This window comes from Rhodococcus sp. ACPA4, from assembly GCF_002300185.1.
GTDB classification, from domain to species: Bacteria; Actinomycetota; Actinomycetes; order Mycobacteriales; family Mycobacteriaceae; genus Rhodococcus_F; species Rhodococcus_F globerula.
Genome location: NZ_NSDY01000001.1, coordinates 1,916,165 through 1,973,696, shown reverse-complemented (window position 1 = coordinate 1,973,696; position 57,532 = coordinate 1,916,165). Strand labels below are relative to the sequence as shown.

Here is a 57,532-nt window from a genome sequence, read left to right as displayed (position 1 = left end):
GTCCATGGCTTCTTCAGCGGCCCGTTCCTTGGCCAGCAGAGCCTCGAGCTGAGCCATCGGATCGTCGAAATTGCCGGACTCGCCACCACCGGTGACACGTTCGATGAACGAGGTCGGGGCATCGAGGTCGCTGGAATCAGGCAGCAGATCCGGGTGCGACCAGATACCGTCGCGGGCTTCCATTCCGGCTTCGGCAGTCAAGCGCTGCCACAGAGTTGCGGCTTCGCGGACCTTGCGCGGACGCAGTTCGAGTCCGACGAGTGTTGCGAACGTCTGCTCTGCCGGTCCGCCGGTGGCGCGTCGACGGCGAAGCGTCTCGCTCATCGCGGCAACACCGGGCAGGCGTTCACCGAGTCCGGCGGTGACTACCGTCTCCACCCAGCCCTCGACCAGAGCCAACAGCGTTTCGAGGCGCTCGAGAGCGGCCTTCTGCTCCGGAGTGGTCTGCGGTTCGAAGGTGCCCTGTTGCATCAGGGCTTCCAACTTGGCGGGATCGGCCAGAGCCGACGGGTCGAGATCCTTGGCGAACTCTTCCATCGCCGAGAAGTCCATGGTGATCCCGCGGGCATATTCCTCGACGGTGGAGAGCACTCGCTGGCGCAACCACGGCACATGGCTGTACAGGCGATGGTGAGCAGCCTCACGTGCGGCGAGGAACACCAGGATTTCCTGATTGGGCTGTTCGAGCCCGTCACTGAACGACTGAACGGCCGCGGGAAGAAGAGCGGCGGTCCCTGCCGGGCCAAGGGGGAGGCCGATATCAGTGGAGGACAACACTTCCTTGGACAACTGGCCGAGAGCTTGGCCGAGCTGTGAACCGAATGCGAGTCCGCCCATCTGCGTGAGCATTCCCATCATCGGGCCGGCCATCTGAGCGGCCTCGGGCGGCAGGCCCTGAGCCCACATCCCCGACACCTTCTCGGCGACCGGATCGCACAGGCGCTTCCAGGTGTCGATGGTGTTGTCGAGCCAGTCGTTAGCCGTCCACGCAACGGTCTTGGTGGCGCCGGCGGGCAGCGTCGTTGCAGCGTCCAGCCACAGTTCCGCAAGGTGGGCCGCGTCGGCGATGGCCTTGACGTTGCCCTCGGTGATCGGTGTGACAGAACCGATCTGCTGGCGCGCGAGTTTCTTCGCGACGTCGTAATTGACAGGACCCGATCCGCCGGAACCCATCGACGAACCCATGCCACTGAGCATCTGGCCGAATTGCGTCAGCATCTGCCCGAGTTGTGCGGGGTCGAAACCTTCACCGCCCGCACCGAATCCGAACGGCATGTCACCACCCCCGAAGGGATTGCCACCGGCCGCGTTCTTGTCACGGTCGGGATCGTCGTCGGAGTTGGAGAAGCCGAACGGCATGTTGCTCATACCTCAACGGTACAAGGGTTGGAGGCCTCGAGTAATGCGCGCTGTCACGCTGATGGCGAACAGCGGAGGCAATGGCTCTACCCTGGACAAGGTGAATCGACGGATCGTGACTCTCCTGGCCGCCCTAGCTCCCATCGTCGTCTTGGGCATCGTCGGATCGCTCGTCACCGTTCCGTACGTCGCGCTCGGGCCGGGACCGACGTTCAACACGCTGGGCACAGTCGACACCACCGTCGACGGCAAGCAGGTCACGAAATCCGTGGTCGACATCGAGGGCACCGAACTCGATCCGACAACCGGCAACCTCAATATGACCACCGTCTCCGTTCGTGACGGACTCAATCTCTTCGAGGCTTTTGGTCTCTGGGCCAGCGGCGAGCACGGATTGGTTCCCCGTGCCGAGGTGTATCCGCCGAGTAAGTCGAAGGAAGAAATTCAGCAGGCCAACACGGCTGACTTCCAGCAGTCCGAGAACAGCGCGGAACTCGCGGCACTCAACTTCCTGGGCAAGCCAGTCGCGTTGACCGTCACGAAGGTCACTCCCGACGGTCCCGCCAGTGGTGCATTGGTCGAAGGTGACACGCTGGTGAAGATCGGTGATACCCCCGTCGACACCGTCGGTGCGGTGCAAGAAACCGTTGCGGCGATAGCGCCGGGCACGCAGGTGCCGGTCACCGTGATTCGCGGCGGTGCCGAAACGACAGTGCCCGTGACTGTCGGAGCCCGGCCGAACCAACCCGAACTCGGATACCTCGGCATCACGCCGGAAGAGGTTCCCGACGTTCCGTTCGACGTGACGTTCAACCTTGCCGACATCGGTGGACCGTCAGCCGGCCTGATGTTCACCCTCGCGCTGTTGGACAAGCTGACGCCAGGTGAACTCAACGGAGGTCAGTTCGTCGCGGGAACCGGGACCATCGATTCGGACGGCACCGTGGGGCCCATCGGAGGAATCCGCTTCAAGCTCATCGCAGCCGCGGACGCCGGTGCTTCGACGTTCCTCGTCCCTGCGCAGAACTGCGACGAGGCAAAACAGAACGCGCCGGACGGGCTTCGACTGGTGAAGGTCGACAACCTGTCCGGCGCGGTTGACGCACTCGACAGCCTCAACTCGGGCGGCGAAGCACCCAGCTGCTAATCCTCTGCTAGTCGTCTTCGACTTCGTCCAGCGTCGCGTACAACGCATGAACGATGTGAGGAGCCAAACCGTCGTACGTCAGAAGCGCCGGCTCGGCGTAGGGATCTGCGTCCTCGTCCGGGCGCATCTGCAACAGCGACAGGGACGGGCCGTCGCGGAGGACGCCGACAAACAGGCGTGCCGCTCGTCGGTCCGGGTGCGCGTCGGCCGTCAGTCGGGCAATTTCGTCAGCCGCGTGTTCGTCGGTCAAGACCGGCTCGACGGCATGGTCGAGATCCGATTCCGCGGCGGGCGGCAGAACCACGATTTCCTGCACGAGGATGCAACCCTCGACGGAGTCGGGCCAATTGGTCGTGGCCAGGAACTCGTCGAGTGCGCGTGATCCGCCGATGATGTCGTCGGGGAGTGGCTCCTGTTCGATCGGGGTGTATTCGGCCCCGTCCTCGAGTTGGTCGAGCAGGCCCGGTTCGGCTGCGGCAAGCAGTTCGGTGGGTACCAGGGCATACAACTTGGGTGGCTGATCCCAGCCTTCGGCGTCGATGTGGTCGACAACTTCATGAACGCACCGGGCTAGCGCCTTCGGTGACCTGTTCGGATTTTCTTCACTCACCCGTTCATCCTTGCACCTCGTGTTGTCACGCCGTGACTGTTGTTACGTAGAGTGGTCCGAAACGGCCAAGTCCACTCGGGCATGGCTGCACTGATCGATGCACTCGGTTGCGGCGCCTCGGCGTCGCCGAATCTTGGAGCGTGGCACGTGGGCATGCGGCCCCCCGCAGGTTTACCCTCTCTGTCCAGACGCAGTCGAATCCTGTTGGGGGTAGCCGTAATTGTTGCGGTACTCCTGCTGATCGGTCCGCGACTGATCGGCATGTACACCGATTGGTTGTGGTTCGGCGAAGTCAATTTCCGAGGTGTTTTCACCAAGGTTCTCCTGACCCGCGCGCTGCTCTTCCTCGTCGTGGGTGTTGTGGTCGGTGCCATCGTGTGGTTGGCGATGATGCTCGCGTACCGCTCGCGTCCCGTTTTTGTTCCGGTGTCCGGTCCGAATGATCCGATCGCGCGCTACCGCACCACCGTCATGTCGCGTCTGCGTCTGTTCGGTGTGATCATCCCGATCGCAATCGGACTGCTGTCCGGGTTGATCGCGCAGGCCAACTGGGTCACGGTCCAGTTGTTCTTCAACGGTGGTTCGTTCGGGATCTCCGATCCGCAGTTCAACCTCGACGTCGGTTTCTACACGTTCGATCTGCCGTTCTACCGCTTCGTGCTGAACTGGCTGTTTGTCGCGGTTCTCCTGGCGTTCGTAGCGAACCTTCTCACGCACTACATCTTCGGCGGCATCAAACTCGCCGGTCGCGCGGGAACGTTCACCACGGCTGCTCGCATCCAATTGGCAGTCTTGGCAGGAACTTTCGTCCTGCTCAAGGCAGTTGCGTACTGGTTCGACCGGTACTCGCTGCTCTCGAGCGATCGTAAGGAGCCAACGTTCACAGGCCCCGGTTACACCGACATCAACGCGGTGCTGCCGGCCAAGCTGATCCTGCTGTCCATCGCAGTGATCTGTGCGCTGGCGTTTTTCGCGGCCATCTTCACGCGGGATCTCCGCATTCCGGCGATGGCTGTCGCTCTGCTCGTGCTGTCGTCGGTTCTGGTCGGTGCCGTGTGGCCGATGATCGTCGAACAGTTCTCGGTCAAGCCGAACGCCGCAGACAAGGAAAGCGCATACATCGAGCGGAACATCGCCGCCACCAGGCAGGCGTACGGCATCACCGACGACAAGGTGACCTATCAGCCGTATTCGGGTGACGGCACCGCAATTCCGCGCGACGTTCCGGCGGACGTCACGACCATTGCGAACGCACGCTTGCTGGATCCCAACATTCTTTCGCCCACGTTCACACAGCAGCAGCAGCGTCAGAACTTCTACGGATTCCCGCCGTCGCTCGACATCGACCGCTACGAGGTCGCGGGCGAAATGCAGGACTACATCGTTGCGGCGCGTGAACTCTCGCCCAACAACCTGCAGGGCAACCAGACGGACTGGATCAACAAGCACACCGTCTACACACACGGCGACGGCTTGGTGGCAGCGCCGGCCAACAGGATCACCGCTCCAGTCCTCGATCCGACCAAGGAAGCAGCCAACAACAACGCGGGTTACCCGATCTACACGGTAAGCGACATCGCGTCGTTGGCCGCAGGAACGCAGGTCATTCCGGTCGATCAGCCACGCGTTTACTACGGCGAGGTCATCGCTCAGGGCACCGCGGACTATGCGATCGTCGGTGGGGCGAGCGGCTCCGAACCGCGTGAGTACGACACCGAGCAGACCAAGTACACGTACACCGGATCCGGTGGTGTCGATATCGGAAACTGGTTCAATCGGTTGGCGTTTGCCGCCAAGTACACCGAGCGCAACATCCTGTTCTCCGGTGCGGTCGGCTCCGATTCCAAGATCATCTACAACCGTGACCCGCGCGATCGCGTCGGCCAGGTTGCTCCGTGGCTGACAATGGACGGCGACGCCTACCCGGCTGCTGTCGACGGCAAGATCGTCTGGATCGTCGACGCGTACACAACGCTCGAGAACTACCCGTACGCGCAGCGCAGTTCGCTCGAGGGCCTGGTGGCCGACAGTGTCGACGCCACCACTGGCCGACTCCTCCCGAAGAAGGAGGTGTCGTACATCCGTAACTCGGTGAAGGCCACCGTCGACGCTTACGACGGCACGGTCACGCTGTACCAGGTCGATGACAACGATCCCGTCCTCAATGCGTGGAAGGGTGTGTTCCCGAACACCGTCCAGCCGCAGAGCGCGATTTCCGACGACCTGCGTGCGCACTTCCGGTACCCGGAGGATCTGTTCAAGGTCCAGCGCGAGATGTTGGCGAAGTACCACGTCGACAACCCGACCGAGTTCTTCACCAACAACGCGTTCTGGTCGGTACCCAACGAGCCGACGGTCGAAGGTTCCAACCAGAACGAGCCGCCGTTCTACGTGATGGTCGGCGATCAGGAGACCGGTGAGCCGGCGTTCCGCCTCATCAGCCCGATGGTCGGCTTCCGTCGTGAGTTCCTCTCGGCCCACATTTCGGTGGATTCGGATCCGAAGAACTACGGCAAGATCACCGTCCTGCAGTTGCCGACAGACAAACAGACGCAGGGTCCGTCGCAGTCTCAGAACTCGATGATCTCGGATCCGCGAGTGGGTTCGGAGAAATCGATCCTCGAGAGAACCAACACCATTCGATACGGCAACCAGTTGGCGTTGCCGATCGCAAAGGGCGGCATTCTCTACGTCGAGCCGATGTATACCGAACGCAGTAACGCCAGTACGTCGTTCCCGCAGCTCTCTCGCGTCCTGGCCAGTTACCAGGAACCGGGTGTGTCCGGTCGTGTTCGGGTCGGCTACGCGTCGACACTGGCCGAGGCTCTCGGTCAGATCTTCGACAACGGCGGTGCTGCCGGTGTGGCAACGGCTCCGGGTGGAACGGCGGAGACCGCCCCGACTCCGGATACGAGCACGGAAACCAATCCGACGCCCGGCGCCCCGGCCCCGGCTCCGACCGACACCGCGGCGGTTGTCGCGGAACTCGATGCAGCGCTGGTAAATCTGCGAGCTACCCAGCAGAGCGGCGACTTCGCTGCATACGGTGCGGCGTTGGATCGTCTGCAGAAGGCAGTTGACGCCTACCAGGCGCTGCCGAAGTAAGGGTTGTCGTAGCAGAACGCGAAGGCCCACCATCGAAATCGGATGGTGGGCCTTCGCGTTTGTGCTTGTGCGTTGTGGGTTGTGCTTGTACGCCGGTATCAGCGCAGTGCTGCGAGCACCTGCGGGTTGGTGTCGGCGAGCTGCTGGAACTGCGCGCCGAAACCGTACTGGTCGGCAAGTGCGCGAGCGGAGTCGTAGGCCTGCTGTGCGGCGGGCTTGACCTCGGCCGGGATCTGGAATGCGGCGATGGGTGCTTCGACGACGGCCGGTGCTTCTTCGACGACCGGTGCGGGCGCCGGAGCCTGCTCCTCGGATGCGACGGTCAGGTGCCTGCCGCAGCTGGGCCACGCGCCGGGGCCCTGGGACTGCAGGGTGTTCTCGGCAACGCGGATCTGCTCTTCCTTCGACGCGTTTGCGGGGGAGCCGGAGCCGCCGTTGGCGGTCCAGGTGCTCTGCGAGAACTGAAGTCCGCCGTAGTAGCCGTTGCCGGTGTTGATGTTCCAGTTTCCGCCGCTCTCGCACGCTGCGACGCCGTCCCAGTTGTGGGTGGCTGCGGATGCGGTGCCGGTGGAGATGGTGAGGGGTACTGCAACGAGGGCGCCGGCTACGGCCAATGTGCCTACTGCACGCTTGCTGATGCTGGTGTAAGACATGGGGTAAATCCTCTCCGCGCTCGCTGACAACGGCGGGCCTGCGGGTCGAGGTAATGCTTTCGTCCCGGGCGCTTCTCTCTCCGTGTCTCTGCCCCTCGAAGGTTTCGGGGGTTCCGATCCCGCGGGGCAGAGTCAGGCAGCGGCGGGTCGGCGTTCGCCCGGTTGATTCGGGCCGGGATCGACCGTACGGGAGTTGCTTTCAAGGTTCACTTCACAGTTTTACGAGCTGACTGTTCGGTATCGGTCCGGAAAATTCGGACAATCGCCAGGTCAGATCCCAGCGATGCGGATTCGAGGTGACTCCGTTACACGTCTGTTATGTGTTGATGGTCACGGGGAAATTGTGAAGCCGGTCACTGGAAATTATGGTTCAGGGCTCGGATGTGACTCTGGCGCAGGCGATTTGCATTCTGTTCACCGGCTCGTGTAGTTTTATCCATGCATCGCGGGGTGGAGCAGCTCGGTAGCTCGCTGGGCTCATAACCCAGAGGTCGCAGGTTCAAATCCTGTCCCCGCTACTAAAGAAAGAACCGCCGCACTGGAATCCAGTGTGGCGGTTCTTTTTTGTCGGTGTGTGTTGGTGTGTGTCGGTGTTCAGCAGCGCGTCGTACGGACGAGTAGTCCCGCGACGTGAGCGCTCGCCGCGGCGCGGGCAGCAACAGCGTCACCGGTCTCGATGGCCGAGACGATCCGGGCGTGCTCGGCCACGGCGAGCCGCCGGTTCAGATCCGAACCCCACATGTCCGTCCGAAACAGATGAGATTGACCATCCAGGCGGTGCAGAGCGTCACGGAGTGGGTCGTTGGCCGCTGTTTCCCGAATCAGATTGTGGAACTCGAGGTCCAACGCGGAATCGCGACGCCGATCCGGTGCGGTGTCCAACAATTCACGTTGTTCCTCGACCATCTTGTTCAGTTGGGAGACGATGTCGTGAGTGGCGCGGGTTGTAGCGCTGAAAGCCGCAAGGCCGTCCAGGACCTCGCGGACCTCGAACACCGCGCGCAGTGAGTCCGCATCGAGCGATTCGACCTTCGCACCGGCGTTGCGGGTGTGTACCGCGATGCCCTCGTAGATCAATTGCTGAACGGCCTCGCGAACCGGCGTTCTACTGACATTCAGCTTGGATGCGAGTGCGGGGACACTGAGCGGCGTGCCTGGGGCGAGTTCGCCGGAGAAGATGAGCTCTCGCAGAGTCTCGTGTACCGATTCGGTCAGCGGTGCACGTTCGGTTGTGGTCATGATTTCTTCTTCGTCATGGATTTCGTGGTCCCCTTGCACAGTGCTGACATTACCCGGCCGCGCGTACTCGTTCGGCTTCTCGCAAGTCCCCACCTGGGGCAATCCCACCTTTCAATCCTGCGACCTTGGCCGCGATGTTCTCGGCAATCGTGATCGGCGGATACTCGACCTCGCCGGGCTGCAATGTTCCCGGTAGCGCCTCGATGACGGCGTCGTAGTTTCCGTCGAAAAAGAATGCGGCAGAACGCCGTCTGATGATCCGACCGTCGACGATCGGCGGATCGACGCGGTGAATCGTGGACCGCCAGCGGTCGTTGGTCCAGCGAGCCATCGCGTCGCCGAGATTGATCAGCAGGGCGTTGTCCGCTGGTTGGGCGTCATGCCAGAGATTGTCGGCGCCCAGGATCTGAAGGCCGGGCACCTGATCTGCCCAGAGGATGGTCAGTATCCCGAAGTCGGTGTGAGCGCCCATACCGGTCATTTCGCCGGGCAGCGCGATCTCGCTTTCGGGGAGCGCGTAATTGTTCATTTTCAACGCATTGATCGAGTGGTCGAGCATGGAGTCGAAATATCCTTGCTCCAATCCCAGCGCATCGGTGAACGCGCGCATCAGGATTGCAGCCAAAGTCTGTGCGTGGGAGAAGTATTGCTCGACAGCAGGCCTGAATCCGGGTGCCGCATCCGGCCAGGTGTTGGCGGCGTAACTGGATTCGGGGAGGTCGAGGTCCGGGTAGTCGGCGGCCTCGGTTCCGACGACGACGGCTTCGTAGAAATCGTTCATCATATTCGCGGACGCGACACCCAGGCTCATGCTCAACGACTCCGACTTCGGCGGAGAGTATCCACGGTTCTCGGACGACGAGCGGGCGTACGTCTTCTTCACGTCCAGGGGCAGGGCGAAGAACTCGTCCAGCGCGCCGGCCAGTCCGTCGATCGATTCGCGTGGAATTCCATGTCCCACAATCTGAATGAAGCCGACTTCGCGGCAAGCCCGGTCCAGGTCGGTAGCGACGGCGGAGCGGGCAGCGTCGTGGCGCTCGTCCGGCGAGTTCGCGACGTATGGGCTGATGTCGATGGTGGGAATCTCGAAGCTCATGTCAGTAGGTCCTTGTTTCGATGGGGAGTAGGTCGATCAGCGTCCGGACGTGTGCCACTTACCGACCAGAATGCGGGAGAGGTATCCGAAAGCGGAGAAGACCAGGACACCGAACAGTGAAGCAATGACGATCGCGCCGATCAGATCCTCGGACTGAAGTCGGCTGCGGTAGACGTCGAGAAGGGTGCCGATGCCGGGTTGTCCTTTTGCGAAGAACATGTCGCCGATAATGGCACCGACCACAACAAGTCCGGACGCGGTGCGGATGCCGGTGAGAATGGCAGGCATCGCCGCTCGCAGTTCGAGCTTTATCAGCCGATCCCAGCGCGATGCGCGTCCGAGGGTGAAGAGTTCATGCAGTCCCCGGTCCACGGACTGCAAACCGAAGTGGGTGTTGGTGATGATGGGGAACGCCGCGATCAGTACACACACCAACGTGCGGGCGGTCATGCCGTAGCCGAACCACAGGCCGATCAACGGGACTATCGCGAGAATGGGAATGACCTGAAGCACAACGGCATACGGGTAGACGATCCGCTCGATCCACTTGGCCTGACTCATCAGTACACCCGTTCCGACGCCGATTGCAACGGCGACGACAAATCCCACCGCCGCGACCTGCGCGGTGACGGCCAGCGCTTCGAGCATCGGACCGAGGTGTTTCCAGTCGAGTAGCGACTGGGTGAGCACCCGACTTGGGGGCGGCAGCATGAACTGGCGTTCGGGTGAGAGGACCAGGTTGCTCACTATCGACCAGAGCGCGAGGGCGCCGGCCAACGAGAGAAGGGGAAACGCGATCATGCTCCCGATCCGCTTCAGGCGTGGCTTCCAGAGCTGCGTGGGTAGGGAAGTTGCTGTGGTGCTTACTACTTCGCGGCGAAGTGTAAGTGCTTCGGTCATCGGAGGCTCCCGTGCAGACTGGCCGAAATTTCGGCGACGTATTCGGTGAAACGGGCGTCGTACCGCAGTTCCGGGCTGCGTGGGTAACCGAAGCCGATGTCGACGACAGAATGGATGCGACCAGGTCGCGCGGTCATGATGACAACCTTGTTGGCGAGATACACCGCCTCGGACACCGAATGCGTGATGAACATAGCGGTGAATCCCTTGTCCGCGTAAAGCCGTTGAAGTTCGACCTGCATGTCGAGGCGCGTCATTTCGTCGAGAGCACCGAACGGCTCGTCCAGGAGCATGACCTCCGGAGCCAAGGTCAGAGCCCGCGCGAGAGACACTCGCATCTTCATGCCGCCGGACAGTGCATTGGGCAATTGCCCCGAGAAGTCTCGTAGGCCGACAGCGTTGATGGCTTCGCCGGCGCGTTCACGACGGAGGGCTTTGGACACGCCGCCCAACTCGGCCGACAACTCGACATTGGATTGCACTGTTCGCCAAGGTAACAGCGTCGGCTCCTGGAAGATGAAGCCAACCGATTCGGTGTCGAGGGCAACGGATCCGCTGGTAGGACGCTCGAGGCCGGCTGCCATGCGCAATAGTGTCGACTTGCCGCAGCCGGACGGGCCGACCACGGCCACGAAGTCGCCACGGCGCACATCGAGATTGATGCCATCCAGTGCCACCGTGCCGGTGTCGAATTTCTTCACTACATCGGTGAAGGCCATCTGCATGGACGTGGTCAGTCTGCGTGCGTCGGTGTCCTGCATCGTGTTTGCGAGTTTCATCCGTGCCTCCGGATCGTGTGATGCATGCAAAATATCTGCGTTCTGATGGGATTGAGTGTGGATTGCATGTATGTCGGGCGGATTTCTCAGTGTTAATTGATTGTGACATTGCAGGTGAATCGGTTATCTCGAATGATTAACCTGCGAGAAACAAAGCGGCATCTGCATGTAATCGAAGTGCTACAGACTCTGCTCATTCCCAATCTGCATGCCAGTCAGAGTCACTGCAGTCAGAGTCCCTTCATTTCGAGGAGAACCCGTGAATTCCAAACGCACAACCGTGGGAACCGCCAGTATTGCCCTCGCATTGCTCGCTGCATTCGGGTTGAGTGCATGCAGTTCGAGTGACGCCGACACGGCGGTTGCGTCGGAAGCGCTCGAGCCCGCTGCGGATGCGCAGACACTAGCCGGCGCGTGTCCGGAAAACGTTGTAGTGCAGCTGCAATGGCAGCCGCAGTCGGATATGGGCGCGCTGTTCGAGATGCTCGGGCCGGGATACACCGTCGACACGGACGACAAGTCGGTCAGTGGCACTCTGGTCGCGGGTGGCAAGGACACCGGCGTCGATCTCACACTTCGGGCAGGTGGCCCGGCGATCGGGTTCCAGTCCGTCAGTTCTCAGATGTACGTGGATGATTCGATCACGCTGGGTCTGATCCATGGTGACCAGGTGATCGCCGCGTCGGCGAGTCAGCCCGTCATGGCGGTGACTCCACTACTCAAGTACAGTCCGGCAATCGTGATGTGGGACCCTACGTCGCACCCTGATTGGAAGAGTGTTGCCGACATCGGCAAGACCGATGCAAGCGTCGTGGTGTCCAAGGAACAGTTGTTCCCGCAGTGGCTGGTTGCGAAGGGGTTGTTGAAGCAGTCTCAGCTCGACACGAGTTACGACGGCGCACCGTCGCGCTTCGTCGGCGACCCGACCATTGCGCAGCAGGGATTCGCGAATTCCGAACCGTACACGTACGAGAACGAGACGCCGGCCTGGGACAAGCCGGTTTCCTTTGACCTGCTGAAGGATTCAGGCTTCGACATCTATGCGTCCAATGTGTCGGTCCGCGCTGACAAAGTAGAATCGCTCTCGTCCTGCCTGACCAAATTGGTTCCGATCATCCAGCAAGCGAGTGCCGACTACATCACCGATCCGGCCGCGGCCAACAGCGCGATCGTCGACGTTGTCTCCCAGGATATTTCGTTCAGTCCATACACCGAGGGCGAGGCTGCCTTCAGTGCTCAGATGTTGAAAGACGAAGGGCTGATTGCAAACGAGGCTGACGGTTCGGTAGGAACTTATGACATGGCCAGAGTCACCCGAAACGTCGCCGACCTGACGCCCGTTCTGGTGGCCGGCGGTGCAGCGATTCCGGATTCACTGACCGCAGAACAGATCTACACCAACAAGTTCACCAACCCGTCCATCGGAATCCGCTGATCAGGAGACTGGAAAAATCATGACGTACGAGATGACCGAACTCAACCGTGAGAGCCGTATGGGCGGCCTCGGTACCGAAACAACCGACCGCGAAGTGCGACGGATCGATCTCTCCGACTTCGAGAACCGCCGCAGCGAGATAGCGGACGAGTTATGGTCGGCTGCAACCGATATCGGATTCTTTCAGGTTGTCAACCACGGAATCGACATCGGTGAGGTTCGCAAGGCGTTCGCTGCCACGGAGAACTTCTTTGCGCTACCCGATGAGGTCAAGGCCCGATATCCACTCAAGAAGGGATTCAATTCCGGCTGGGAGAGCATGTCGCAAGTGCGGCCGTCGATCGGGACGCCCGATCAGAAGGAGTCCTACCAGGTAACCCGCCCCCACATGGGTGACCTGTGGCCCACCGACGACGAACTCGAGGGCTTCCGCGAAACGATTCTCGATTTCGAGGCACGGTGCTGGGGCGTCGCGATGGCCCTGCTCTCGTGTTTCGCAGACAAACTCGGATTCGAGCGGGACTTCTTTGCGAAAGCCCACGATCCGTCGGTGACCAGTTACCAGAGCACCCTCCGGTTGCTGCACTACTTCCCGCTCGCTCCCGATGCCGATGTCGCAGGAATGTGGCGCGCGGGCGCGCACACCGATTTCGACTGCCTGACCTTGCTCTTTCAGCGCGACGGTCAGGGCGGGCTGCAGTTGTGCCCTGGTAAGGAGATGGAGACCCAGGAATGGACGTCGGTGGAACCTGCCGAGGAAGCGATCACCTGCAACATCGGTGACATGCTGATGCGATGGAGCGACGATGTGCTGCCGTCGAACTTTCATCGCGTCAAGAGCCCAGGCCTGAACGACTACCGGGGCCCTAGATACAGCCTGGCTTTCTTCGCGCAGGCCAACCGCGACATCATGATCGAAGGTCCGGCCGGGAAGTATCCGCCGATCACCGCCGAGGATTATCTCTACCAGCGCGTGAATGCCAATTTCGCCCGCTGAGCCGACCGAAGACGCCGACCGAAGACACGGAGAAAACGATGAATACCGCACCTGCCAGCATCACCATCACCGACGTCACCGTCTACAGCGGCAGGCAATGGCTCGAAGGTCGAGACGTCGTGGTGACTGACGGAATTGTCACCGCGATCGAGGCGTCGCGCGGTACGTCGGCTCTCGGTGACCCGAAGGCCGGAAGTGTTGACGGATCCGGCGCTTACTTGATTCCCGGATTCGTCAACACGCACACGCACATTCAGCAGTCGCTGATGCGGGGGATCGCGGAGGGAACTCCACTACTCGAATGGCTGCTTGCCGTTGCCGAGGAATCCGTGCTGATCACCCCGGAAAAGGCGTACACCGCAACAGTTGCGGCCAGCCTTGAGGCCTTGCGGAGCGGTACCACCACATTGGTGGAACACATGTGGCCGCACCCGTCGAGCGAGGTACACGACGCTGTCATCCGGGGATTGCACGACACCGGGATTCGCGCCCTGCTGGGGCGTGGGGTGGGGGATCGATCGGACCCGACGCGTAAGTGGGGCTTCGATCCGCGGCTTTTGCAGCCATTGGGCGACGTCCTCGATCACACCGATCAGATCATGCGAGACGTTGCCGGATCGCGCATCGATGCGGCTGTGGCAGTGCCGAATCCGAGATCGTTGACTCCGGAGGGAATGGCGCAGGTGCGTGAATTCGCTCAGGCGCGCGGACTGACCGTATCGATACACCTGCTCGAGACACAGACCGACAATATGATGTGTACCGAACACACGGGGATGGGTGCGGTCGACTTCTTGGACGCTAACGATTTCCTGTGGGATCGAGTTCTCGCGGTTCACTGCGTCGAACTCGATGATCGTGGTCAGAAAGTGCTGGCAGAGAGAGGAGTCGGCGTCTCCTACAACCCGGTGAGCAACATGCGACTCGGTAGCGGGGTCGCACCGGTGCCGAGCTTCCTGGAAGCCGGCCTCGCAGTGGGGCTGGGGGTGGACGGCGCCGCCAGCAACGACACGCAGGACATGCTCGAAACCTTGCGTACCGGTGCCTACGTGCAGCGGGCCACCCGAGCGCGTGCGGACTTACTCGGATTTGGTGCCATGATCGATATCGCCACCGGCGGCGCCAACAGTGCACTCGGCTTGCCGCCGCGATCAGGCGGTGTGTCTGTCGGAGATACTGCTGATCTCACCATGATTCGGTTCGAGAGAGACTTCGGATGCCTGCCGGTGCGCGACCCGGGTGCATCCATTCTCACAACCGGAACCCGGCAGATCGTCGACACCGTTCTGGTTGCCGGCGAGGTTGTCATCCGGGACGGGCACTCGACGCGGGTGGACGAGGCTGAGCTGATCAGTGCACTGTCGTCCTTGTAAGGATGTGAAGCCTAAGTCTTGTCGACGTCCATTTCGATCAGTACGCGGCGCAACAGCTTTCCCGTTGCGTTGCGGGGGAGTTCGTCGATGAACAGGACTTCACGGGGTACCTTGTATCGCGCCAAGTTCGAGCGGACGTGAGATTTCAGATCCTCGGCGTTTTGGTCTGCACCGGGGGCGATCACAACGAAGGCGCGCAACCGGTGCCCGAAATCCGCGTCCTCCACTCCGATCACCGCAGCTTCCAGCACGTCCGCATGATCGGCTAGGAGGTTCTCCACTTCGAGGGGATATACATTTTCACCGCCCGAGACGATCATGTCGTCGTCGCGGCCGTCGACGAACAACAGGCCGTTGGCGTCGAAGTGCCCGACGTCGCCGGTGGAGAGGAGTCCGTTGATGCGCTCCTTGTCGCGGCCGTCGGTGTAGCCCTCGAAGCTGAGGCCGCTCGAGACGAAGATTCGTCCGATCGTGTGGGGGGAGTTGATCTTCTGATTGTTGTCGTCGAACAGTTCGACGTGGCACGTGACGGGCGCCCGGCCGGCAGTGCCCGGCGCGATGGTGAGATCTTCGGGTGTGGCGACAGTGGCGACCGCTACTTCGGTGGAGCCGTAAAGGTTGTAGAGGACGTAACCGAATGCCTCCGTCACTCGTTTGCAGAGATCAGGTGAGAGTGAGGACCCCGCGGAGAAAATGATCTTCAGATGTGAGGTGTCGTATTTCGACAGCACTTCGGGGCCGAGATCGATGATGCGGGTCAGCATGGTGGGAACCACGACGAGACTGTCGCACTTGTGTTGCGCCACAAGCTTGACCGTGTTCTCGGGATCGAATTTCCGGTGCATCACGACGGTTTGTCCCAAGCCGAGGGCGAGCGCGAACTGGGAGACACCGGTGCCGTGGAAGGCCGGCGCCGCCATCATCATTGTCTGCCCGCGGCGCAGTGGTACCCGGTCGAGGAACTGCGCTGACGCCAACGGCGAGGTGTGGCTGCGCGGCGCGCCTTTCGGGGTTCCGGTGGTTCCGCTGGTCAGAAGTACGAACCCGCCACTGCGTTCCGGCGCCGGCACTGCGGAGGTTCCTCGTCCCGCAATGACGTCGTCGAGTGTGCGGATGGTGGTGTTTTCGCGCTCTGCCCACGCCCGATATCGCCTTGTGTCCGGGGGGAGGGCGTCGGCGACTTCGGTGAACTCGTCGTCGTAGACAAAGGCCGCGACATTTTCACGGGCCGCGACGTCGACCAGTTGAGGGCGCGCAAATCCCGTGTTCATGAGGACAAGTTTGGTGCCGTTCTTGGCTGCCGCGAGCATGGTCAGAACCAGGCCACGATGGTTTCGGCACATAGCGCCCATCACCGAATCGGATGTGATGCCATCGGCCTGCCAGGCCCGTACCAGTGCGTTGCTCTGCCGTTCCAGTTCGGCGTACGTGATGGGTCCACGTTCGTCGATGATGGCTACCGCATCGAGGCCGTTCTCGGCATGCGCGTGGACGGGACCGGCAAATGGTCCGTACTTGTCCACAGCTGCAATGGATTTCAGACCCTTGTCGAGGCGGGGAAACGGAATCAGTCCCGCTCGTGTCATGACTCCCACGGCGCCGATGGTGTCTGTGATCTTGGTGACCAATCCGGGCATGGGTAAACCTCTTCCGAGCGTCGGTGAAAGGACCGGATCTCAGCCTAATCGAAACCGGACGCTTTCACCGACGATCTCGGTGCCGTGTTTTTACTTCAGTTCGGCAGACGTCTTTCCCAAGAGACGACGGGCAATGATCAGCTGCTGAATCTGCTGAGTGCCCTCGAAAATGTCGAGAATCTTCGAATCCCGACCCCACTTCTCCAGCAGTGGACGCTGGGAGTAGCCGTACGTTCCGGCGAGTTCCACTGCCTTGAGGGTGATGTCGGTGCCCGTGCGGCCCGCCTTGGCCTTGGACATCGACGCCTCGAGGGAGTTCGGCTTCTTGTTGTCTGCCATCCAGGCTGCGCGCAATGCGAGCAGGTAGGCGGCTTCCCAATCAGCTTCCATCCGAAGGAACTCGGCCGCCGCGGCATGCTGGTTGTAGGCCGGTGTGTCGTACGAGATCTCGACGCCGGCTTCCGTCAGGATAGTGCGCAGTTCTTCGAGTGCGGCGCGGCCGACGCCGATAGCCATGGCGGCGACCATCGGGCGGGTGTTGTCGAACGTCTGCATGACGCCGGCAAAGCCCTTCTCCACGTTGACCTCTGCGCTGCCGAGGATGTTGTCCGCGGGGATGCGGCAGTCCTGGAGCAAGAGTACGGCGGTGTCGGACGCTTTGATGCCCAGCTTGTGCTCGAGGCGGGCGACGCTCAGGCCCGGCGCGTCGCGCGGCACGACAAACGACTTGATTGCGGCTCGGCCCTTGGATTTGTCGACCGATGCCCAGACGACGATGTGGGTGGAACGCTCACCGGCGGTGACAAAGATCTTCTCGCCGTTGAGAACCCACTCGTCGCCGTCCAGAACTGCTGTTGTGGTGACTGCAGCCGAGTCGGATCCGAAGCTGGGCTCGGTGATGGCCATCGAGGCCCACACCTTGCCGAACCGTTCGAGTTGCTCGTCGGTGGATACGGCTGCAATCGCGGCGTTGCCGAGGCCCTGGTAGGGGATCGAGAGCATGAGACCCACGTCGCCCCACGAGGTTTCGAGGGAGTTGAGCAGTGCCGACATGTTTCCACCGTTTGCATTGCCGGTCTTGCCGGAGTCAGCTCGGCCGCCGGCAGCGCCGCCGATGTCGCCACCCGAGTCGGACAGACCCTCGACCATGGCAGCCATCGTGTCGAGTTCGACCGGGTATTCGTGTTCGGCCAGATCGTATTTGCGTGAGATGGGTCGGAAGATCTGAGCTGCGACCTGATGCGCCTGGTTCGCGGATGCTTTGAGCTTCTTGGGAAGTTCGAGATTGATCATCGTGGTTCTCCTGGAAAGTCAGCGGCGTCAGATGAGGACAATGCCCTCGGCAACGCCGATGGCTCGAAGGTCGCGGTACCAGCGCTCGACCGGGTGTTCTTTGGTGAATCCATGCCCACCGAGGAGTTGCACGCCGTCGAGGCCGATCTGCATGCCCTTCTCGGAAGCTAACTTCCGGGCGAGGGCCGATTCACGAGCAAAGGACAATCCCTGCTCGGCACGCGAAGCGCCACGCAGCGTGACCAGGCGCATTCCGTCCAGTTCGATGGCGATGTTGGCCACCATGAACGCAACTGCCTGACGATGGCTGATCGGCTCGCCGAATGCTTCGCGCTCGTTCACGTACGGAATCACGTAGTCCAGCACGGCCTGGCTGGTGCCCACCGCCATCGACGCCCAACCGAGGCGCGCGAGGCGAATCGCGTCGGCGTACTCGGCCTTGCGCTGATCGGCGTCGCCGTCGCCGAGAAGTGCGGATTCGGGAACCGAGACATCGGTGAGGATCAGGCGACCGAGCGATGCGGCCCGCAGTCCCATGCTGGGGTCAGCTTCGACGACAAGGCCTTTGGTGTCCGACTCGACGATGAAGAACGACGGCTTGCCGTCGAGTTCCGCGGCGATGACAAAAAGTTCCGACGTTGCAGCGGCCGGTACCAGGCTCTTGACGCCGTTGAGGCGGTATCCGCTGGGGGAGCGAACGGCCTTGGTCTGCAGTGCAAAGGGATCGAACAGCGCGCGAGGCTCGTTGACTACCACTGCGGCACCGGGAACCTGCTCACCGGTGAATGCGGGGAGATACGTCTTCTGCTGCGCGTCGGTGCCCCACTGAGTAAGGGCGACAGCTACGCCGCTGGGAGCGAGGATCGGCAGTGCCAGCCCCATGTCTCCGTGTGAGAGCGCCTCGGCGACAAGCGAGTTGGTGACCGCGCCGCGATCGGATGCGGCGCCGTCGAGTTCCTCGGGGACGTTGATCAAGGTGATCCCGAGTTCGGCCGCCCGCTTCGTCAGATCGGCAGGAGCGGCGGCGGCCGCATCGGCATCGTGTGCTGCGGTGCGCAGGATTTCCGATGCAAAGTCGCGCACGGTTTCGACGATCATCTTCTGGTCGTCGTCGGGCGTGAGGTCGAAGTAGTCCGAGTTTTTGGCTGGGTTGTCCGGCAGTCGCTTGGGCGCGTCGTTGCCGGCCACCTTCTTGAAACCGCGCGTAGCGGCGCCGAGAGTCTTGAAGCCGGTCTTGGTGCCCTCGTAGGTAACCCGGTCGATGGTCTGGCGCAGGTTGAACTTTTCTGCGAATTCAGAACCGGTGATCTTGGTCAGCACGCGCATGGCGGTACCCATCGCATCGCGCTTGACGGGGTTGAGGCCGACTGCGGACGTGTCGCGGGGGTGCGCCGTGGCATGGCTCTTGCTCGGGGCCACACTGTCTTGCTTGGTCATGATCACCAGGGGTTTCTCGGTGTCGGGGCGTTGGACTCCCTTATCTTACTCAGGAGTAAGGTCGGATGTCGAGCATCCCTCGAAATGACGCGAGTCACGTCTACTCCTCCCTGAGTAGGAGGTGCCACGACCCCGAGCGTCATAGGCTCGACAGGTGAACCGGACAGAGGTGCCAGATCGGATTCAGCGGTATGTGCGCTACTCGCCGCTGGTATTGATTCCGTGCTTACTGATTGCCAGCACGTATCCCGGCGAGTATCGGGTCCCCGTCAGCTATTGGATCGTCTCGATGCTGTCGGCGATCATCTTCGTGGCTGGTCGCCGGTGGCCGGTACTTGCTTCGCTGGTCATCTCGGCACTTGCGGTTCCGATGTTCGTCGCCGACGCGTGGGGTCTGTCCGAGCTCGTGCCGTATCTCGGAGCGGTAGCCGTTGTCGATGTCACGATGCGGGCCGAGCGCCGGGAACTGGTTGCCGTATCTGTAATCGGATGGTGCGGTTCCGTACTGGCAGGGATCTGGTTCGAATCTCACGAAGCATTCTTCTCGGTCACCACTGCCGTGAAAGTGCTTGCGTACGTGGGCTTACCGCTGCTGCTCGGACTATATCTGCGTTCGCAGCGTGAATTGGCCGCGAACAATCTCGCGCACACCCGAGCTGCGGAACGAAGCGCTCTGGCCCGTGAGCTGCACGACCTTGTTGCACACCACATGGCGTCGATCGTCCTGCGGATCGGAGTCGCTCAACACGTATTGGCACCTCAGGACGAGGCCGTGCGGGAAGTCCTCGCCGACGTGCGCGCGACGGCGTCGGATGCGCTGACCGATATTCGCCGTCTTCTCGTCGCATTGCGCGATCCCTCGCTCGGCGAGGTTGCTCTGGTCGAACCGGACGCCGTCGCCGCGGAAATCGAGGCTGCACTCGATCGTGTGCGTGCAGCCGGCTTCCAGGTCAAGGCGCACGTCGAGTCGGGCGCAGGTGACCTCGACGCCATCGGCCGGTTGACGCTGTTACGGGTAATTCAGGAGTCGCTGACCAACGTCATGAAGCACGGAGACAGGAAGGGTCCCGTCTCGGTATCTGTTCGTCGCAACGCCGGTCGCGTCGACGTCAAGGTGATCAACAATGTCGAGGGGTCGGCGAAGGGTGCCGGACACGGCCTCGTCGGAATGCGGGAGCGTGCAGAGTTGGCCGGCGGTGAGATGACCGCAGGTACGCTCGGTGACGGAAGGTGGGAGGTGCACGTGAGTATTCCGCTGTTGGCCCATCCGCTGTCGGTCAAGGGTGACGACTCGTGATCGCAGTGTTGGTTGTCGACGACCAGCGGCTGGTGCGAGCAGGTCTGCGGATGCTGTGCACTGCGGCCGAGGACATGACCGTATCCGGTGAGGCGTCGAACGGCGTCGAGGCGGTAGCGCTTGCCGCCGAACTGGATCCCGACGTGATCCTGATGGACTTGAGGATGCCCGGCCTCGACGGGATCGGCGCCACGCGGCAGATCGTCAAGTCCGGGCGGCGCGCACGCATTCTCGTACTCACCACCTTCGACGACGACGATCATCTGTATCCCGCGCTTGCTGCCGGCGCTTCGGGGTTTCTCGTCAAGGACACCGAACCCGCCGAGTTGCTCGGTGCCATTCGCCGGACAGCCGAGGGCGACATGGTGTTCTCCCCGGAACTGCTCCGCCGCGTCGTGGATCGAGCGGTGATCGGCACCGCCGCGGGCACTGCTGTGACAGAGGCAGTTTCGCTGACCGAGCGCGAATCGCAGGTTCTCGCCCTGGTTGCGGAAGGGAAGAGCAACCAGGAAATCGCGGACGCGTTGCATTTGGGTGTGACCACGGTCAAGACTCACGTGGCGAACCTGATGTCGAAGACCGGTTGCGACAATCGGGTTCGCCTCGCCGTGTACCACTTGCAGAACTTTCAGTGACCGGAGTGCGAACCAGGCGAAGGCATCGGCATGTCCATCTGCATCGGAGCCGCCTTCTGTCCCGGTTCGAGGACGAGGAATTGGCCCATCATCCCTTGATCCTCGTGCATCAGCAGGTGGCAGTGGAACATGTAAGGGAACGTGGGATCGGTGTACTCGGACCACTGCAGTGCGACGCGAATCCTGCTGCCCGGCGGCGTGTAAACGGTGTCCTTGAGGCCGCGCAGGTGCGGCGGGGGAGTGCGACCGTCGACGTCGAGGATCTGGAACTGCACGTCGTGGACATGGAAATTGTGTGGCCAGTTGTCCTTGTTGGTGATCGTCCACACCTCGGTCGCGCCGACCTCGGCCTCGAAGTCGATGCGGTTCATGTCCATTCGTTGCCCGTTGATCATGTACCACTGCAGATCGAAGGTTCGGGAAACGCTTGCCTTCGACGGATCGAGATGCGGCAGGGCGCCCAACTGCGCCGGGAGAGTCGACCGTGACGCGCGGCTGGCAACCCCTCGCAACTCGATGATGTCGAAGCGGTCGTTCATGCCGAAGTTCTCGGCGTCGGAGGAACTCACGCCACCGCCGTCCTCGATCGGGAACGACACCAGTGTGGTCGTCGCACCGGGGTCGACGCGAACCACGATCTCGGCTCGTTCGCCGGGGCTGAGCTGAATCCGCTTGATCGCAATCGGTGATTCGAGCAGTCCGCCGTCGGTGGCAATCAGATCGAACGTGCGGTCGTCGGGGAACCCCAGGTTGTAGAGACGGCCGGAAGAGCCGTTCAGGATGCGCAGTCGCACAACGCCGGTAGTGACGTCGAGGTAGGCATCGGCGATGCCGTTGGCGACGATCGTGTCGCCGAGCAAGCCGACGTCGGTCGGGTCGGTCTCGTCGAAACTGCCGTCCGCGGTGAATCGTCGATCCTGGATGATCAGTGGAATATCGTCCACTCCATAGGTTTTCGGGAGGTCCAGCGTATCGGTGTCGGCGTCGTCGATCAGGAACAGTCCGGCGAGTCCGCGCTGTACGTGCCGCTCGGTGGATCCATGCGGATGTGGGTGATACCAGAGCGTAGACGCCGCTTGGTCGATGGTCCACGCCGGTTCCCACCGCCCGCCGGCTTCGATGGTCTGGTGCGGTCCGCCGTCGAACCTGGCGGGTAGATGCATGCCGTGCCAGTGGACGGTCGTGGGCTCTGCCAGTGCGTTGTCGATCGTGAATGCGACAGATTCTCCGCGTCGGGCTCGGACCGTCGGACCGAGGATAGAGCCGTTGAAACCCCAAGTGTCAGTGATCTTTCCCGCGACTATCTCGGTGGTTCCGGCGCCGGCGCGGAGGGTGAAATGGCGGACGCCGGAGTCGTCGACCGTGGATGCAGCCAGCGGCGGAATCGGTAACGGACGTGAAGACCCTGCTGCTGCCGTAGGCCGCGAGGCGCCTGCGGAGTCGGCGGAGTCGGCGCCGCAGCCCACCGCAAGTCCGAGGGGCGCGGCAGCCAGACCGAACAGTATCGAGCGCCGGGAAATCCGGTTCATCATTCTCCTGAAGTAGTGCGTGATCGACTACTCCAAGTCAACGTGCCCGGATGCCGCGCCGAATCCTGCCGACGGGCCTGCCGGGACTCCTCCCTCAGGCCGTTGCGGCGAGTGGGGAGTTCTGCTACCTGGCCGGCTACCTCAGGCGAGCAAGAACATCTTCGTGCAGCAAGCCGTTGGTGGCAACGGCACTGCCACCGTGCGGGCCACTCCCGCCGGCCAAGTCGGTGAAGGTTCCGCCGGCTTCGCGGATCAGCACGTCCAGAGCGGCGAGGTCCCACAGGGAAACCTCGGGTTCGGCAGCGATATCGACTGCACCTTCGGCGACGAGGCAGTACGAGAAGAAGTCTCCGTACCCGCGTACGCGCCACACGTGATCCGTGAGATCGATGAACTGATCGCGGATTCCGCGGTCCTTCCAGCCGGACAAGCTCGAAAAACTCAGGCTTGCGGATTCACTGCGGTCGACGGCGGACACCTCGATGCGTCGGGCGTCGCCGCCGTTGCAGGAGGTGAAGGCGCCCAAACCTGTTGCCGCCCACCAACGGCGGTTCAGTGCGGGCGCGCTGACGACACCGACGACGGGTACGCCGTCCTCGAGCAAACTGATCAGGGTCGCCCAGACCGGCACGTTGCGCACGAAGTTCTTGGTGCCGTCGATCGGATCGACCACCCACTGCCGTCCCTCGAATACCGCGTCGCCGCCGAACTCTTCGCCCAGCACCGAGTCGCCCGGTCGAGCCTCGGACAAGCTCGCGCGCACGGCGCGTTCGACGGCGAGGTCGGCGTCGGAGACCGGGGTGAGGTCGGGTTTGTCGTCCACTCGCAGATCGAGAGCGCCGAAGCGGGCGCGAGTGATCGCGTCGGCCTCGTCGGCGAGACGCAGGGCCAGAACAAGGTCGGAAGCGAGGTCGGTCACGGGTAGACAACTTACCGTCTTGCCCGCCCTGTCCCATCTACGCGCCCATCTGTGCGCCTACCTACGCGGGCAGAACTTCGTTCAGCTTTCCGGTCGCCACATCGAAGACAAATCCGCGCAGTGAGGTCGTTGCAGTGATGAACGGACTGCTCTCGATTCGGCGTAGCGATTGCCGTACGTCTTCGTCGACGTCGGGGAACGATTCGGGCGACCAGGACGGTTTGACGCCGATCTCGTCCTGGATGGAGCGCTTGAAATCGTCGTCCGTGAACGTCAGCATTCCGCAGTCCGTGTGGTGGATGAGGATGATCTCGGTGGTGCCGAGGAGGCGCTGGCTGATGGCAAGCGACCGGATCTCGTCGTCGGTGACCACACCGCCGGCGTTGCGAATGACGTGTGATTCGCCTTCCTTGATGCCGAGGGCACGGTAGACGTCCAGACGGGCATCCATGCAGGCGAGAACGGCAACGTGTTTGCTCGGCGGCAGGGGGAGCGGTCCGGAGAATTGCTCGGCGTATGCGGCGTTGTTCTGTAGATATTCGTCGGTGACGGTCATGGATACACCTTTCTGGTTCGGGTCCTGATTCGAGTCGCGGTTATTGCAGGGTTTGGCACCCGGTAGCCTTGAGAACCGTGCATCCTGACGTAATTGCAGACCTGAACGCGCTCGACACCACCCTTCGCACCTGCGAGTCGGTCGTGGACGTCGAAGAGCTGCGTCGACGCATCGACGAGCTCGAACATCAGGCTGCCGATCCCGGCTTGTGGAACGACCAGGATCACGCTCAGCAAGTAACCAGCCAGCTGTCGCATGCCCAATCGGAGCTTCGTCGAATCGTGGCGCTGCGAGAGAGGCTCGACGAGATGCCGATTCTCTACGAATTGGCCGAGGACGAAGGCCCTGACGCGATTGCCGACGCCGACGCCGAACGTGCCAGCCTGCGCGAGGACATCGCGGCGATGGAAGTCAAGACCATGCTGTCCGGCGAGTACGACGAGCGTGACGCGCTGATCAACATCCGCTCCGGCGCAGGCGGCGTCGACGCAGCGGACTGGGCCGAGATGCTCATGCGTATGTACATCCGTTGGGCGGAAAAGCACGACTACGGCGTCGAGGTCTACGACACGTCGTACGCCGAAGAAGCGGGACTCAAGAGCGCGACGTTCGCGATCAAGGGGCCGTACACCTACGGCACGCTGTCTGTGGAAATGGGCACGCACCGCCTGGTCCGGATCAGCCCGTTCGACAACCAGGGCCGCCGTCAGACGTCGTTTGCCGAGGTCGAGGTTCTGCCGGTCGTCGAGACTACCGACCACATCGAGATCAACGAGAACGACATCCGCGTCGATGTCTACCGTTCGTCCGGTCCGGGTGGTCAGTCCGTCAACACCACGGACTCCGCGGTTCGCCTTACACACATCCCGACGGGCATCGTCGTGACGTGCCAGAACGAGAAGTCGCAGCTCCAGAACAAGGTGTCGGCGATGCGCGTCCTGCAGGCAAAGCTGCTGGCGGTCAAGCGTCTGGAAGAGCGAGCCGAGATGGATGCGCTCAAGGGCGACAGCGGAAGCTCCTGGGGCAACCAGATGCGTTCGTACGTCCTGCACCCGTACCAGATGGTCAAGGACCTGCGCACCGAGTACGAGGTCAACAACCCGTCCGCAGTGCTCGACGGTGACATCGACGGTTTCCTCGAGGCCGGCATTCGCTGGCGCATGAGCGAGAACCAGTCCGCATAAGCGGCAACCGAAAGGCACGATGACTTTTCTCAGACCTGGGCAGAACCTGCTCGATTGGCTCCAGAACCCTGGATTGTCGGTCCTCATGACCGTGCTCGGAGCGATGATCCTTGCTCGTTTGGTCAGTTGGGGCGGCAACAAGGTCACCGACCAGATCGACGCCAACTATCAGTTAGGTGACGCTCTGGTGCGGTCGGAGGCGACCAAGCATCGTCACTCGGTCGCGCAGGTCATCACATGGGTGATCATCACGTTCATCTACGTGATCGCGACACTCAAGGTTCTCGACCAACTGAACCTGCCGATCGGCAGTTTGGTCGCACCGGCAACGGTGCTCGGCGCGGCACTGGGCTTTGGTGCGCAGCGCGTCGTGCAAGACATTCTGGCGGGCTTCTTCATCATCACCGAACGCCAGTACGGATTCGGCGACACCGTGCGACTGGCGATCACTGGCTCGTCCGACGACGCCGAAGGTGTCATCGAGGACGTGACGTTGCGAGTCACGCGAATGCGGAACGCCGACGGTGAAGTGATCACCGTTCCCAATGGTCAGATCGTGAAAGCGACCAACCTGTCCAAGGATTGGGCACGTGCGGTCATCGACGTTCCGGTTCCCGCCACTGCCGATCTCAACCGCGTCAACGAGGTCTTGCGTCAGGTCGGCGTCGATGCAATGTCCGACCGTGGACTCAAGAAGCTTCTCCTGGACGAGCCGACGGTCATGGGCATCGAAAGCCTCGAAGTGGATCAAGTCAGCATTCGGATGGTGGCGCGCACGCTACCCGGCAAACAGTTCCAAGTCGGCCGGGCACTGCGTGTGCGAGTTGCCGCGGCACTGCGTCGACAAGGAATCACCGTCACGCCGGGACTTCATACGGGCGACATCGAGGAGGCGAGCGAATGACCGAGCAGGAACCCCGGCGCGGTCTCGACCGGCTCATCCATCTCGACTGGATGCCGTCCCGCTTGTTCGGTGGCCGGATGCGGACGTCGACATTCATCTTGGTCGTGGCCTGGATCCTCGCCTACGTCGCCAACGCGTATCTCAACCCGGCGGAGCCAACCGTGGCCACGCCCGCGCCGGCCGCAGGATCGTCGGTGACGGAGCCGTACACGCAGCCTCCGGTGGCGACAACGACAACAGCTGTCCCGGAATCTTCGACGCCTCCGTCCTCGGAATCGGTGCCGTCGACGACTGTGGTTCCCGGTTCAGCAACTCCCGGTTCAGCTCAGAGCGGTGTTTCGACGACGGTGACGACGACAGCACCGCCTCCAGGCCCTCCGGTCGGTAACTCCGGCAACGAAAATTCCAACTCGGGCAATTCCAACAGCACAGTCACGACAATTCCGAGCACAACAGCCGCGACAACCAGTGGAGCCGGGTAATACGGGCGCACTCGCCGCGCGTTGCTCCAAGGTCACTGTTCGATAACGGCTAGACTGGCTTGTTGTGATCAGCATGAAGAACGTGTCGAAGTCCTACAAGGCCTCCACCAGGCCGGCGCTCGACAATGTCAGTGTGGAGGTGGAAAAGGGGGAGTTCGTCTTCCTCATCGGCCCCTCCGGCTCTGGCAAGTCGACCTTCATGCGTCTGCTGCTGAAAATGGAGTCGCCGACGTCCGGTGACATCGAGGTCGCGGATTTCCACGTCAACAAGTTGTCGGCCCGTCGAGTTCCGAAGCTGCGGCAGGCCATGGGTTGCGTTTTCCAGGACTTCCGACTGCTGCAGCAGAAGACGGTGTCCGAGAATGTCGCGTTTGCATTGGAAGTGATCGGTAAGCCACGCGACGTGATTGCGCGCACCGTTCCCGAGGTCCTCGACATGGTCGGCCTCGCCGGCAAAGCCGATCGACTTCCGACCGAACTGTCCGGTGGCGAGCAGCAGCGCGTAGCCATCGCGCGCGCTTTCGTGAACCGGCCGCTGGTCCTCCTCGCCGACGAGCCAACCGGCAACCTCGATCCCGAGACCAGCCAGGACATCATGCTGCTGCTCGAGCGCATCAACCGCACCGGCACCACCGTCGTCATGGCCACTCACGACCACCACATCGTCGACTCGATGCGTCGACGAGTCATCGAACTCGATCTCGGCAAGGTCAGCAGAGACGAAGCGCGGGGTGTGTACGGCGTCGGCAGGTAAACGCCGACTGCTCACCACTCGTCCGAACGCCCACCGGTAGCCGCGAAGCCGCCGATCATTCGAGAAGGAATCGGATTCCCCGATGCGTGCCAGTTTTATTTTCAGCGAGGTCCTGACCGGCCTGCGCCGCAACATCACGATGACCATTGCCATGATCTTGACGACCGCCATTTCGCTTGGACTCTTCGGCGGCGGCCTCCTCGTAGTTCAGATGGCCGGTAAGACGCAGCAAATCTTCCTCGAGCGCGTCGAGGTCCAGATCTTCCTGACCGACGACATTTCCGCCGCGGACCCCGGTTGCGAGCAGGAAATCTGCAGCACTCTGCGGCAGGAACTCGAGCAGACACCGTCCGTCGTCGCGGTTCAGTTCCTCAATCGCGACGACGCGGTGAAGGACGCGACCGAGCGAGTCTTCAAGGACCAACCCGAGTTGGCCGCACTGGTCAGCCCGGACAGCTTCCCGGCGTCGTTCAAGGTCAAGCTCAGCGACCCGGAACGATTCGGCGTCATCAACGACACGTTCGGTTCGCGGCCAGGCGTGGAAAGTGTTCTCAATCAGCGCGAGCTCGTCGACCGTCTCTTCAGCGTCCTCGGCGGTGTCCGCAATGCAGCCTTTGCGATCGCCGTCGTGCAGGCCATCGCCGCTATTCTGTTGATCGCCAACATGGTTCAGATCGCGGCATTCACGCGTCGTACCGAGGTCAGCATCATGCGACTGGTGGGCGCAACACGCTGGTACACACAGCTTCCGTTCTTGCTCGAGGCAATTGTTGCCGCTTTGATCGGCGCGGTTCTGGCGATCGCCGGTCTCTTCACAGCAAAGAACCTTTTCATCGACGGAGTGCTGGCCGACGTCTACGAAGCCAACATCGTCGCCCGTATTTCGAACAGCGACATCCTGTTCGTCTCACCGTTCCTGGTCCTCGCAGGCGTGGGAATGGCAGCGATCACCTCGTATGTCACGCTTCGTTTGTACGTGCGCGAGTAATTGGTTTGCACGGCCTTCTATGCTGAGAGCAAGAGTTGTTTGCATTATTGGGTAAGACAGCGGACTGAGAGGCCCGGACAGTGAAGGAAAAGGGCCGCAAGGTCATTGCGACCAATCGCAAAGCGCGTCATAACTACACGATCATCGACACCTACGAAGCGGGAATCGCGCTCGTGGGCACCGAGGTCAAGAGTTTGCGCGAAGGTAAGGCGTCACTCGTGGACGCGTTCGCAACCGTCGACAACGGTGAGGTGTGGCTTCGATCGCTGCACATTCCGGAATACACGCAGGGCTCGTGGACCAACCACTCGCCGCGTCGGACCCGGAAGCTGTTGCTGCACAAGCGCGAGATCGAACACCTCGTAGGCAAGACCCGCGAGGGCAACCAGACGCTGGTTCCGTTGTCGATGTACTTCTCCGACGGCAAGGTCAAGGTCGAACTTGCTCTCGCCAAGGGTAAGCAGGACTACGACAAGCGTCAGGACATGGCCAAGCGCACCGCTGAGCGTGAGGTGACCCGCGAGCTGGGGCGTCGGATCAAGGGCATGCGCGGGTAGTAGTCGGCCTGATCTCAGCCGCGGCGGTCGGCCGGCGCAGCGCGTAGGTGGACTCGTTCACCCTGCTTGCCGAACAGACTGATCACCTCGGCCGGGCGGCCGTCTGCCGCACTGAATCGGTGCGGGATATGAGTGTCGAACTCGGCGGCTTCACCCGCGCCCATGACAAAATCGCGATCACCGAGCTGTAGCCGGACCCGGCCCGACAGCACGTACAGCCACTCGTACCCTTCGTGAGTGCCCGGCTCGCGGATGTCCTCGGTGGGCGCGAGGATCATCTTGTAGGCCTGGAGGTTTCCCGGCTGGCTGGTCAACGGAATGATCGTCATCGATCCCACCTTTTGCGGTTCTTCCCGCACCCGAGGGTCTGCGATCTTGCTGTTGACGAGGTCGTCGAGCGGGACGCCGTGCGCTTTCGCAATCGGCAGCAGCAACTCCAAGTTGGCTCGGCGAGTGCCGGATTCGAGCCGCGACAGCGTGCTGACGTTGATGCCGGTCGCCTCGGAGAGATCGGTCAACGTCATATCGGATTGCTGGCGCAGTGTGCGCAGGCGCGGGCCGATTCTCGCGAGGACGGCGTCGAACGATGATTCGGTCATTCTTCCATTTTGCCAAATCAGCAATCATGTTTGTCAAGTTGGTGTTGCGATGCAATCCTGAATTCATGACACAGACCTCTTACGACGCAGCAGACACCTACGACGTGGCAGTGATAGGAGGCGGCGCTGCCGGACTCAACGCCGCGATCATCCTCGGTCAAGCCCGCAGATCCGTTGTGGTTTTCGACAACGGCGCTCCGCGCAACGCAGCGGCAGATCACATGAACGGATTCCTCTCTCGCGACAGGATGAATCCAGCCGAACTCCTCGCCATCGGACGCGACGAAGTCCGGAAATACGGTGGAGAGTTCCATGACGGGACCGTCGTGGCGGTCGAACGAGACGAAGACTCCCGTGGGAGTGGATTCGCGATCACCCTTGCTGACGGCGCTCGAATCTCGGTGCGCAAAGTCCTGGTGGCGACAGGATTGACCGACAGGTTGCCGGATGAACTCAGTGCCTTCGGTGAGCGGTGGGGCCGCGACGTCCTGCACTGCCCGTACTGCCATGGATACGACGTGCGTGATCAACCGTTGGGTGTCATTGCCAAGAGTGTCGAGTTCGCGATGCATCAGGCCCCGATGATCCGTCAATGGTCGGACGATGTGGTGCTGTTCCTCCATCGGATCGAGGATCTCAGCGCCGAGGATCGGGAAAAGCTTGCAGCGCTCAATATTTCGATCGTCGAAGGCGAGGTGGCAGCGCCAGTGCTCGAGGATGATCGTCTGGTCGGAGTGCAACTGGCCGACGGCAGAACTGTTGCGCGGTCGGCAATCTTTGTCGGAGGCGCGGTCACGATGGATCCGAACGATTCGATTCTGCGATCGTTCGGCGCAGCGACGGCGGCGACGATGATGGGTGAGTTCGTCACCGTCGACATGATGGGTGCCACAAGCGTGTCCGGCATCTTCGCGGCAGGCAACGTTGTCGATCCGAGTGCGCAGGTCATCATGGCCGCAGCAGCAGGCGCGAAGGCCGGAGCCGGAATCAACATGGCGCTTACGGCCGATGATCTGGAGGCGGCGTTGGCGCTCCGAGGTTCGATTTCTGCGTAGCAGTTGGTTTTCTGCGTAGCGTGGTGTGATGGATACGGTGCGAGTGTTGATCACAGGAGCTACCGGCTACATCGGCGGGCGTCTGGCGCCCAGGCTGGTTACAGCGGGGCATCACGTCCGAGTGCTGGTACGCAGTCCTGAGAAGTTGCGCGATGTGCCGTGGCGCGAGTCCGTCGAGGTAGTTAAAGCTGACTTGAGTGACAAGGCATCCCTTGCAGGCGCTTTCGACGATATCGACGTTGTCTATTATCTTGTCCACGCCATGGGCGGTGGAGGCTCGTTTTCCGATGTCGACAAGCGCAGCGCGGTGAATGTGGCCGAAGCGGCTGCGGCCGCTGGTGTTCGCAGAATCGTCTACCTCGGCGGACTGCATCCATCAAACGCAGAACTGTCGACGCATTTGAAGTCTCGGCTGGAAGTCGGCCGGATCCTGCTGGACTCTGCCGTTCCGACTGTCGTGTTCCAGGCCGGCGTGGTGATCGGTTCAGGTTCGGCCTCTTTCGAGATGGTTCGCCACCTGACCAACCGCCTGCCGGTGATGACCACACCGAAATGGGTGCACAACAAGATTCAGCCGATTGCCGTGCGCGATGTACTCCATTACCTGGTGGCTGCGGCGGCCACGACTCCGGAGATCAACCGCTCATTCGATATCGGCGGACCGGACATCATGCAGTACGGCGAGATGATGAACGCCTACGCCGATGTTGCGGGGTTGGTGCGTCGGCGCATTGTCGTTCTGCCGGTCCTGACCCCGAGGCTCGCCGGTCTCTGGGTGGGGTTGGTCACGCCCATTCCGCACGGGCTCGCAATGCCGCTGATCGAGTCACTGCAGAACGATGCCGTCATGCACGATCACGACATCGACGGTTTCATCCCGCCGCCAGAAAGCGGGCTCACCACATATCGCGAAGCGGTACGGCTGGCTCTGCGCAAGATCGAGAACGGAGAGGTCGAGACTTCGTGGTCGGGTGCAACCATCGCCGGCGCACCGTCGGATCCTCTACCGTCTGATCCGGATTGGGCCGGTGAAACGGTGTACGTCGACCATCGTGAACGTGATTGTGCCGCGGACCCGGAGACCTTGTGGAAGGTGGTCGAATCCATCGGCGGCGAGAACGGTTGGTACTCATTCCCTTTGGCCTGGGCAATTCGAGGATGGATGGACCGAGCGGTGGGCGGCGTCGGGTTGCGGCGGGGTCGGCGTGATCCGCGTCACCTCAATACCGGTGAAGCCCTGGACTTCTGGCGGGTCGAAGAAATCGACAGAGGAAAGTTGCTGCGACTGCGGGCCGAAATGAAAGTCCCCGGTGGGGCGTGGTTGGAGCTGAGAGTTTCGGAGGGGCAGCGCGTCTCCGAAGAGCAAGGTGGTGGATCGCGTCTGGAGCAGCGCGCTGTATTTTTCCCGCGAGGCTTGGCTGGGCGACTGTACTGGTACTCGATCCTGCCGTTCCATGGCGTCGTTTTCGAGGGCATGATCACCAACATCACCAGCACAGCAGAACGCTCGATTTAATTGGTATGACTTCCGTGCGGCAGCGCGTTATAGTAGGTAGCCCCACGAAAGACGCGGGGCACACACGGGGCTGAACGGTTTCGACTGCGTGTGTTGAGTTAGGGGAAGCGTGTCGGTGCAGGCAAGAGACCACCGTAAGCGTCGCTGCAAACCTATAAGCGCCGATTCCAATCAGCGCGACTACGCTCTCGCTGCCTAAGTAGCGAAGCGTGTCTGTCAGCCCGGGGTTGCCCTCGACCCGGATCCTGGCATCAGCTAGGGGGCTTTACTGTTCGGCTCGGTCACGGAGTTGGATGGGACATCAAACAGTGACTGGGATCGTCATCCTGGCTTGTTCGCGAGACTGGGAGATCCAAGTAGAGACTTAGCGAACTGCACACGGAGAAGCCCTAGCGATTCAACGTAGGACCCGGGTTCAATTCCCGGCAGCTCCACAAAGAGGCAGGTCAGACACTCGAAAGCGGGTGTAGGGCCTGCCTCATTTTTATGCCCGACAATGGCCCGATCAACACTTAGGTATGCACCCTGCCCGTCACGCTTTATGCTGCCCAACCGTCGAGGAGCACACTGACTGCGTGGTCCAGGTGCAGGGGGTCGCCGCCCCAGTTCGGAATGATCGCATTGTCCGGGATGTCGCCTCGCAGGAGCTGATCAGCCAGGCCGCTGATCGGAGGGGCCGGATCGATGACATCGCCGTTGAGCGTCCGGAACTCGAACTGTTGATCGCCAAGAGCAGTGATGGTGAACTGGCCACGATGTAGCGCTCGGTGGCAGGTCCCGCACAGCAGGATCAGGTTGTCGAGCTTGGTTTCTCCGCCGCGGCCCCAGAATTGCACGTGATGAGCGTGTAGGAATCTGGTTCGACCGCATCCTGGTGTCCGGCAGCTTCCGTCACGGTAATTCAACGCCAACATTTGTTTGTGACTGGTGACGCGGGTCTTCCGGCCTAGATTGAGCACGCATTGCTTCTTGGTCTTGGCCAGGCGCAGGTGGGCGTTACAGAGGACTTCCTCGGAATCGTTGTCGGGGAGTACAGGTCCGCCAGGAACCCGGAGGTTGTCGTGTTCGTGGAAAAACACCACTTCGGCCGAGTTGCTGACGCCGCTCGCGTTGTTTGTCGGGGCTGTGGCAGCTATTTCGGCCATCGCGAGGAGTGCCGGTCCGATGTCGCCGGGTGGTTTTTTCGCAGCGTTCTGCTGAGTGATCGGCTCGTCCGATAACGCGGTGGCGTCATCGTCATTGTCGATCTTGGGCTCGTTGTCGGGTGACGGCATTGCTGTCTGTGTTCGTTCACGTTCTGCCGAGGTGAGTGCGGCGAGGATACGGGCGCCGTCCTGTGCAGCGAGGCGACCTTTGATGACAAAATCGCCCGTGTCGGGGTCCCAATGCCAGCGGACTTGAAAGCGTTCAGGCGCTTTACTTTTGCCGGATTCGTTGTCGGCGACTTTGCGTAACCCGGCAGTCAGACGGTCGATCTGTGCGGCAGGTGCTTCGCGGCCGAGTCGAACCATCTGCTTCTCATTTGAGGGAGTTGTGACTCGGGTAAGTGCGCGAACCTTCGAGTAGGACAAATTGCCTTGTTCGAACGCTTTCCGCATCGCGGGCAAAGGGCGGAGTGCTTTGGCGACACGAACGTATTCGCGTCCGGTGTGCAGGCTCATGCCACATTTCCAGGAGAGCCAGTGAGCGCATGAATGTAGGCCGGGACCGGCCCAGCCTCGTTGTTCGTCGAAGTCGGCGAGCAGCGTGAGGAATCGAGCGGTCGCTGCGGCGATTTGTCCAGCTAGTGCGCAGATTTCCACGCCGATGTTGTCGACGGCTTCACGCTTGGCCGCGAAGCCCATGACGTGATCGGTATCTCTGTCGTTATCTCTGTCGAGCTTGTCTGTGTCCATGCCAACCCCCCGGTTCGAATGTTCATTCGACAGTAGATCGAGGCACCGACAGATTTCGAAAAGCGTCCCCGCGGGGACGCTTCCGATCAAGAGAAGAAATCTCGCTAAGCCCCAATCCGCCAGGCTTTCGGTGCCGAATGCCCTATATGACGCTTCAGCATCGGACGCAGTATCGGGACGATCGCCACCTCACAGTGATGGTTCTGCCTGGTGGGAAGGTTTCGAGTCACCGCCGTTCGCGATTCTGGCATCTGTCGAACCTCCGGATGCGCCCGTTCTCGGCAGCGATTCGGCAACGTGGATTCGATGTCGTGGCGGTCAGGTATCGCACACGAGGGTGGAACGGTCGGGAGCAGAGCCCGGTTGCAGATGCGCGGCAGGTACTCGATCGGATCAAGGCACAAAACTCTGACGCGCAGGTGATTCTGCTCGGACATTCGATGGGTGGACGGGTAGCCGCCGCTCTGTCGGGTGACGCGGCAGTCATAGGAGTCGTCGCGCTGGCGCCATGGTGGCCGGCAGGGACGGACTTCGGACTGCGACAGGGTTGCCTGCTGCGGGTAGTGCACGGCACGGTTGACCGCTGGACCGACCCGGATCTTTCCCAAGCGGCGGTCGAGCGAGCGCGTAGATCCGGCCTCGACGCCGAGTGGATCGGCGTCGAAGGCGCCGGACACTTCATGCTGCGGCGGCCATCACTGTGGCACCGACTGGCAGCAGATGCGGTCTCGGAAATCGCAATGGTCTCGGAGAGCGCAGAGAAAACTACCGAAGCGAAGGCAGGCGAGCGACGATGAATTCGGGCAGACGGAGTTCGGTGAAGCGGAGTTCTGACAAGCGCAAGGTTGCAGTCGTCGGCAGCGGGGTCGCAGGTCTTACAGCGGCGTGGGTGCTGAGTAAGGACAGTGACGTCACGCTCTACGAAGCGGATTCGCGGCTCGGGGGACACGCCGACACACATGCGGTGACCGATCCTGAAGGTCGCAACTTCGCTGTCGATACAGGGTTCATCGTGCATAACGACCGCACCTATCCGACACTGTTGAGATTGTTTGCCGAACTTGGTGTCGTGACACAGGAATCGGACATGAGCATGTCGGTCCGCTGCGAGGGCTGTGGCCTCGAGTATTCCGGCGGGCAGGGGCTGCGCGGGGTCCTGCCAACGCCTGGACTACTGGTGAACGGCAGCTTTCTGTCGATGTTGATGGAGGTCAAGCGGTTTCATCGACGAGCGCGTGCACTGCTCGAGCAGCCCGAGGAGTCGACTGCCTCGACTGCCTCGACGCTCGATCAGACGCTCGGCGTATTCCTGCGTAACGGCAGATTCTCGGACTACTTCACCGCGCACTTCATGACCCCGCTGGTATCCGCGGTGTGGTCGTGTGACCCGTCGGCCGCTCTCGAGTATCCGGCGCGGTACCTCTTCGCGTTCCTCGATCACCACGGCATGCTTACTATCTCCGGTTCGCCGACCTGGCGGACGGTAACCGGTGGTTCGGTCGAGTACGTGAAAGCTGTGGCACAGAGCATCAGTGCCGTTCGCCTGAACACGCCGGTTCACGCGGTGTACCGGCACGGTGATTCAGTCGAGATTCGTGGGGGAGATGATCGGCTCGAGACATACGACGCGGTGGTAATCGCGACGCATCCGCAGCAAGCGCTGAAGATTCTCGCCGATCCTACGGCCACGGAGCACGAGGTTCTCGGGGCTATGCCGTATTCGATCAATCACACCCAATTGCACACAGACGAGACTGTGCTGCCCGACAATTCGAATGCGCGGGCGTCGTGGAACTACTACCTGCCGCATTGCGATGCGAGGCCAGATCACGTGCTCGTCAGCTACGACATGACCCGGTTACAGCGTCTACCGGAGACCGGTCGACGGTACATCGTGACTCTCGGTGGCAAGGACATGATCGCCGCGGATTCCGTCATCGACCAGATGACCTACGAGCATCCGCAATACACGCCGACTTCCGTTGCAGCTCAAAGCCGGCTTTCCGAGTTGGACTCGGATGTGCTTGCTTTTGCAGGCGCGTACCACGGGTGGGGTTTCCACGAGGACGGTGCATTGTCGGGTTTGCGTGCCGCGGAGCGGGTCGGAGGTCGGTGGCAGTGACCGGGCCGATTACACCGTCCATCGTCTACACGAGTATTCGCCACGTGCGAACAGAACCGCTGCACAACACATTCGAGTACAAAAGCTACAGCTGGCTGGTCGATGTGGACAAGTTGCCGCATCTGCCGAAAGCATTGCGTCCCTTGGCGAGGTTCACGGCTGCAGATCATCTCGGCGATCCCACCCTATCGATTCGCGTAAACGTCGAGTCGTTCTTGCGGGCCAACGGAATCGAGTTCGGCGGCGGCCGGATCCTCATGCTCGCGAATGCGCGTGTACTCGGCTATGTGTTCAACCCGTTGAGTGTGTTCTGGTGCCTGAATGACGATGGCGCCGTGCGGTGTGTGGTGGCTGAAGTTCACAACACCTATGGTGAGCGGCACTGCTACCTGCTCGAGACCAACGACAATGGTGCGGCACGCACGCCGAAGGAGTTCTACGTCTCGCCGTTCAATGACGTTTCCGGCGAGTACCGGATGAGGCTACCGCTTCCCAAGGAATCGGTGGAGCTGTCGATAGTGCTTGCCAGACCGGATCAGGCACCCTTTGTCGCCACGGTACGTGGTCGATGTGTTCCGGCCACCGCGGGCGTGATAATTCGGAGCTTTCTCGCGATTCCGACTGCACCACTGAGGGTCTCCGCGCAGATTCGATATCAAGGCATCAGGTTGTGGACCAGACGATTACCGGTAGTTCTACGGCCGCAACATCAACCGCAGGAGGCAGTGTGATGACAACCGTGATGACAACAATGACTCGTAGCGCTGAGGTCGAACGCTGGCCAGGAGTTGCCACCGTTCCCAGCGGTCTCAAGGTGCGGGTGGCGTCGCCGGTTGCACGGGCGCTGTTCCACAAGGCAGTCGCGCGCTTGCCCCTGTGCGTTCAGATGCCGAACGGTGATTTCTCGGGCGGCGGTGGACCCGATTCGCCGTTGATGGTCATTCATCGCCCGGATGACTTTGCTGCTCGGGTGGGCGACAGTGGTCTGATCGGATTCGGTGAGTCGTACATGGCGGGTGACTGGGAAGCCTCCGATCTCACCGCAGTCCTGGAAGTTTTTGCCTCTCGTGTGGCGACACTGATTCCCGACTTTCTGCAGCGGTTGCGTGGCCTCTACATTCCCAAGCAGCCACGCAGTGAACACAATTCGACGCAGAACACCCGCTCCAACATCGCGCGGCACTACGACCTCTCGAATGAGTTGTTCGAACTATTCCTCGACGACACGATGACCTATTCCAGTGCCTTGTTCGACGACCTGTCAGTAGGGGACTCCCAGTCATGGGACGTGTTCGCAGCCGCCCAGCACCGCAAAATTGATCGGTTGCTGGACGGTGCGGGCGTCGGGCCTGGTTCGCGAGTGCTTGAAATCGGCACTGGGTGGGGGGAATTGGCGATCCGAGCAGCCCAGCGTGGTGCGACGGTGCGTTCGGTGACGCTGTCGGTGGAACAGCAGGAACTGGCAGCCAAGCGGATAAGCGCTGCGGGACTGGCGGATCGCGTTCAGGTCGACCTTCTCGATTACCGGCAGGTGCAGGGGGAGTACGACGCAGTGGTGTCGGTCGAGATGATCGAGGCGGTCGGCCACCAGTACTGGGGAAGTTACTTCCAGAAGATCGACTCCCTGTTGGCGCCCGGTGGGCGTGCCGCGATCCAAGCAATCACGATGCCGCATGATCGGATGTTGGCTACCCGCAACACCTATACATGGGTGCACAAGTACATCTTCCCGGGAGGCTTCCTGCCCTCCATACGGGCGATCGAGGACGTCACCGAACGCATGACCACTCTTCGTGTGCGTGAACGCATGTCGATGGGTGATCACTACGCGCAAACGCTCCGCCTCTGGGATGAGCGGTTCAGTGCCCGCGCGGAGGAAGTCGCAGCGCTCGGATTCGATGACGTATTCACCCGCATGTGGCATTTCTATCTCTGCTATTCCGAGGCGGGTTTCCGTTCCGGATATCTCGATGTGCAGCAAGTGATTCTCGATCGGAGGAACCCGCGATGACCACCACGATAGATCGATCGATACAAGGCACCGGCGTTGCTGGTCGTCTGTCGGAAATCCTCAGTCCGCTTGTCGGCGGCGAACTTCCGGTTCGGCTGACGGCGTGGGACGGCAGCACAGCAGGGCCGGTCGATGCGCCGAAAGTGACGCTTCACAGCGCAAACGTGCTGCGACGACTCTTGTGGAATCCCGGAGAGTTGGGTGCGGCGCAGGCGTATGTTCTGGGCGAACTCGACGTCGAAGGCGATCTTGGCGAAGCACTCACGCATGTGTGGAAAGTGTCTGCCGAGCGTGGGCTGGGGTCGATCTCGCCGTCACCGTCGGTTATCCTCGCCGCGGTTAAGGCCGCGAGATCCTTGGGGGTGTTCGGGCGCCGGTTGCCACCTCCCGTGTCGCAGGCGCGGGTCAAGGGTCGCTTGCACAGTATGTCGAGGGATCGGGCGGCGATCGGTCATCACTACGACTTGTCGAACGACTTCTATTCGCTGATCCTCGACCAGAACATGGCGTACTCCTCGGGGTACTGGACTTCCGATGCACCGGAATACACTCTCGAAGACTCTCAGAAGGACAAGCTGGACCTGGTATGCCGCAAGATCGGACTCGATCGGGCGCGCGGGCAACGCTTACTCGACGTTGGTTGCGGGTGGGGTTCGCTGAGCGTCCACGCAGCTCGCGAGTACGGTGCCCACGTTGTCGGAGTGACGATCTCGGCGGAGCAGAAGGCGTTTGTCGACGCGAGGGTCCGATCGCTCGGCCTCGAAGATCGGGTCGAGATCCGACTGCAGGACTACCGTGAAATTCCGGACGGACCCTACGACGCCGTCGCGTCGATCGAAATGGGCGAGCATGTCGGCGAGGACAATTACCCGACGTATGTGAAAGCGCTGCACGACAATGTGATCGAGGGTGGTCGCGTGCTGATCCAGCAGATGTCGCGGACCGGGCCGCATCCGGGTGGTGGGCCATTCATCGAGTCGTTCATTGCGCCCGACATGTATATGCGTCCAGTTGGGCGCACCGTGGCGATGATCGAGGAGGGTGGGCTGGAAGTGCTTGACGTTCAAGCGCTTCGGGTGCACTACGTGCGCACAGTCGACTCATGGATCGAGACGTTCGAGTCCAACTTCGATCGTGTCGTCGAGCTGGTCGGCATGGAGGTCGCGCGGGTGTGGCGTCTCTACCTCGTCGGCGGTGGCATGGCATTTCGTGACGGGCGGATGGGTGTGGATCAGATTCTTTCGGTGAGGCCGTCATGTCTTCGATGACGCTCGGTCCGATGTTGTTCGCGAGCTTTCTGGCGGTTGTCGTCACGATGGCGGTTACGGCGTCGATCGGTATACGTATCGGCCGGCACAATGTTGTCGACGTGTCCTGGGGTGTGGGCTTTGTCGTCATTGCCGCAGTATCGGCAGTAGTCGGTGCGGGCGATCTGTGGCGCCGTCTACTGATGCTCGCGTTGGTCGGCATCTGGGGCCTGCGATTGGCGTGGCACATGGCTGTGCGCTCGCGCGGTAAGGGCGAGGATCCTCGGTACGAGCAGATGCTGGGAAAGGCGTCCGGCAGTCGAACTCTGTATGCGATACGGAAAATCTATGTGACGCAAGGTATCTCCCTGTGGTTTGTGTCGCTGCCGATTCAGGTGTCCGCGGTGTCGTCAGGTGGGTTCAACCTGTTGGTACTCCTGGGAATCGTGTTGTGGCTGGTCGGTGTGACGTTCGAGGCGGTCGCCGATCGTCAGATGGCCGAGTTCAAATCCGATCCCGGCAGTTACGGGCACATCATGGATCAGGGACTGTGGGCGTGGACGCGTCATCCCAATTACTTCGGTGACGCCTGCGTGTGGTGGGGCATATTCCTCGTCGCGGCATCGGTATGGCCAGGAGTATTGACGGTACTCTCACCGATTGCGATGACATATTTTCTCGTGTTTGCGACCGGCGCGCGACTTCTCGAGCAGCACATGGCGCACCGCCCCGGTTATCGTGAGTACCAGGAGCGGACGAGCTACTTCATTCCGCGGCCGCCGAAGTAGGTCTGGCTCAGGAGTGGGTCTGGCTCAGTAGTAGATCTGGCTCGAGCGAGTGAGGAGCGTGAATGAGTGAACTGGGCTTGCCGGCGGCTATCGGAGCGGTGGCCGCCGGTGGTGCGCTCGGAGCGCTGACGAGATACGGGTTGGGTGAGTGGTTTCCCCATATCTGGACTACTCTCGTGATCAATGTCGTGGGGTCGCTGATCCTCGGAGTGCTTGCGGCACTGCTGATTCACGACAAGGTCTGGTACATCTTCCTGGGCACGGGATTCTGCGGTGGCTTCACGACGTTCTCGTCGTTTGCGGTTCACGCGGTTACCGAAAGTCCGATGCGATCTATTCTGTACGTTCTCGGCACTTTGATTCCGGCGATCTTGGCCGCAGCGTGGGGCAGAGCCCTTGGCGAGCGCTGGATGCGTCGTCGTGAGGGGGCGAACGTATGACCGTTCTCCTCGTAGCGATCGGCGGAGGCGCCGGAGCGACCGGTAGGTACCTGCTCGCGAAATACGTCCCGACATACCGGGGATTTCCGGCAGCAACATTCGCGGCTAACGTCCTGGGTTGCTTTCTCCTCGGATTGTTCACCGGCGCAACACTCTCCACCGCTATGGCGGCCTTGCTTGCAACCGGGTTCTGCGGCGGTTTGTCCACGTACTCGACGTTTGCGACCGAAAATGTAGGCATGCTGGACAAGCGTCAGACGGCGATGTCGCTGGTGTACATCATCGCCAGTCTTGTCGTTGGGCTGAGCGTCGCCTGGTTGGGAATTCAGATCACAGGGTAGAGAATGAGCGGCAGTCGTGTCGGCTGCGTAGTCGACCACCGGGCTTAGGGGGATTCGTGGCGCACGAACGAGCAGGACAGGTGGCGCAACCACAGGATTTGATCGACGTTCCGCACTTGGTTTCCGCGTATTACACACGGACACCTGATCCTGAGGATCCGATGCAGCAGGTGCTGTTCGGGACGTCGGGGCATCGGGGTTCCAGTCTGGACGGCGCGTTCAACGAAGCGCATATCCTGGCAACGACGCAGGCGATCGTGGAGTACCGCGCATCGCAGCACATTGACGGGCCGTTGTTCATCGGCCGCGACACGCACGCGTTGTCCGAGCCGGCCTGGCTGTCTGCGCTCGAAGTTCTTGTTGCCAATGACGTAGTGGTGCTGGTTGATTCGCGCGACGCCTATACCCCCACACCCGCTGTGAGTCACGCGATTCTGCGATACAACTCCACTGCGCCCGAGGCCAAGGCCGACGGAATCGTCGTGACGCCTTCGCACAATCCGCCCCGTGACGGTGGGTTCAAGTACAACCCGCCCCACGGCGGCCCAGCTGATACCGATGCCACGTCGGTCATCGCGGACCGTGCCAACCAACTGCTCCGCGACGGACTGGCCGGCGTCCGGCGCGTCACGACGGAACAGGCGCTGGCCAGGGTCGAGCGGTACGACTTCCTGCGCTACTACGTCGACGACCTGCCGTCGGTGCTCAACCTCGACGCCATTCGCGACGCGGGTATCCGCATCGGCGCAGATCCGCTCGGCGGCGCCAGTGTCGACTACTGGGGAGCCATCGCCGAGACTCATCACCTCGACCTCGAGGTCGTCAATCCTCTGGTCGATCCGACGTGGCGATTCATGACGCTCGACACCGACGGCAAGATCCGCATGGACTGCTCCTCGCCTGACGCGATGGCGTCGTTGATCGGTATTCGGGATCGCTACGACATCGCCACCGGCAACGACGCGGATTCCGATCGGCACGGAATCGTCACCCCCGATGGCGGTTTGATGAACCCCAATCACTATCTGGCCGTTGCCATCGAGTACCTCTTTGCTCACCGCCCACAGTGGGCTGCAGGCACGAAGGTCGGGAAGACGCTGGTCAGCTCATCGATGATCGACCGCGTTGTGAACGGACTGGGACGCGAACTCCTGGAGGTACCCGTCGGCTTCAAGTGGTTCGTACCCGGGTTGCTCGACGGTTCGGTCGGGTTCGGCGGCGAGGAAAGCGCGGGAGCGTCCTTCTTGCGTCACGACGGTTCGGTGTGGACGACAGACAAGGACGGCATCATTCTTGCGCTGCTCGCGTCCGAGATCACGGCGGTGACCGGCAAGACGCCGTCGGCGCACTACACAGCGCTGACCGAGAAGTTCGGTAGCCCCGCCTACGCCCGCATCGACGCGCCCGCGAGTCGCGCGCAGAAGGCGGTACTGGCAAAACTGTCACCCGAGCAGGTCACCGCGACGGAACTGGCGGGGGAGCCGATCACCGCGGCGCTGACGGCAGCGCCCGGAAATGGCGCCGCGATCGGCGGATTGAAGGTGACCACCGAGAACGCGTGGTTTGCGGCCAGGCCGTCGGGAACCGAGGACGTGTACAAGATTTATGCCGAGTCGATGAAGGGCGCCGATCATCTGGCTCAGGTTCAGTCTGCGGCGAAGGACTTGGTGTCAGGTGTCTTGAACGCGAACTAGCTCGCGGCCCGCTCGTGTCGCCCGGCTAGAATCCCGGGCGACATGAAAACTCGCGCAGCCAGGCTGCCACAGGAAATCTGGGTGCTGGTTTCCGCCAGCTTCGTCATCGCTCTCGGATTCGGCATCGTTGCCCCGGCGCTACCGCAATTCGCCCGCAGCTTCGATGTATCGGTTACGGCCGCCACAGTCGTCATTTCGTCGTTTGCGTTCATGCGCTTGGTGTTTGCGCCGATGAGCGGCACCTTGGTGCAGAAACTCGGCGAGCGCCCGGTGTACATCCTGGGACTGTTGATCGTCGCGTTGTCCACCGGAGCGTGCGCGTTTGCGCAGGAGTACTGGCAGCTGCTGCTGTTCCGGTCACTTGGCGGTATCGGTTCCACCATGTTCACCGTGTCGGCGCTTGGCCTGCTTATCCGGATGTCGCCGCCCGACCATCGGGGACGCGTATCCGGTCTGTATGCGACGAGCTTCCTGATGGGCTCGATTACCGGTCCGATATTTGGCGGCGCGCTGCTGCAGTTCGGCCTGCGGATGCCGTTCCTCATCTATGCGGCAACGCTGGTTATCGCTGCCGCTGTGGTTTTCTTCAGTCTGCGCGGTTCACATCTTGCGTCGCCGGACAAGGGTGCGGCGATCACGCCTATGACGTTGGCCGAGGGTCTACGTTCACCGGTCTACCGCGCTGCTCTGGGTTCGAACCTGGCATTCGGCGGTGTCATCTTTGGCGTGCGCGTCGCGATGGTTCCGCTTTTTGTCGTCGAGGCTCTCGGCCGCGAAGACTCGGTGGCCGCATATGCGCTGGCAGTTTTTGCGGTCGGAAATGCGCTGGTTCTGACCTTCTCGGGTCGGCTCTCGGACAAGTACGGACGTAAACCGTTCGTGCTTGCCGGGCTGGTTGTCTGCGGCGCCGGCACGATGGCGATCGGATTCACGCACAACTTGGTGGCGTTTTTCCTGATTGCTGCCGTGACGGGCGCAGGATCCGGTTTGATGAGTCCGTCGCAGCAGGCTGCGGTTGCCGACGTCGTCGGGTCCAAGGCGCGCGGTGGTCCCGTTCTGGCGGTGTTCCAGATGATGTCCGACGTTGGTGGTGTGGTCGCGCCGATCTGCGCCGGACTACTGGTTGAGCATTTCTCGTACTCGGCGGCCTTCGCGACGATGGGAGCTGTGGTGATCATTGCGAGCGTGGGTTGGCTGCTGGTGCCTGCGAAGGCTGTGACCGCGAAAACAGTCAGTTCGGAAGTCCCTCTGTAGGCTCGGCTCGTGGCTATTCGCATCGTGAGTCTTGTGGCCCGCTTGGGTTTGGCAGCCGTGTGGCTGATTTCGGGTGGCATCAAATTCCTCGATCCCGTTCAGACGAAGATCGCCGTCCGGGCGTATCAATTGTTGCCCGAGAGCCTGGTCGGCCCCGTGGCGATTGCGATGCCGTTGGTCGAGATCGTTCTCGGATTACTGCTGCTCGTAGGCCTCGCCGTACGAGCGTCGGCTGCAGTGTCGGTTCTCATGCTGGTTGTGCTCATCAGCGTGATCATCTCGGTCTGGGCACGTGGATTGTCCATCGACTGCGGCTGTTTCGGGGGAGGTGGAGCTGCCGACGTCGACGCGTGGGACTACCTCAGCGAGATCCTGCGCGACATCGGATTCCTGGCATTGGCCCTGTGGTTGTGTTTCTTCCCACGGTCACCGCTCGCATTGGGACAGGGATCACGTACCGCATTCTCAGTTGAAGCACAGTCTTCAATGGCAAGGTGAATACCCGGGGAAGGTAACCCCTCGGTAAAATCGTTTCGACGCACGAAGGACTGCATCAGCGTGAGCGCCAAGAACAACAAGTACAAACCGGAACCGGTGTCGAGTCGGTCCACTTATGTCATCGGTGGAATCGCGGTCCTGGTGATCGCAGCCCTCGTCATCGGCGGTGTCCTGTGGCAGTCGAGCAAGAACAAGGTGCAAAACGACGGCTACGGCTCGGTTCAGAACTCCGAGGTGGTTGTCACCGTGGAGGACAACGGCGTCGTGCTGATCGGAAAACCGGACGCACGTACCACTCTCGACATCTTCGAAGACCCGCTGTGCCCGGCGTGCGCTGCACTCGAGCACTTGAGTGGCCAATCGGTGTCGGCGGCAATCGACGCCGGTGACGTCGCTGTTCGCTATCACATGCTCAACTTCCTCAACCGGGCATCGAGCAGCGGTGATTACTCCACCCGCGCGGGCGCCGCATTGCTGTGCGTCGCGCAGGACGGCGACGCGATTGCCTACTCGAATCTGCACACCACACTCTTCTCTCCGGACAACCAACCGTCTGAAGGCGGCAAGAGTGATCACACCAACGACGATTTGGCTCGGATAGCCGGCGAAGCCGGTGCATCGGATGCAGCGACTACGTGCATCTCCTCTGGAGCGAACGTGGAGGCCGCTGCGGCCAATGCTGCTGCGGCGAGTGAGGCGCTCTCCGCAGCCGGCGGAACGGGCACCCCGACGGTTATCGCCGACGGCAAGATCGTCAGCACCAAGAACAGTGACTGGGTTTCGCAGTTCACCTCCTGAAGCAGTGTGCGGCCGCTCTGAAACCCGGAGCGGTCGCACCAGCTTGACCTGGCGATTTGTTGCTCACCGCGCAAGTGGTGTAACTTTCTTCAAGCAAGCGGCAAGCAGAACAACCGCCTGCGAGTTCGAACTGAATACGGGGCTATGGCGCAGCTGGTAGCGCACCACACTGGCAGTGTGGGGGTCAGGGGTTCGAGTCCCCTTAGCTCCACCAAAAAGAGCAGGTCAGACAAAATGTCTGACCTGCTCTTTTTTGTCGTTTTCGGCCGTTAGCTCAATGCCCGCTCGAGTGCCTCGCCCGTAGCAACGGCGTACGGGGCCCGCAGAATGTCTTCGTGCGATCCGGCTACATCCTCGAAAGTGATCTGGCCGGTGGCGATGGCCGACCAATCGTGTGCATCCTGTCGGTTGTCGTCGCCGCGGATGACCACAACAGAACCGCGATACGGGCTTGGCGCGTACTTGCGCAGGGACGCCAGTCCGCGATGGTAGAAGAGGTACCACTGCATCGACGGGTCGAACTGCATGATGCCCGCGACTTGGTACCGGAGCCAGATACCCAGAACCGATGTTTTCGAGGTCCGGGCTCGGGCATTGAGCACCGGCTCGCCGGATTCCGATGGAGCCGGCGGCTCAGTGGTGTCAGGCCGCGGCCCGATCATGTTCTCCCGCAACCGAGTGTCCAGAATGACAACGTGTTCGACGATCTCGCCTTCCGCGTGGAGGCGATTCGCGATTTCGAGGGTGACAAACCCGCCGTGGGAGTAGCCGCCGAGCACATACGGGCCGTGCGGACGGACCTTCCTGATCTCACGGATGTATCGGTCGGCCATCTTGGCAACGGTGCGATCGGGGAGCCCGCGAGATTCCATCCCGTGTGCTTGCAACGCGTACACAGGTCGATCACCGGACATCGCCTGCACCGTCGCGAGAAAGCTCAGTGCAGGCGCACCGGCTCCGGTGATCAGGAAGAGCGGAGTTCGGGAACCGCTCGTGGCAAGGGGAACAAGCACAGATGCCCGGCCTTCGTCACGCTTCTTGTTGCGCAGCATCGCGTCGACCAGCGCGGCGAGTTCGCGGATGGTGGTGGCGCCGGCAAACTGGGCGGCGCTGACGGTGACCAGTACAGCGGCTCGTAGTGCGGCGAGCATTTCTGCGGCAGCGAGTGAATCTGCGCCGAGGGCAAAGAAGTCGTCGTCACGGTCGAGTGATTCGATCCCGATGATCTTGGACCAGATGATGGCCACCCGAAATTCGGTGACGGTCTCGAGAGTCGGCGTGGCGGTGGAGGTGGAGGTAGCGACCGGCGCCGGTGTCGGCAGCGCGTTGCGATCGATCTTTCCGCGTTCGTTGCGGGGAATCGAGGCCAGCATCACGATGTGGCGGGGAACCATCCAGCCGGGCAGGCTCAGAGATACCGCGCGTCGAATCTCCGCGGGAGACAGAGCAATTCGCTGTGAATCACTCACGACGTATGCGCAGAGCTCTGGGTGGTCGTTCTCGGTCCGAACGATCACGGCCGCATCGACGACGCCGGCCACCGCGCGGATGGCGACGTCGACTTCGGTGGGTTCGACAAGGTATCCACGAATTTTCACAGCATCGTCGAGTCGGCCTTTGAGTTGCAGTTCGCCGTCCCTGTCGATGCATCCGCGGTCGCCGGTGCGATACAGGCTGATGCCGTCGCCCAGCGGTGTGAATCGTTGCGCTGTCCGCTCCGGGTCGCCGTGATAACCGTCGGCCAAGTCGCTGGAAATGACATGGATTTCGCCGATCTCGCCGTCGGGCAGCTGGTTGCCCTCGGAATCGACTATCCGGACTTCCTTCCCGTCACGTGCTCGACCGGCGGGGACGATGCCCTCCGGGAACGTGGCTGCGGGAGGAAAGACGTTGTAGGCGACGACCCCCGTTTCCGTGGTTGCCATCCAGTTGACATAGGTCACGTCTGCGAACCCGCGATCACGGTGACGTTGGTAGTCGTCGCCATGAACAGCCTCGCCGTAGGTAACGACAACGCGTAGGGAACTCTGGGGATCTGCGCCCGGTTCGGCGGCATTCTGCTGCGTCCACGCCCGCAGGAACGACGGTGCGCAATGAGCTGTGGTGATCGAGTTTCTCCGGAGCCAACTGCCCAGGGTGGAACTGCCGTCGACGCGGGGGTCCCAGCAATACACGGTGACACCGTTCATCAAACCCATGATGAGTGCGGTGATACCCGCGCCGAAGCTGACGGGCAGAAGGTTCCCGATGTGATCGTCCGGTCGGAGATCGATGGCGGCGGCAAGTTCGTCCGCCTTGTTCAGACACATCGAATGGCTGAGCACCACTCCCTTGGGTGCGCCGCTGGTGCCGGAAGTGAATGCGATCATGGCTGGATCGGAGCTCAGTGACTCGAGTGCGTTGCCGAAACGGAACGGAGTGGCAGCGGCGTGTTCGAGGATTGTCGCGATGGAGACCGCGCCCGACGTGGACAGGATGTGCTCGCGCCTGGCCGGCGGCAGCTGCGGGTCGATCATGACGAGTGGCCGACCGGAGATCAGTGTGGCAAGGATGCGGACAACGGCCTCGGCGGTGGGGTCGAGTTCGACAGCTACCGGACAGCGGCCGTGCGGCCCGCGAATATCGAGTTCACGCGCGAGTGCGTCTGCGCGGACTTCGAGATCTGCGAACGTGATCTGATCCCGTGGGGTGACGACGGCAACGGTGTCGTGCTGCATAGAGGTGACGCGGCGCCACCGCGATTCGATGGTTTCGTCGATGACGGCATACCGCGTCCGTTCGAGCCCTAGATCGACCACGTTCATGTCTGACGCTCCGTTCCAGCTATCAGTTACTTATTAGCAAAGACTACAGAAGGTTGGGTATCGAGGTCTATAACAAACCAAAAGTAGTTTTCCATACGACCAATCCGCGGGACCATCCGCTCCGAATGTCAGGCGAGAAAACAAACGAACGGAAGGCAATGACATGAAGTGGTCGGGGAGATGTGCGATTGCGGCAGTCGGAGCGGGTGTCGGTATGGCGATGACGGCCATGCCGGCGCAGGCAGCTCCGATGTCAGCGGACTTGTGGCAGCCGTTGGCACCGGTCGAAAAATTGGATGTCGAACGCTACGTCGGCGACTGGTACCAGCTGGCAGCGGTGCCTCAGCCGTTCAACCTGATGTGCGCCAAGGACACCCGGGCGCGATACGAGGTGCTCGACTCGTCGAATGTGAGCGTGCAGAATACGTGCACGACCTGGGCTGGGGACCAGAGCGGCATCGCCGGTAATGCGCGGGTTACCGATACGCAGTCCGCAGCGCAACTTCATGTCAGTTTCCCGGGCGTACCTTTTCAGGATGGACTGGACGGGCCGCCCAACTACATCGTCACCTACATTGCCGACGACTACTCGTGGGCACTGGTGGGTGACCCGCTTCGAACGTCCGGGTTTGTATTGTCGCGTTCACCCGCAGTCGATGCCGCGGGGTGGAGTGAGATACGCCGAGTTGCCGAGAGTCGCGGGTACAACGCATGCACGATCGTGACGTCACCGACAACCGAAGGCAAGAAGGAGATTCAGCCGCTCTGCACAATCTGACGGCCCGCTAGGATTGCGTGGTGCCTAGGATTTCTTGGTGAAAAAACAGATTCCCGTGATCGTCGTCGCAGGATTTCTGGGTTCGGGAAAGACGACGCTCCTCAATCACCTTCTGCACAACAACAACGGTGTGCGCATCGGGGTCATCGTCAACGACTTCGGCTCGGTCAACATCGATTCGATGATGGTGGCCGGCCAAGTCGACTCGACGCTCTCACTGAGCAACGGGTGCCTGTGCTGCGCGGTCGATGTATCCGACATGGACGAGATGCTCGACAAGTTGGCGCACAGCCAATCCGAGATCGACGTCATCGTCATCGAAGCCAGCGGACTGGCGGAGCCGCGCAACATGATCAGGTTGGTGCTGGGCAGCGAGAATCCGCGGGTCGTGTACGGCGGCCTGGTTGTTGTTGTCGACGGGGCCAACTTCCGATTGACCCGTAGCACCCATCCCGAGCTCGATCAGCACGTCGGGTTAGCGGATTTACTTGTCGTGAACAAGATCGACTGCGTCGACTCTGCGGAACGCGAGGCCTTCACGGAGGTGATTCGTGGGCTCAACCCCCGAGCGCCGATTGTGGACACGACTCACTCGCGCGTGGACCCAGCGCTGCTGTTCGATTTCGCGGCCGCGCCGCAGCCGTTACCTGGCCAGCAGATGAGCCTCGACGAACTGCTGCGCGACGATCATCACGACCACATTCACACCCATTACGAGGCAGTCGATTTTGTGTCCGACACGGCGCTCGATGCGCGCGCCGTCACAAAATTTCTCGAGAACCAACCGGCCGGTGTGTACCGGATCAAGGGGTTCGTGAACTTCGATATCCGGGGTTACACAGGCAAATTCGAAGTACAGACAGTGGGTGATCACGTGCGAATCACACCATTACGGTGGAAGGCCGGCGAGCCGCGGACTACACAGTTGGTCGTGATCGGCAGCGGCATGGACAGTGCGGTCGTCCGGGACACGTTGAGTGAGTGCATACGCGTCGAGGGAGTCGAGTTGCACCCCGATGCGATGCTGGGATTGCACCGCTATACCGTCGGAGCGTGAGTGAATCAGCTGTATCTGTGTACGAAGCGATCCGGCGCCGGCGCGACGTGCGGGCAGAGTTTTCCGGTGAGGTTATTCCGGACGATGTGCTGATGCGCATCCTCGACGCGGCACATCGGGCGCCGAGCGTCGGGAACACGCAGCCGTGGGATTTTGTGGTGGTCCGCAATCCGGACACGCTCTCGACATTTGCCGCGCACGTCGCGGAGGCGAGGGTCAATTTTGCTCAGTCTCTGCCTGACGATCGGCGCGAGACGTTCGACCCCATCAAGATCGAGGGGATCACGGAAAGCGGTACCGGGATCGTTGTCACCTACGACCCGTCGCGCGGAGGCCCAAACATTCTCGGCCGTCACACGGTCGACGACACCGGCTTGTTCTCTGCAGTTCTCGCAATTCAAAACCTGTGGCTGGCCGCGGTTGCCGAGGACATCGGCATCGGGTGGGTGTCGTTCTACGACGAGGAATACCTCACCGAACTGATGAACATTCCGGCTCCGGTGAGGCCCATTGCCTGGCTGTGCATCGGGAAAGTAACTCAGTTCCAACAGGTTCCGGATCTCGAGCGCTTCGGATGGAAACAGCGCCGGCCATTGGCCGACGCTGTCCATTTCGAAACCTATTGAGTTGTCCGCTCGCGGTTAGCGGGCCGCGGGACGTCCACCGGTACGGGCCCGGCCTGCGCCGCCGGACCGCGCGCCACGAGACTGACCACCCTGGCCGCTGCGAGCCTGACCGCCCTGACCGGAACGTGCCTGGCCGCTACGAGCCTGACCGCCCTGACCGGAACGTGCCGGACGAGATCCGCGGCCGCCGCCCTGCGGTGCCACCGGAGCCTTGGGTGCGGGGGTGACATGCGGTGCGATGTCGCCGACAAGCTTCACGACGTGCTCGGAGTTCGCAGTCGATCGAACGGGCGTCACCTTGATAGCTGCCTTGCGCATGAGGATCGCGAGATCCTTGCGCTGCTCGGGCAGGACGACGGTAACTACGTCACCGGCGCTGCCGGCGCGAGCGGTACGGCCACTGCGGTGCAGGTACGCCTTGTGCTCGGCCGGGGGATCGACGTGCACAACCAACTCGACGTCGTCGACGTGAACGCCGCGAGCGGCAACGTCGGTGGCAACCAGAACGCGAGCCTCGCCGGCGGAGAACGCGGCAAGGTTGCGATCGCGGGCAGCCTGCGACAGGTTGCCGTGCAGGTCGACGGACGGAATGCCCGACTCGGTGAGCTGGCGAGCCAACTTACGAGCCTGGTGCTTGGTGCGCATGAAGAGGATGCGTCGGCCGGTGCCGGACGCCAGCTTCTCCACCAGAGCCTTCTTCGCTTCGACGCCGTCGACGTCGAACACGTGGTGCGTCATCGCGGCGACGGGGGAGTTGGCCTCGTCTACCGAATGCATGACCTCGTTCTTGAGGAAACGCTTGACGAGCTTGTCGACGCCGTTGTCCAGGGTGGCGGAGAACAGCAGTCGCTGGCCGTCGGCCGGAGTGGACGAGAGAATGCGGGTGACGACGGGCAGGAAGCCGAGGTCGGCCATGTGGTCGGCCTCGTCGAGGACCGTGATCTCGACGGCGTCGAGGCTTACGAACTTCTGCTTCATGAGGTCTTCGAGGCGACCGGGGCACGCGACGACGATGTCGACTCCGGCCTTGAGCGCCTGGACCTGACGGTGCTGCGAGACGCCACCGAAGATGGTGGTGACGCGCAGTTCGTAGGCCGCGGCAAGCGGCTCGAGGGTTGCGGTGATCTGGGTGGCTAGCTCGCGGGTCGGCGCGAGAACCAGTCCGAGCGGGCGGCCCGGACGACGCTTGCCGCCGGCCAATTCACCCGCGAGGCGCGAGACCATGGGGATGGAAAAGGCAAGCGTCTTACCGCTGCCGGTCTTTCCGCGGCCCAGGACGTCGCGTCCCGACAGAGTGTCGGGGAGGGTGTCGATCTGGATCGGGAAGGGGGAGGTGATTCCGCCGTCTTCGAGTGCTTTGACCAGCGGCGGACGTACACCGAGGGAAGCGAAGGTAGCGGTAGTGGTGACAGTCGAGGTGTCGGACAAGTGTGTTCAGAGCCTTTCGGGGCACTTTGCGTGCCCGGATGCCGACACGGCAAAACAGCCGTATCTGACAATCAAGCACAGTGGTGGCGGCGCTGCCGGTCGGCAGGCTTCTTCGCCGTAAGAAGTGCGGGTGCGTTAAGCACTCTTCGCGAACTGAAGTTGCGTTCTTTCGACGCTGGGTGCCCACTTTCGGACACCTAGTGATGCTGAGTCTACCTGGACCGCGCGGCTTCTCTACAACCCGACCCACTCGGAAACGCCACTGGCGAAGCGCTGACGCTTCCAGATCGGCACTTCGGCCTTGATTCGTTCCACCAGTTCGGCGCACGCTGCAAACGCTTCCGCGCGATGTGGGGCAGCGACCGCGGCAACCAAAGCGTGGTCGCCGATCTCGAGATGTCCGACGCGGTGAATCGCTGCGACGGGTAGGCCGGTAGAAGCCGACACTTCCTCGCAGCAGGTGCGCAGAAACCGTTCGGCGTCGGGGTGTGCCTGGTACTCGAGGGCTGAAACAGCTTGGCCACCATCATGATTGCGCACCGTGCCGGTGAAGACGACAACTGCGCCGTTCTTCGGTCCGGCGACGGCAGCGTCGACGGTGGCGGCTTGAATCGGGTGTTCGGAAATTCGTGCGAGCAGTTCAGTCATCGTGCATTCCTCCGCCTGCAACCTGCGCGAGCAAGTGATCGATGATGGGGTCGAGGACGGCAAGTCCGTCCTTCACGCCGCCCGGAGATCCGGGCAGATTGACGATGACAGTGCGCTCTGTGAGTCCTGCCACTCCGCGGCTGAGCGAGGCGTGTGGGGTCTTTTCGAGCCCCTTTGTGCGGATCGCTTCCGCGATTCCCGGTAGTTCGCGGGTGAGAACGGCAAGCGTCGCTTCGGGCGTGGCATCAGTGGGAGAAGCGCCGGTTCCGCCGGTGCTGATGATCAGGGCTGGGGAACCGGTTCTGGCGTCGTCGATGCCCGCGGCGATGTCGGCGTCGGCGTAGACCAGTGGGCCGCGCACTTCGAAATCGCGATCCCGGAGCCATTGTTCGATGGCCGGGCCGGTTGTGTCGGGGCGGGTCCCAGCGGCGCCACCGGTAGACGCGACAAGGACGGCCGCGGTGCGCGTGGTGTCGAATGTGTTTGGGGCAGTGCCTGATTCAGGTGCCGGGCCGCTCTCGCGCGTCCAATGTCCGCGTTTACCGCCGTCTTTGGTGAGCAGGCGGACGCCGTTCATGGTGGCAGCGGGGTCAATGGCTTTGACCATGTCGTGCAACGTGAGCCCGGCCACGGCAACCGCTGTCAGCGCCTCCATCTCGACGCCCGTCTGCCCGCGAGTCTTGGCCGTAGCTTCGACGGTGATCGAGGTCTCGGTGAACCCGAACTCCACTTTGACGGACGACAACGCGAGTTGATGACACAGCGGAATGAGCTCGGACGTCTTCTTTGCGCCCGCGATGCCGGCGATCCTTGCTGTCGAGAGGACATCGGCTTTGGGCATTCCGTCGGCCCGGACGAGGCGAATGACTTCCGCAGTGGTGACCAGTTCACCTGCGGCCACCGCAATGCGCGTCGTCTCGGCTTTTGCGCTCACGTCGACCATGCGGGCGCGGCCCTCGCCGTCGACGTGTGTCAGTTCGGTCATTGAAAGTCCTTACCGTCCTTTTCAGTTGCAGCGTTTCAGTTGCAGCGTTTCAGTTCCAGGCAGAGAGCGGAATGACGCTTACCGGTGTTCCGGCATCAAGTTCGGTGACGTCGGCTGGAATGTCGAGAAGCACGTCCGCCCAGGCCATCATGGCAACAAGATGGGAGCCGGTGCCGGACACCGGTTCGACGCCCTCGCCGGAGCGTCGTCCGCGGAGGAACTGGCGCTTGCCGGGGATTGATCGCAGCGCGGCAGTCAAAGGGCGACGTTCGGATGCGATGGGTGGCAGTCCGGCGGCGCGTCTGATGTTCTCGCGTGCAAACACTTCGAACGACACCATTGTGCTCACCGGGTTTCCGGGGAAGCTCAGTATCGGAACCTCGTTGACCACAGCTGAGCCCTGCGGGCCGCCCGGCTGCATCGCGACGTGACCGAACGCAGCACCGAGGGGTTGCAGCGTTTCTTTCACGACCTCGAAGTCGCCCATGGACACACCGCCGGAGGTGAAGACAAGGTCTGCGACAGATGTTGCGTACGAGAGTAATTCGCGGAACACATCCGGATCGTCGGTGCTGCGGGCGATGGATACGACGTCGGCCCCGTTGGCGCGGGCCAAGCTCGCCAGGGCGGGCCCGTTGGAGTCGTAGATCTCGCCGGGGTTGAGTTGTGTTCCTGCGCTTTTCAATTCGGCGCCAGTAGTGATGACGGCGACCCGTGGCGGTGTGTATGTGATGACAGTTGCTGCGCCAACGGCCGCGAGTGCCGCGATGTGCCGCGGTTCCAGGCGAGTGCCTTCTCGAACCAGGAGCATGCCAGCCGTGATGTCGCTTCCGCGTTCACGGACGAACTCTCCGGCGGCGCGTCCACGGTTGATCGTGACGGCGTGCTTCGAGACGCCGGTGGTGTCTTCGACTGGGATGACGGTGTCTGCGCCTTCGGGCATAGGCGCGCCGGTCATGATCCGAAATGCCGAGCCCACGAGATGTTTCGGGGGAGTGCCACTACCCGCTGCGAGAACTCCTCGGACAGCGAGTGTGACGGGCGTGTTGCGTACGGACTCGGCGTCGACGGCGTAGCCGTCCATTTGCGAATTGCGGAACAGAGGCAGATCGACAGGGGAGGTGACGTCCGCCGAGACTATCGACCCCAGCGCCTCGGTGAGGGGCAGGGCGGTGGGTGCCAAAGTGTGCAACGCGGCCAGCAATCCGGATACGTGCTCTTGATGGTCTTCGACGGAACGTGCGCTCACAGCGATAGCCTCGACATGGTCCGATTCTAGATGGTCTGGTTCCAGGTCGAGTGATACGAGTGACACTTCCCGTTGCCCGCTGCGCCATACTGGAGTGATGTGGAACCTGGTGCAGCGATGACTCCGGTGGTGGTGGGGATCCCCACTGTCCGGAGCAGTTCTGTCCGTGGCAATCCCGCGTCGATGACGGGCCGGCCTGACACCGACGTATTGATCGACAAGTTCGGGCGCGTTGCCCGTGACTTGCGAATCTCGATCACCGAAAAGTGTTCACTGCGTTGTACATATTGCATGCCCGAGGAAGGCCTGCCGGTCATTCCCGCTGAAGATCTGTTGTCCACCGAAGAGATTGTTCGCGTTGTAGGTATCGGAGTCGATCGTCTCGGCATTCGAGAAGTTCGTTTTACCGGCGGCGAACCGTTGATGCGCAAAGATCTCGAGAAGATTATCTCCGGCTGTGCTGAGCGTGTTCCCGGAATTCCTTTGGCAATGACTACTAATGCCGTCGGATTGGAACACCGCGCGCAGCAATTAGCGGCAGCCGGATTGACCCGCGTCAATGTCTCTTTGGATTCAGTGGATCGCGCGCATTTTGCAGAACTGACGCGCCGCGACAGACTGCCGTCGGTGTTAGCGGGAATTCACGCTGCGGCGCGAGTAGGTCTGGCTCCACTGAAAGTGAACGCCGTTCTTATGCGTGAGACGTTGAGCGGGGCGGCGGAGCTTCTCCACTGGTGCGTGGACGCCGGCGTGGAATTGCGATTCATCGAGCAGATGCCCCTCGACGCCGATCACACGTGGGCGCGAGAGAACATGGTGACCGCCGAGGAACTTCTCACCGTATTGGGCACTCGATTCACTTTGACCGCGATCGGGCGTGACGACCCCAGTGCGCCGGCCGAGGAATGGAAAATCGACGGCGGTCCGGCGACGGTGGGAATTATCGCTTCGGTGACTCGATCTTTTTGCGCCGACTGCGATCGGACACGTATGACAGCCGAGGGAACTATTCGGTCATGTCTGTTCAGCGATCGTGAAGTGGACCTGCGAGCAGCACTGCGTTCAGGCGGCGGTGACGATGAGATCGCTGATCTGTGGCGGGGCGCAATGTGGAACAAGTGGGCAGGTCATGGGATTGCGGCAGAAGGCTTTGTGCCGCCGGAGAGAAGTATGGGTGCAATCGGTGGCTGATTCGGAATCGATGTCGGTTCGATACTTCGCTGCAGCCGCAGACGCGTCGGGGTGTCGTAGCGAGACACTCGCGCTGCCGCATTCAAGCACGCTCGCTGATCTTGTTGCTGTTCTGTCTGACAAATACGGCCCCGACATGAAGCGCGTTTTGTCCGTTTCTGCGTATCTCGTCGGCGAGGAATTGACGCGTGATACCGGTCGCGTCGCGGGGCCTGCGGTAGACATTTTGCCGCCTTTCGCGGGCGGCTAGAGCTGTCGATCAAAATAAACCTCAAAATTCTTTTGCGGTTTACTGTCGCTGACAGGTACCGACCTAAATGATGAGATCGGATGTCCCAAGAGGCCCGGTATGACGTGTTGATCCGATTTGCGACGCAGCTTCGTTGTGCTGGTCAGCGCATTTTACCTCGGTGTTTGACTGACATTTGATTGTCGTTCTGATTAGTCGGAATTGTCTGACTGAACTCATACTTTTGGGGGATGTAACATTTTTGGTATCCAGGTAGATGCGTCATTCACATGAATGACAAGGGATTTTCCGAGTCAGAATTTTCGCCAAATTCATGTGTTACCTTTTGTCGTAATTCCCCCCGTGAATGGTGAAAGGTACTTACATGTCCCGCAATTCCACACGTCGTCTCGGTTTCGCTTTTGCTCTCGTCGGCGCAGCAGCGCTGACGGCTCCGGCACTTGCCGGAGCGACCACCGGCTCACTCGGTTCTTCCGATGCCCCTGCCGCAGGCTTCACCTGCTCGGCACTGTCGACCGAGACAACCCCCAATGGCTGGGGCATTCCGTTCGACGACGAGAAGAACCAGCTTGCCTTCTACTCGGACACCAACATCGTCGATGACGATGGTTCGCTGAAGCTGGAGATCGTCAAGGCCACCCCTGACAACCGTTCGGCGTGGTACCACTCCGCAGGCTCGATCCCGCTCGCCGATGCGGCCAAGAGTGAGATCGGTTTCGCGGAGAAGGCCGCCGCTTCGCAGACTTCGTTCCAGTTGCGTCTGACCGGCACTACCAACTCGGCAGAGGGCGAGAACGGATTCGCGACGCTGTATTGGGTAGCAAACGGAAACGACTCCGTTGACACCGCCACCGGTGGAACGCACACCAATATCCAGAACGGCAAGTGGATCAGCACCCGCGATATCGTGGGTGCACCCAAGAACGTTCCGTCCGATCTTGACGACATCATCGCAGGCAACCCCGACGCCACGATTGAGCACTACGGCGTAAGCATCGGCCGCGGGGACATCGGCACCACCACGAACGTCGACGCCGTGAAGTTCAACGGTTGCACCACGAACTTCGCGCTGAAGGACGAGCCTGCCAGCCCGTTCGGCAGCCTGGGCAACATCTTCGGCAGCCTCTCGGCCAGCTGATAACAGCAGAACGAAGCACGGCGCCCACCTTCCTCTCGGAAGGTGGGCGCCGCGTGCATGTAGGTGGGGCCTGGCCGGCTAGTGCCACCAGGTGTCGAGCGGGGTAACCGGAACGGTCCGCTTGTGACGGGTGTTCAAGTACATCTTCTCGAGTTTGTCGGATACCTCCGTGGAGACGTCCTTGCCTTCGAGGTAGTCGTCGATCTGGGCGTAGGTGAGTCCAAGCGCCACCTCGTCGGGGAGGGCGGGGCGGTC

54 protein-coding genes, 2 tRNA genes and 1 other RNA gene (2 of these 57 cut by a window edge) are annotated in these 57,532 nt (G+C 61.7%); 36 read left to right on the top strand and 21 right to left on the bottom strand.

Annotated elements, in window-relative coordinates:
* On the bottom strand, positions 1–1,368 hold the 5' portion of the coding sequence (locus tag CJ178_RS08980; protein ID WP_033231148.1) for a zinc-dependent metalloprotease. The gene continues 63 nt to the left of window position 1, outside the view; only the first 1,368 of its 1,431 coding nucleotides appear in the window; the start codon lies at positions 1,366–1,368; the stop codon falls past the left edge of the window.
* A 91-nt stretch (positions 1,369–1,459) separates the two neighbouring features.
* Between CJ178_RS08980 and CJ178_RS08975 the strand changes: the two genes are divergently transcribed.
* Positions 1,460–2,506 (top strand): YlbL family protein, encoded by a 1,047-nt coding sequence (locus CJ178_RS08975; protein WP_179300731.1) that lies wholly within the window; start codon positions 1,460–1,462, stop codon positions 2,504–2,506.
* 7 nt (positions 2,507–2,513) lie between these two features.
* Here CJ178_RS08975 and CJ178_RS08970 read toward each other — a convergent pair whose 3' ends face one another.
* Positions 2,514–3,116: a PPA1309 family protein gene (locus tag CJ178_RS08970; RefSeq protein ID WP_033231147.1), complete on the bottom strand. Its 603-nt coding sequence runs from the start codon at positions 3,114–3,116 to the stop codon at positions 2,514–2,516.
* A 147-nt stretch (positions 3,117–3,263) separates the two neighbouring features.
* Here CJ178_RS08970 and CJ178_RS08965 point away from each other — a divergent pair, with 147 nt between their 5' ends.
* On the top strand, positions 3,264–6,221 hold the full coding sequence (locus tag CJ178_RS08965; RefSeq protein WP_033231490.1) for a UPF0182 family protein: 2,958 nt from the start codon (positions 3,264–3,266) through the stop codon (positions 6,219–6,221).
* A 98-nt stretch (positions 6,222–6,319) separates the two neighbouring features.
* Here CJ178_RS08965 and CJ178_RS08960 read toward each other — a convergent pair whose 3' ends face one another.
* Positions 6,320–6,874 (bottom strand): transglycosylase family protein, encoded by a 555-nt coding sequence (locus CJ178_RS08960; protein ID WP_095886556.1) that lies wholly within the window; start codon positions 6,872–6,874, stop codon positions 6,320–6,322.
* Positions 6,875–7,318: 444 nt separating this feature from the next.
* Here CJ178_RS08960 and CJ178_RS08955 point away from each other — a divergent pair.
* Positions 7,319–7,392: transfer RNA gene (locus CJ178_RS08955), tRNA-Met, on the top strand.
* 76 nt (positions 7,393–7,468) lie between these two features.
* Here CJ178_RS08955 and CJ178_RS08950 read toward each other — a convergent pair.
* From CJ178_RS08950 to CJ178_RS08935, 4 genes are read right to left on the bottom strand one after another with little or no spacing between them, the layout of a single operon-like run.
* Positions 7,469–8,113, bottom strand: a complete 645-nt coding sequence (locus CJ178_RS08950) for a GntR family transcriptional regulator (RefSeq protein WP_045071140.1) — start codon at positions 8,111–8,113, stop codon at positions 7,469–7,471.
* Positions 8,114–8,162: 49 nt separating this feature from the next.
* Complete coding sequence (locus tag CJ178_RS08945; protein ID WP_095886555.1) at positions 8,163–9,209, bottom strand: isopenicillin N synthase family dioxygenase; 1,047 nt, start codon at positions 9,207–9,209, stop codon at positions 8,163–8,165.
* A gap of 36 nt (positions 9,210–9,245) precedes the next feature.
* Positions 9,246–10,109: an ABC transporter permease gene (locus CJ178_RS08940; protein ID WP_095886554.1), complete on the bottom strand. Its 864-nt coding sequence runs from the start codon at positions 10,107–10,109 to the stop codon at positions 9,246–9,248.
* On the bottom strand, positions 10,106–10,888 hold the full coding sequence (locus tag CJ178_RS08935; RefSeq protein ID WP_033231143.1) for an ABC transporter ATP-binding protein: 783 nt from the start codon (positions 10,886–10,888) through the stop codon (positions 10,106–10,108). Before CJ178_RS08935 ends, CJ178_RS08940 begins: the two co-directional genes overlap by 4 nt.
* Positions 10,889–11,096: 208 nt before the next feature.
* Between CJ178_RS08935 and CJ178_RS08930 the strand changes: the two genes are divergently transcribed.
* The 3 genes from CJ178_RS08930 to CJ178_RS08920 are packed head-to-tail and all read left to right on the top strand — an operon-like array spanning position 11,097 to position 14,693.
* Positions 11,097–12,323, top strand: coding sequence for a nitrate ABC transporter substrate-binding protein (locus CJ178_RS08930; RefSeq protein ID WP_257013069.1), 1,227 nt, complete (start codon positions 11,097–11,099; stop codon positions 12,321–12,323).
* Between the two features lie 19 nt (positions 12,324–12,342).
* Positions 12,343–13,320 (top strand): isopenicillin N synthase family dioxygenase, encoded by a 978-nt coding sequence (locus CJ178_RS08925; RefSeq protein WP_045070488.1) that lies wholly within the window; start codon positions 12,343–12,345, stop codon positions 13,318–13,320.
* 38 nt (positions 13,321–13,358) lie between these two features.
* Positions 13,359–14,693 carry an amidohydrolase family protein gene (locus CJ178_RS08920; protein WP_095886552.1) on the top strand — a complete coding sequence of 445 codons (1,335 nt, stop codon included), beginning with the start codon at positions 13,359–13,361 and terminating at the stop codon, positions 14,691–14,693.
* 11 nt (positions 14,694–14,704) lie between these two features.
* Here the strand turns inward: CJ178_RS08920 and CJ178_RS08915 are convergent, their stop codons facing one another.
* The 3 genes from CJ178_RS08915 to CJ178_RS08905 all read right to left on the bottom strand — a co-directional run bounded on the left by CJ178_RS08915 (position 14,705) and on the right by CJ178_RS08905 (position 19,066).
* Positions 14,705–16,330 carry an acyl-CoA synthetase gene (locus CJ178_RS08915; RefSeq protein WP_095886551.1) on the bottom strand — a complete coding sequence of 542 codons (1,626 nt, stop codon included), beginning with the start codon at positions 16,328–16,330 and terminating at the stop codon, positions 14,705–14,707.
* Positions 16,331–16,420: 90 nt separating this feature from the next.
* A complete protein-coding gene (locus tag CJ178_RS08910) occupies positions 16,421–17,623 on the bottom strand; it encodes an acyl-CoA dehydrogenase family protein (protein ID WP_033231139.1) in 1,203 nt (400 codons plus the stop codon).
* 27 nt (positions 17,624–17,650) lie between these two features.
* Positions 17,651–19,066 (bottom strand): acyl-CoA dehydrogenase family protein, encoded by a 1,416-nt coding sequence (locus CJ178_RS08905; RefSeq protein WP_045070477.1) that lies wholly within the window; start codon positions 19,064–19,066, stop codon positions 17,651–17,653.
* 148 nt (positions 19,067–19,214) lie between these two features.
* On the opposite strand from CJ178_RS08905, the gene CJ178_RS08900 reads away from it, so the two are divergent.
* Positions 19,215–20,357 carry a sensor histidine kinase gene (locus CJ178_RS08900; protein ID WP_233365326.1) on the top strand — a complete coding sequence of 381 codons (1,143 nt, stop codon included), beginning with the start codon at positions 19,215–19,217 and terminating at the stop codon, positions 20,355–20,357.
* Complete coding sequence (locus CJ178_RS08895; RefSeq protein WP_095886549.1) at positions 20,354–20,992, top strand: response regulator; 639 nt, start codon at positions 20,354–20,356, stop codon at positions 20,990–20,992. The genes CJ178_RS08900 and CJ178_RS08895 overlap by 4 nt, the downstream gene beginning before the upstream one ends.
* Here CJ178_RS08895 and CJ178_RS08890 read toward each other — a convergent pair.
* The 3 genes from CJ178_RS08890 to CJ178_RS08880 all read right to left on the bottom strand — a co-directional run bounded on the left by CJ178_RS08890 (position 20,986) and on the right by CJ178_RS08880 (position 23,996).
* Positions 20,986–22,521, bottom strand: coding sequence for a multicopper oxidase family protein (locus CJ178_RS08890; RefSeq protein WP_095887904.1), 1,536 nt, complete (start codon positions 22,519–22,521; stop codon positions 20,986–20,988). The two genes, CJ178_RS08895 and CJ178_RS08890, sit on opposite strands and share 7 nt — an antisense overlap.
* A 136-nt stretch (positions 22,522–22,657) precedes the next feature.
* Positions 22,658–23,440, bottom strand: coding sequence for a histidinol-phosphatase (hisN, locus tag CJ178_RS08885; protein WP_033231134.1), 783 nt, complete (start codon positions 23,438–23,440; stop codon positions 22,658–22,660).
* Positions 23,441–23,501: 61 nt separating this feature from the next.
* Positions 23,502–23,996 carry a beta-class carbonic anhydrase gene (locus CJ178_RS08880; RefSeq protein WP_033231133.1) on the bottom strand — a complete coding sequence of 165 codons (495 nt, stop codon included), beginning with the start codon at positions 23,994–23,996 and terminating at the stop codon, positions 23,502–23,504.
* 77 nt (positions 23,997–24,073) lie between these two features.
* Here CJ178_RS08880 and prfB point away from each other — a divergent pair, with 77 nt between their 5' ends.
* The 6 genes from prfB (at position 24,074) to smpB (ending at position 28,865) form a co-directional block, all read left to right on the top strand.
* Positions 24,074–25,180 (top strand): peptide chain release factor 2, encoded by a 1,107-nt coding sequence (gene prfB / locus CJ178_RS08875; RefSeq protein ID WP_033231132.1) that lies wholly within the window; start codon positions 24,074–24,076, stop codon positions 25,178–25,180.
* Between the two features lie 19 nt (positions 25,181–25,199).
* A complete protein-coding gene (locus CJ178_RS08870; protein ID WP_033231131.1) occupies positions 25,200–26,084 on the top strand; it encodes a mechanosensitive ion channel family protein in 885 nt (294 codons plus the stop codon).
* Positions 26,081–26,566 carry a hypothetical protein gene (locus tag CJ178_RS32735; protein ID WP_072782331.1) on the top strand — a complete coding sequence of 162 codons (486 nt, stop codon included), beginning with the start codon at positions 26,081–26,083 and terminating at the stop codon, positions 26,564–26,566. Before CJ178_RS08870 ends, CJ178_RS32735 begins: the two co-directional genes overlap by 4 nt.
* 73 nt (positions 26,567–26,639) lie before the next feature.
* Positions 26,640–27,320, top strand: coding sequence for a cell division ATP-binding protein FtsE (gene ftsE, locus CJ178_RS08860; protein ID WP_202025995.1), 681 nt, complete (start codon positions 26,640–26,642; stop codon positions 27,318–27,320).
* Between the two features lie 82 nt (positions 27,321–27,402).
* Positions 27,403–28,308, top strand: a complete 906-nt coding sequence (gene ftsX, locus CJ178_RS08855; protein ID WP_033231129.1) for a permease-like cell division protein FtsX — start codon at positions 27,403–27,405, stop codon at positions 28,306–28,308.
* Positions 28,309–28,388: 80 nt separating this feature from the next.
* A complete protein-coding gene (smpB, locus tag CJ178_RS08850) occupies positions 28,389–28,865 on the top strand; it encodes an SsrA-binding protein SmpB (protein ID WP_033231128.1) in 477 nt (158 codons plus the stop codon).
* 14 nt (positions 28,866–28,879) lie between these two features.
* On the opposite strand, the gene CJ178_RS08845 is transcribed toward smpB, so the two are convergent.
* On the bottom strand, positions 28,880–29,464 hold the full coding sequence (locus CJ178_RS08845; RefSeq protein WP_095886548.1) for a helix-turn-helix domain-containing protein: 585 nt from the start codon (positions 29,462–29,464) through the stop codon (positions 28,880–28,882).
* A gap of 65 nt (positions 29,465–29,529) precedes the next feature.
* Here CJ178_RS08845 and CJ178_RS08840 point away from each other — a divergent pair, with 65 nt between their 5' ends.
* From CJ178_RS08840 to ssrA, 3 genes are all read left to right on the top strand, one after another.
* Positions 29,530–30,519, top strand: coding sequence for an NAD(P)/FAD-dependent oxidoreductase (locus CJ178_RS08840; RefSeq protein ID WP_257013067.1), 990 nt, complete (start codon positions 29,530–29,532; stop codon positions 30,517–30,519).
* A 28-nt stretch (positions 30,520–30,547) separates the two neighbouring features.
* Positions 30,548–32,035, top strand: coding sequence for an SDR family oxidoreductase (locus tag CJ178_RS08835; RefSeq protein ID WP_095886546.1), 1,488 nt, complete (start codon positions 30,548–30,550; stop codon positions 32,033–32,035).
* A 66-nt stretch (positions 32,036–32,101) separates the two neighbouring features.
* Positions 32,102–32,472: a transfer-messenger RNA gene (gene ssrA, locus CJ178_RS08830) on the top strand.
* A gap of 102 nt (positions 32,473–32,574) precedes the next feature.
* On the opposite strand, the gene CJ178_RS08825 is transcribed toward ssrA, so the two are convergent.
* Positions 32,575–33,930: an HNH endonuclease signature motif containing protein gene (locus CJ178_RS08825; RefSeq protein WP_257013066.1), complete on the bottom strand. Its 1,356-nt coding sequence runs from the start codon at positions 33,928–33,930 to the stop codon at positions 32,575–32,577.
* A gap of 146 nt (positions 33,931–34,076) precedes the next feature.
* Between CJ178_RS08825 and CJ178_RS08820 the strand changes: the two genes are divergently transcribed.
* From CJ178_RS08820 to CJ178_RS08760, 13 genes are all read left to right on the top strand, one after another.
* Positions 34,077–34,727 carry an alpha/beta hydrolase gene (locus CJ178_RS08820; RefSeq protein ID WP_095886545.1) on the top strand — a complete coding sequence of 217 codons (651 nt, stop codon included), beginning with the start codon at positions 34,077–34,079 and terminating at the stop codon, positions 34,725–34,727.
* Entirely contained in the window at positions 34,724–36,052 is a 1,329-nt protein-coding gene (locus CJ178_RS08815) for an NAD(P)/FAD-dependent oxidoreductase (RefSeq protein ID WP_095886544.1), read from the top strand. The genes CJ178_RS08820 and CJ178_RS08815 overlap by 4 nt, the downstream gene beginning before the upstream one ends.
* Complete coding sequence (locus CJ178_RS08810) at positions 36,043–36,783, top strand: DUF1365 domain-containing protein (RefSeq protein WP_095886543.1); 741 nt, start codon at positions 36,043–36,045, stop codon at positions 36,781–36,783. Before CJ178_RS08815 ends, CJ178_RS08810 begins: the two co-directional genes overlap by 10 nt.
* A gap of 11 nt (positions 36,784–36,794) precedes the next feature.
* Positions 36,795–38,063 carry an SAM-dependent methyltransferase gene (locus CJ178_RS08805; RefSeq protein ID WP_095887902.1) on the top strand — a complete coding sequence of 423 codons (1,269 nt, stop codon included), beginning with the start codon at positions 36,795–36,797 and terminating at the stop codon, positions 38,061–38,063.
* The gene (locus CJ178_RS08800; protein ID WP_095886542.1) at positions 38,060–39,331 is read left to right on the top strand and encodes an SAM-dependent methyltransferase; all 1,272 of its coding nucleotides are present in this window, start codon (positions 38,060–38,062) and stop codon (positions 39,329–39,331) included. Before CJ178_RS08805 ends, CJ178_RS08800 begins: the two co-directional genes overlap by 4 nt.
* Positions 39,319–40,098, top strand: a complete 780-nt coding sequence (locus tag CJ178_RS08795; RefSeq protein ID WP_095886541.1) for a DUF1295 domain-containing protein — start codon at positions 39,319–39,321, stop codon at positions 40,096–40,098. The genes CJ178_RS08800 and CJ178_RS08795 overlap by 13 nt, the downstream gene beginning before the upstream one ends.
* Positions 40,099–40,160: 62 nt before the next feature.
* Positions 40,161–40,538: a fluoride efflux transporter FluC gene (locus tag CJ178_RS08790; RefSeq protein ID WP_033231121.1), complete on the top strand. Its 378-nt coding sequence runs from the start codon at positions 40,161–40,163 to the stop codon at positions 40,536–40,538.
* Positions 40,535–40,879, top strand: a complete 345-nt coding sequence (crcB, locus tag CJ178_RS08785; RefSeq protein WP_033231120.1) for a fluoride efflux transporter CrcB — start codon at positions 40,535–40,537, stop codon at positions 40,877–40,879. Before CJ178_RS08790 ends, crcB begins: the two co-directional genes overlap by 4 nt.
* Positions 40,880–40,935: 56 nt before the next feature.
* A complete protein-coding gene (pgm, locus tag CJ178_RS08780) occupies positions 40,936–42,573 on the top strand; it encodes a phosphoglucomutase (alpha-D-glucose-1,6-bisphosphate-dependent) (protein ID WP_033231119.1) in 1,638 nt (545 codons plus the stop codon).
* Positions 42,574–42,615: 42 nt separating this feature from the next.
* A complete protein-coding gene (locus CJ178_RS08775; RefSeq protein ID WP_033231118.1) occupies positions 42,616–43,827 on the top strand; it encodes an MFS transporter in 1,212 nt (403 codons plus the stop codon).
* Between the two features lie 9 nt (positions 43,828–43,836).
* Entirely contained in the window at positions 43,837–44,325 is a 489-nt protein-coding gene (locus CJ178_RS08770) for a MauE/DoxX family redox-associated membrane protein (RefSeq protein WP_033231117.1), read from the top strand.
* A 60-nt stretch (positions 44,326–44,385) separates the two neighbouring features.
* Complete coding sequence (locus CJ178_RS08765; RefSeq protein ID WP_033231116.1) at positions 44,386–45,123, top strand: DsbA family protein; 738 nt, start codon at positions 44,386–44,388, stop codon at positions 45,121–45,123.
* 138 nt (positions 45,124–45,261) lie between these two features.
* Positions 45,262–45,337 (top strand) — tRNA-Ala (locus CJ178_RS08760).
* A gap of 55 nt (positions 45,338–45,392) precedes the next feature.
* On the opposite strand, the gene CJ178_RS08755 is transcribed toward CJ178_RS08760, so the two are convergent.
* Positions 45,393–47,927, bottom strand: coding sequence for an alpha/beta fold hydrolase (locus CJ178_RS08755; protein ID WP_095886540.1), 2,535 nt, complete (start codon positions 47,925–47,927; stop codon positions 45,393–45,395).
* A 163-nt stretch (positions 47,928–48,090) separates the two neighbouring features.
* Between CJ178_RS08755 and CJ178_RS08750 the strand changes: the two genes are divergently transcribed.
* The 3 genes from CJ178_RS08750 to bluB are packed head-to-tail and all read left to right on the top strand — an operon-like array spanning position 48,091 to position 50,388.
* Positions 48,091–48,705: a lipocalin family protein gene (locus CJ178_RS08750; protein WP_033231114.1), complete on the top strand. Its 615-nt coding sequence runs from the start codon at positions 48,091–48,093 to the stop codon at positions 48,703–48,705.
* A gap of 34 nt (positions 48,706–48,739) precedes the next feature.
* Positions 48,740–49,762, top strand: a complete 1,023-nt coding sequence (locus CJ178_RS08745) for a CobW family GTP-binding protein (protein ID WP_045070440.1) — start codon at positions 48,740–48,742, stop codon at positions 49,760–49,762.
* Positions 49,759–50,388 carry a 5,6-dimethylbenzimidazole synthase gene (bluB, locus tag CJ178_RS08740; RefSeq protein WP_033231112.1) on the top strand — a complete coding sequence of 210 codons (630 nt, stop codon included), beginning with the start codon at positions 49,759–49,761 and terminating at the stop codon, positions 50,386–50,388. Before CJ178_RS08745 ends, bluB begins: the two co-directional genes overlap by 4 nt.
* A 15-nt stretch (positions 50,389–50,403) precedes the next feature.
* On the opposite strand, the gene CJ178_RS08735 is transcribed toward bluB, so the two are convergent.
* The 4 genes from CJ178_RS08735 to CJ178_RS08720 form a co-directional block, all read right to left on the bottom strand.
* Positions 50,404–51,816, bottom strand: coding sequence for a DEAD/DEAH box helicase (locus CJ178_RS08735; protein WP_095886539.1), 1,413 nt, complete (start codon positions 51,814–51,816; stop codon positions 50,404–50,406).
* 234 nt (positions 51,817–52,050) lie between these two features.
* Positions 52,051–52,464 carry a molybdenum cofactor biosynthesis protein MoaE gene (locus CJ178_RS08730; protein ID WP_033231110.1) on the bottom strand — a complete coding sequence of 138 codons (414 nt, stop codon included), beginning with the start codon at positions 52,462–52,464 and terminating at the stop codon, positions 52,051–52,053.
* Positions 52,457–53,449 (bottom strand): bifunctional molybdenum cofactor biosynthesis protein MoaC/MoaB, encoded by a 993-nt coding sequence (gene moaCB / locus CJ178_RS08725; RefSeq protein ID WP_095886538.1) that lies wholly within the window; start codon positions 53,447–53,449, stop codon positions 52,457–52,459. The genes CJ178_RS08730 and moaCB overlap by 8 nt, the downstream gene beginning before the upstream one ends.
* A gap of 49 nt (positions 53,450–53,498) precedes the next feature.
* A complete protein-coding gene (locus CJ178_RS08720; RefSeq protein ID WP_095887901.1) occupies positions 53,499–54,698 on the bottom strand; it encodes a molybdopterin molybdotransferase MoeA in 1,200 nt (399 codons plus the stop codon).
* 117 nt (positions 54,699–54,815) lie between these two features.
* Between CJ178_RS08720 and moaA the strand changes: the two genes are divergently transcribed.
* The 3 genes from moaA to CJ178_RS08705 all read left to right on the top strand — a co-directional run bounded on the left by moaA (position 54,816) and on the right by CJ178_RS08705 (position 57,277).
* The gene (gene moaA / locus CJ178_RS08715) at positions 54,816–55,889 is read left to right on the top strand and encodes a GTP 3',8-cyclase MoaA (protein WP_095886537.1); all 1,074 of its coding nucleotides are present in this window, start codon (positions 54,816–54,818) and stop codon (positions 55,887–55,889) included.
* Positions 55,882–56,139, top strand: coding sequence for a MoaD/ThiS family protein (locus CJ178_RS08710; protein ID WP_080711593.1), 258 nt, complete (start codon positions 55,882–55,884; stop codon positions 56,137–56,139). The genes moaA and CJ178_RS08710 overlap by 8 nt, the downstream gene beginning before the upstream one ends.
* Before the next feature lie 364 nt (positions 56,140–56,503).
* Complete coding sequence (locus tag CJ178_RS08705) at positions 56,504–57,277, top strand: hypothetical protein (RefSeq protein WP_095887900.1); 774 nt, start codon at positions 56,504–56,506, stop codon at positions 57,275–57,277.
* 78 nt (positions 57,278–57,355) lie between these two features.
* Here the strand turns inward: CJ178_RS08705 and nadE are convergent, their stop codons facing one another.
* On the bottom strand, positions 57,356–57,532 hold the final stretch of the coding sequence (gene nadE, locus CJ178_RS08700; RefSeq protein WP_095886536.1) for an ammonia-dependent NAD(+) synthetase. The gene runs 648 nt beyond the window's last position; only the last 177 of its 825 coding nucleotides appear in the window; its start codon lies beyond the right edge, outside the window; the stop codon is at positions 57,356–57,358.

Coding starts and splice junctions, on each gene's coding strand:
- CJ178_RS08960 (WP_095886556.1), bottom strand. CDS start 6,874: ATGTCTTACACCAGCATCAGCAAGCGTGCAGTAGGCACATTGGCCGTA.
- CJ178_RS08950 (WP_045071140.1), bottom strand. CDS start 8,113: ATGACCACAACCGAACGTGCACCGCTGACCGAATCGGTACACGAGACT.
- CJ178_RS08945 (WP_095886555.1), bottom strand. CDS start 9,209: ATGAGCTTCGAGATTCCCACCATCGACATCAGCCCATACGTCGCGAAC.
- CJ178_RS08940 (WP_095886554.1), bottom strand. CDS start 10,109: ATGACCGAAGCACTTACACTTCGCCGCGAAGTAGTAAGCACCACAGCA.
- CJ178_RS08935 (WP_033231143.1), bottom strand. CDS start 10,888: ATGAAACTCGCAAACACGATGCAGGACACCGACGCACGCAGACTGACC.
- CJ178_RS08930 (WP_257013069.1), top strand. CDS start 11,097: ATGCCAGTCAGAGTCACTGCAGTCAGAGTCCCTTCATTTCGAGGAGAA.
- CJ178_RS08925 (WP_045070488.1), top strand. CDS start 12,343: ATGACGTACGAGATGACCGAACTCAACCGTGAGAGCCGTATGGGCGGC.
- CJ178_RS08920 (WP_095886552.1), top strand. CDS start 13,359: ATGAATACCGCACCTGCCAGCATCACCATCACCGACGTCACCGTCTAC.
- CJ178_RS08915 (WP_095886551.1), bottom strand. CDS start 16,330: ATGCCCGGATTGGTCACCAAGATCACAGACACCATCGGCGCCGTGGGA.
- CJ178_RS08910 (WP_033231139.1), bottom strand. CDS start 17,623: ATGATCAATCTCGAACTTCCCAAGAAGCTCAAAGCATCCGCGAACCAG.
- CJ178_RS08890 (WP_095887904.1), bottom strand. CDS start 22,521: ATGAACCGGATTTCCCGGCGCTCGATACTGTTCGGTCTGGCTGCCGCG.
- CJ178_RS08880 (WP_033231133.1), bottom strand. CDS start 23,996: ATGACCGTCACCGACGAATATCTACAGAACAACGCCGCATACGCCGAG.
- CJ178_RS08870 (WP_033231131.1), top strand. CDS start 25,200: ATGACTTTTCTCAGACCTGGGCAGAACCTGCTCGATTGGCTCCAGAAC.
- CJ178_RS32735 (WP_072782331.1), top strand. CDS start 26,081: ATGACCGAGCAGGAACCCCGGCGCGGTCTCGACCGGCTCATCCATCTC.
- ftsE (WP_202025995.1), top strand. CDS start 26,640: ATGAAGAACGTGTCGAAGTCCTACAAGGCCTCCACCAGGCCGGCGCTC.
- ftsX (WP_033231129.1), top strand. CDS start 27,403: ATGCGTGCCAGTTTTATTTTCAGCGAGGTCCTGACCGGCCTGCGCCGC.
- CJ178_RS08845 (WP_095886548.1), bottom strand. CDS start 29,464: ATGACCGAATCATCGTTCGACGCCGTCCTCGCGAGAATCGGCCCGCGC.
- CJ178_RS08840 (WP_257013067.1), top strand. CDS start 29,530: ATGACACAGACCTCTTACGACGCAGCAGACACCTACGACGTGGCAGTG.
- CJ178_RS08835 (WP_095886546.1), top strand. CDS start 30,548: ATGGATACGGTGCGAGTGTTGATCACAGGAGCTACCGGCTACATCGGC.
- CJ178_RS08825 (WP_257013066.1), bottom strand. CDS start 33,930: ATGGACACAGACAAGCTCGACAGAGATAACGACAGAGATACCGATCAC.
- CJ178_RS08820 (WP_095886545.1), top strand. CDS start 34,077: ATGACGCTTCAGCATCGGACGCAGTATCGGGACGATCGCCACCTCACA.
- CJ178_RS08815 (WP_095886544.1), top strand. CDS start 34,724: ATGAATTCGGGCAGACGGAGTTCGGTGAAGCGGAGTTCTGACAAGCGC.
- CJ178_RS08805 (WP_095887902.1), top strand. CDS start 36,795: ATGACAACAATGACTCGTAGCGCTGAGGTCGAACGCTGGCCAGGAGTT.
- CJ178_RS08800 (WP_095886542.1), top strand. CDS start 38,060: ATGACCACCACGATAGATCGATCGATACAAGGCACCGGCGTTGCTGGT.
- CJ178_RS08795 (WP_095886541.1), top strand. CDS start 39,319: ATGTCTTCGATGACGCTCGGTCCGATGTTGTTCGCGAGCTTTCTGGCG.
- CJ178_RS08790 (WP_033231121.1), top strand. CDS start 40,161: ATGAGTGAACTGGGCTTGCCGGCGGCTATCGGAGCGGTGGCCGCCGGT.
- crcB (WP_033231120.1), top strand. CDS start 40,535: ATGACCGTTCTCCTCGTAGCGATCGGCGGAGGCGCCGGAGCGACCGGT.
- CJ178_RS08775 (WP_033231118.1), top strand. CDS start 42,616: ATGAAAACTCGCGCAGCCAGGCTGCCACAGGAAATCTGGGTGCTGGTT.
- CJ178_RS08755 (WP_095886540.1), bottom strand. CDS start 47,927: ATGAACGTGGTCGATCTAGGGCTCGAACGGACGCGGTATGCCGTCATC.
- CJ178_RS08750 (WP_033231114.1), top strand. CDS start 48,091: ATGAAGTGGTCGGGGAGATGTGCGATTGCGGCAGTCGGAGCGGGTGTC.
- CJ178_RS08730 (WP_033231110.1), bottom strand. CDS start 52,464: ATGACTGAACTGCTCGCACGAATTTCCGAACACCCGATTCAAGCCGCC.
- moaCB (WP_095886538.1), bottom strand. CDS start 53,449: ATGACCGAACTGACACACGTCGACGGCGAGGGCCGCGCCCGCATGGTC.
- moaA (WP_095886537.1), top strand. CDS start 54,816: ATGACTCCGGTGGTGGTGGGGATCCCCACTGTCCGGAGCAGTTCTGTC.
- CJ178_RS08705 (WP_095887900.1), top strand. CDS start 56,504: ATGTCCCGCAATTCCACACGTCGTCTCGGTTTCGCTTTTGCTCTCGTC.